Genomic DNA, 57,044 nt, shown 5'->3' with positions numbered 1-57,044 from the left:
GTTCGGGACGCGGACGGTCGTCGCCACCACGCCCGCGCTGCGGGCCAAGCTGCCCGGCCTGCTCGCCCAGGCCGAGGCGGCGGCGAAGGTCGCCGACCTGTACGCGGTGGGCGCCCCACCCCCCGACCGCTACCTGGTCTTCTACGCCGGTCGTGGCGAGTGGCGGCGCTGGTACGGCGGCGGCCGTCCGCGATGGACGGCGGGCTACGCGGTCGGCGTCGGCGGCGGCCATCACGACGTGGTGCTCAACGCCGAGAGCCTGTCGCCCACCGGGGTCGACGACCTGCTCCGGCACGAGCTGACCCACGCCGCCTCGCTGCCCGACTGGGGGTACTCGGACAGGGCCACCTGGTGGCTGGTGGAGGGGCTGGCCGAGTACGCCGGCGCGGACGGTCAGCCGGTGGGCCGCTACGACGGACTGCCCGAGGTGCGGAAACTCGTCCGGGGCGGCTGGAACGGCCGGCTGGACGGGCTGACCCCGGCCGACGACGCGGCCGACGACCGGGTCGGGGGCAGCTACGGGGTCGGCTACCTGGCCGTCCGGCACCTCGTCGACCGGTACGGGGAGCAGCGGGTGCTGGACTTCTTCCGCGCGGTGGTCCACGACCGGCGGTCCGTCGAGGAGGCGTCCGACCAGGCCTTCGGCGAGCAGTGGTCCACCCTGCACGACGACTGCGTCGGGTACGTCCGGGCCGTCGCTGGCTGACCGGCGGCTGGCAGGTCGACAGTCGTCGACGGGTCGTAGCATGGGCCGGGTGGCCTGCACCCACTCGCCGCGGCCCCCGATCGGCACGCGGCCCCGCCTGCTCACCGCCCTCCTCGCCGTCGTCGCCCTGACCGGCACCACCGCCGCCTCCTGCGGCGACGAGAAGTCCCCCGTCGCGCTGGCCCAGGTCGGCCGGTCCGCCGTCACCGAGGTGATCGACGCCCCGGCCACGGTGACCGCCCGGGCCGCCGCGACCCTCACCGCGCCCGCCGACGGCACCCTTGCCAGCCTGCGCGTCCAGCCCGGACAGCGGGTGCGCCGGGGGCAGGTGCTCGCCGTCATCAGCTCACCGTCCGCCCAGGACCGGCTCCGGCAGGCCCGCGAGGCGCTGCGCGCCGCGAAGCGGGCCGGCCGGGGCGTCGGCGTCGGCGACCTGGGCGGCAGCCGGCGCGGCACGGACAAGGCCGCGGCCGAGGCGTTCGACGCGGCCCGGGTCGCCGCCGGAAAGATCGGCGACCCGCAGCTGCGGTCCGCGCTGTTGCTCCAGGTGGAGTCCGCGCAGCGGCAGTACGAGTCGGCCGCGCGCGCCGCCGACCGGGCGGTCAACGCGGTGCAGCGGGGCGTGGCCGGGCTGAACTCCGCGGTCGGCGCGCTGTCCAGCGCCCAGCGACTCCAGGCCCAGCAGGCGTACGACCTGGCGAAGGCGACCGTCGACGCGCTCACGCTGCGCGCGCCGGTCGACGGGGTGGTGCAGCCCGGCGGCACCCGGTCCGCGAGCGGGTCGGCCGACCTGGCCGGGCTGCTCGGCGCGGGCGGCGCGCCGGGGCTGGACCCGTCGGCGTTCGCGCCCGCGCAGGGCGGCCCGCCGCCCGGTGTGGACGACGCCGTGCCGGCCGGTGGACGGGTCACCGCCGGGACCCCGGTGCTCACCGTGGTCGACACCGGCGCGCTGGGGCTGCTCGCCGAGGTCGACGAGACGGATGTGCTCCTGGTCCGGGCCGGCGTGGCCGCCTCGGTCGAGCTGGACGCGGTCACCGGCGCGACGTACGACGCCCGGGTCCGCTCGGTCGACGTGCTGCCCAGCACCTCCGCCCGGGGCGGGGTCACCTACCGGGTGCGGCTGGCCCTGGGCGCGGGCCGCCTCGGCGAGGGGGAGGTGGCCCCGGCGCCCCGCCCCGGCATGAACGCCGTGGTCCACCTCCGGGTCCGCGAGGCGGCCGACGCCGTCGCCGTGCCCGCCTCGGCGGTCTTCTCCGCCGACGGCCGGGACGCGGTCTGGGTGCTGCGGGACGGCAAGGCGGACCAGGTGCCGGTCACCGTGGGCGTGCAGGGGCAGGACCTGGTGCAGATCGTCAGCGGTGTGCAGGCGGGTGACCAGGTGGTGGTACGGGGCGCGGACCACGTCCGCGACGGTCAGGAACTCCGGTGAGCGCGCGGAGTGAGCCGCTCCCGCGAGCCCCGAAGGCCGGCTCGGTGACGCCGCCGGCCGGGGTGCCGGCGATCGAGGCGGTCGACGTGTCCCGGACGTACCAGCTGGACGGGGTCTCGGTGCCGGCGCTGCGCGGGGTGTCGCTGACCATCGCGCCCGGCGACTACGTCGCGGTGATCGGGCCGTCCGGCTCCGGCAAGTCCACCCTGATGCACCTGCTCGGCGGGCTGGACCGGCCGACCGGCGGCCGGCTGGTGATCGGCGGGCGGGACGTGGCGACGCTCTCCGCCCCGGAGTTGGCGACGCTGCGCAACGAGACCATCGGCTTCGTCTTCCAGGCGTTCCACCTGCTGCCGCGGACGTCCGCGGTGGACAATGTGGCGCTGCCGCTGGTGTACCGGGGGATCGGCGCGCGGCAGCGGCGGGAGCGGGCGGCGGCGATGCTCGGCCGGGTGGGGTTGGGGCACCGGCTGCACCACCGGCCCAACCAGCTCTCCGGCGGCGAGCAGCAGCGGGTGGCCATCGCCCGGGCGCTGGTCACCGACCCGGCGGTGCTGCTCGCCGACGAGCCGACCGGCAACCTGGACACCGCGACCGGTGAGGCGGTGCTGGAGCTGCTGGAACGGTTGAACGCCGAGTCCGAGGTGGCCCTGGTGATGGTCACCCACGACCAGGAGGTGGCCGCCCGGGCCCGCCGGCGGATCGCCGTCCGGGACGGCCTGATCCGCTCCGACACGGTCACCGCGGGCGGTGACCGCCTCCATGATCGACCGCTGTCCGACCGCGACGGACGACCTGAGACACTGGACGCCGCTCCCAGCGCGGAGCCCCGGTCCGCGTCCGGAAGCGGCCCGGGGCACCCGTCCGGTGGCTCCGGTGGCGCCATCGGAGCCACCGGGCGCCTTCCGCGCCACGTGGATCGCGCCGGGGGTGCGTCGTGAGGGTGGCCGAGGCCTGGCGGGTGGCGCTGGACGCGCTGCGGGCCAACCGGATGCGCAGCGCGCTGACCATGCTCGGTGTGATCATCGGGGTGGCGTCCGTGGTGCTGCTGGTGGCGATCGGCACCGGCACCAAGCAGAAGGTCGAGCAGCAGGTCGAGGGGCTCGGCTCGAACCTGCTCCTGGTGGTGCCCGGCAAGATCGAGGTGGGCACCGCCCCGGTGGTCTCGCCGCTGACCCTGAAGGACGTCGACGCGGTGTCCCGGGTGGTCGGCGACCCGGGCCGGGTGGCCGTCACCGTCGCGTCCGGGGCCACCGCACGGGCCGGCAACCGGTCGGACTTCACCACCGTCCAGGGGGTGCTGGAGACCACCCCGACGGTCTTCACCCGGTCGCTGGCCCGGGGTCGCTACCTCACCGGGGCCGACGTGGACACCAGCCGGCGGGTGGCGGTGCTCGGCGCGTCCGTCGCCACCGCGCTCTTCCCCGACCGGGACCCGCTCGGCCAGCAGGTCGCGCTGGCCGGCGTGCGGTTCCGGGTGATCGGCGTCTTCGCGTCGCTCGGGCAGAGCCTCGGCGTGGACCGGGACGACGAGGTGCACGTGCCGGTGACCGCGGCGCAGCGGCTCTGGGGCACCCAGCGGGTCGACGGCATCGCGGTCAAGGCGCCGGACCGGGAGCGGATCGGCGAACTGGGCGACCGGATCGTCGCCGAGCTGTCCCGCCGCCACCCGGACACCGAGTTCAGCGCGGTCACCCAGCAGCAGATCCTCGGCGTGCTCGGCGACATCCTCGGCGTGCTGACCGGCGTGCTGGCCGCCATCGCCGGCATCTCGCTGCTCGTCGGCGGCGTCGGCGTCTCCAACATCATGCTGGTCTCGGTCCGCGAGCGGACCCGGGAGATCGGCCTGCGCAAGGCGGTGGGCGCCCGTCCCCGGGACATCGGCGTGCAGTTCCTGCTCGAGGCGGTGCTGCTCACCGCCATCGGCGGGCTGATCGGGATGGCCCTCGGCGTGGGCACCGCACTGCTGGTCGACGTGGTCTCGCCGATCCCGGCCGCGATCACCTGGTGGTCGCTGGCGCTCGCCTTCGGGGTCTCCGCCGCGGTCGGCATCGTCTTCGGGGTGGTCCCGGCCCAGCGGGCCGGCCGCCTCGACCCGGTGGTCGCGCTGCGCGCCGAGTGACCGCCGACGGTGCGCCGTCCCGGCAACGGGACGAGGCGCGCGCCGGGGAGGAAAACGCCAGGTCAACAGCGGGGAAACGTCGCCCCATCCATGATCAGTTGCAGGAAGGGATCGCGCCGGTCACAGCCGTCCCGTTACCGTACTGGTAACACGCGCGTTGCCCGTCCTGGCGGGAGCTCCCGTCCGGTGGCACGCGCCGGGCACGGGAATGGGTCGGTGAGCCATGGCCGGGTCACAGTCCGACGGTCGGCTGTCGGATGTCAGGTTCCTGACCGTCGCCGAGGTGGCGACGGTCATGCGGGTCTCCAAGATGACGGTCTACCGTCTCGTGCACAGCGGTGAGCTGACCGCGGTACGGGTGGGCCGGTCGTTCCGGGTGCCCGAGCACGCCGTCCACGAGTATCTCCGGGGCGCGTTTCAGGAGACCGCCTGACGCACCGCCGAGTGCGACGTAACGGGCATTGACGGGGGCGCGTTGGTCCTGCTGACGCACTCCGGCTACCCTGGACCCGACCGTGACCGCACCCTGGTGCGCCCTGCCCGTCACGCTGGTCCGGTCCGTTGTCCGCAAGCGGTCACCGACGCCACCCGTGGTGGTGTCTCCCGGTCCGCCCCGCACGTTGCATCGAAAGGCTGTCGTATGGGCTCGGTGGTCAAGAAGCGCCGCAAGCGCATGGCTAAGAAGAAGCACCGCAAGCTGCTGCGCAAGACCCGCGTCCAGCGTCGCCGTCTCGGCAAGTGACCGGGGCCGGGCCTCGGCCCGGCATCCGGCACCACTTGCCAACTGTCGACTCTCGGAGGCTCAGGTGATCAGGCCGCGGACGTCCCGGCTCGATCCCGCCTGCCAGCCAAGGCGCACGACATGACCCCCGGTGGCACCCCAGGTGCTCCGGGGGTCGTCGTCGTGACCGGGGTCGGCCGCTACCTCGGCGCCCACGTCGCCGCCCGGCTCGCCGCCGATCCCCGGATCGAACGGGTCATCGGCGTCGACCCGGCCACCCCCGGCCCCGAGTTCACCGACCTGCTCGACCGGGTCGAGCGCATTCGCCTCGACCTGGACTCCCTCGGTGGCCTCCTCGCCGACCTGGAGGTCGACGCCGTCGTCCACCTGGCGCTGGTCAGCGCCCTCGACCCGCAGCACGGCGGCCGGGCGGCGATGAAGGAACAGAACGTCATCGGCACCATGCAGCTGCTCGCCGCCTGCCAGCGGGCGCCCCGGCTGCGCAAGCTCGTGGTCCGCTCGTCGACCGCCGCGTACGGCGCGTCGTTCCGCGACCCGGCGGTCTTCACCGAGGAGACCGAGCCGCGCGAGGTGCCGCGCGGCGGTTTCGGCCGCGACATCCTCGACATCGAGGGGTACGTCCGCGGGTTCCGCCGCCGCCGTCCCGACGTCACCGCCACCGTGCTGCGCTTCGCGCCGTTCATCGGCTCCACCGCGGACACCACGCTGACCCGCTACTTCTCCCAGCCGGTGGTGCCCACCGTCTTCGGCCGCGACCCGCGGCTGCAGTTCGTCCACTTCGATGACGCGCTCGAGGTGCTGCACCGGTCGATCGTCGAGGAGCACCCGGGGACGTACAACGTCGCCGGCCCGGGCGTGCTCTCCCTCACCCAGGCGATCCGCCGGGCCGGCCGGGTGGCCATGCCGGTGCTGGAGCCCGGTCTCTCCGGCGCGGCGGCGATCGTCCGCAACCTCGGCTTCGGCCGCTACGGTCTGGACCAGGTCGACCTCTTCGTGCACGGTCGGGTGGTGGACACCACCAGGCTCGAGCGGGAGTACGGCTTCACGCCGCGCTCGACCGCCGCCGCGTTCGACGACTTCATCCGCGCCCACCACGGTGGCGTGGTGGTGAGCCGGGATCAGCTCGCCGCCGCCGAGCAGCTGGTGCTGGAGGGCATCCGGCAGGTCCGCTCGGCCGTGCGGGAGCGGTCGTGAGCGGCCGGGACGAGCGGCGCGACGGCCCGTACGACGTACCGCTGACGGTGACCGGGCCGGACGCGGAGCCGGCGCGGCGCAACGGACACCGCGGGACGACGGCCGCCGCCGCCGACCCGGCGGCGCACGACGAGCCGGACACGGCCGCGACGGACGAGCCGGACGCCGCGGCGACGGACGAGCCGGACACCGCGGCGACGGACGAGCCGTCAGTCGTGGCGGACGAGCTCTCCGCGGCGACGGAAGAGGCGTCCGTCGTGGCGGACCGGCGGTCCGGCGGCCCGGAGCCGACGGCGGTCGAGGAGCCGACGGCGGTCGAGGAGCCGGCCGAGGCGACGCCGAACGACGGGGCGGTGGCGCCGGCCGGGCCGGCGGTGCCGGACCGGCGGGACCAATGGGACCGTCGGGTCGCGAGCGGGCTGGCCTTCCTGCGGCGGCGGCTCTCCGGCGACTACGAGGTCGACGAGTTCGGCTTCGACCCGGACCTCACCGACGCCGTGTTCCACCCGCTGGTCCGGCTGCTCTATCGGGACTGGTTCCGCACCGAGGTCGGCGGCCTGGAGAACGTGCCGGCCGACGGGCCCGCCCTGGTGGTCGGCAACCACTCCGGCACGGTGGCGCTGGACGCGCTGATCCTCTCCGCCGCCCTGCACGACCAGCACCCGGCGCGCCGCTACCTGCGGCTGCTCGGCGCCGACCTGGTCTTCCGGATGCCGGTGGTCTCCGAGATCGCGCGCAAGACCGGCGGCACGGTCGCTTGCAACCCGGACGCCGAGCGGCTGCTCGGGAACGGTGAGCTGGTCGGCGTCTTCCCGGAGGGCTTCAAGGGCGTCGGCAAGCTCTACTCCGACCGCTACAAGCTCCAGCGGTTCGGCCGGGGCGGGTTCGTCTCGGCGGCGCTGCGTACCGGCACGCCGATCGTGCCGGTGGCCATCGTCGGCGGCGAGGAGATCTACCCGATGCTCGCCGACATCAAGCCCCTGGCCCGGCTGCTCAAACTGCCCTACTTCCCGGTGACGCCGACGTTCCCGTGGCTGGGGCCGCTGGGCATGGTGCCGCTGCCGAGCAAGTGGCTGATCGAGTTCTGCCCGCCGATCCCCACCGCGCACCTGAGCGACTCGGCCGACGACCCGCTGGTCGTCTTCAACCTGGCCGACCAGGTCCGGGAGACCATCCAGCAGACCCTGCACCGGCTCCTCGAACGACGCCCCGACCCGTTCGGTCCCTAGGGGACGGGCGTCGTCAGGGGGTCCGGCGGCGGCGGTGCAGCGCGAGGCCGGCGGAGACCGCCCCGGCGACCAGCCCGGCGGCGGCGGTGGACGGTACGGCGATCTTGACCGCGCGCCGGCCGGTGCGGAAGTCCCGGACGTCCCAGCCCCGCTCGCGGGCCTGCCGGAGCAGGGCGGCGTCCGGGTTGATCGCCACCGGGTGCCCCACCGTCGAGAGCATCGGCAGGTCGTTGGCGGAGTCGCTGTACGCGGCGCAGCGGGTCAGGTCCAGCCCCTCGACCGCGGCGAGCTGGGTCACCGCCTCGGCCTTGGCCGGCCCGTGCATCAGGTCGCCGACCAGCCGCCCGGTGTACGCCCCGTCGACCATCTCGGCCACCGTCCCGATCGCGCCGGTCAGGCCGAGTCGGGCGGCGATCACCCGGCCGATCTCCACCGGGGCGGCGCTGACCAGCCAGACCCGCTGGCCGCTGTCCAGGTGGCGTTGGGCCAGCTTGCGGGTGCCCGCCCAGATCCGCGGGGCCATCAGCTCGTCGAAGATCTCCTCGGCGAGCCGCTCGATGTCCGCCACCCGCCAACCGTGGATGAAGGCGAGCGCTGCCTCCTTGGCCTGCGACATGTCGCCGGCGTGCTCGGTGGCGAGCAGCCGGAACTTCGCCTGCTGCCAGGCGAACCGGGCCAGGTCACCGGTGGTGAAGTACTTGCGGGCGGCCAGCCCGCGGGCGAACCAGTAGATCGAGGCGCCCTGCATCATCGTGTTGTCGACGTCGAAGAAGGCCGCCGCGGTGGGGTCGGGCGTGGGGGTGACCGGCGCCTGATCGGTCTCCGACCAACCGGCGGTGTGGCCGTGGACGTCGGTGCTGACCGTGACCTTCCGGGTGCGGGCCACGCGACCTCCCTCCGCTCGACGACCGCGACACGTGTTCCACGGCGAGGGTAACCGGACACCGCTGGCGACCGGTCGTACGTGGGGGGAAATGTGGCGTGGACGGCTGCCGCGCCGGCCGGGTCAGCGCCCGCCGGGGCAGTCGGCCGGGGCGGGGCCCAGCGCGTCGCTGGCGGTGGGCGTCGGCAGCCCGCACGCGATCGCCGCGCGGAGCTCGTCGGAGCGCTTGCGTACGGCGTCGAGCAGGGCGAGCGAGCGCCGGGTGCGGTCCCGTTCGACGTGGTCGGCCCGGTCGAGCAGCCCGCTGACCGCGCGCCGCTGGCCGGTGACGAAGACGTTGACCGCGTCCAGGCCGGCCGGGTCGGTGCGCTGCGCCGCGACGGTGGTGAGCAGCCGTACGCCCTGGCGGGTGTCGGCGTCCATGTCGTCGAGGACGGCGCTGAACCCGATCCGGTCGTCGCGTACCGTGGCGGCCTCGTCGAGCCGGGTCCGGGCGAAGTCGAGGAAGAGCTGACCGCGGCTGATGTCCGAGCTGGCCAGGGCGAGCTGGGCGCGCTCGGTGGAGCGCTTCATGCCGTAGAGCGCGTCGCCGGGCAGCGCGTTCTCGCTGGCCGCGGAGATGCCGGAGAGGGCGACGGCCCCGGCGGCGATGCCGACCAGGATCGCGCCCCGGGCGCGGGCCCGCCGGGCGGTGACCGCCGGCAGGAGCGAGCCCCTGGTCCCGGTGCCCGCCGTCGCGGTCTCGGTCTTCGCCGCCGGGGCGCCGATGCCCTCCCGCTCGGCGGTGGCCACCAGCATCGCCCGGAGCCCGGTGCGGAACTCCGCGTCGACCTCGACGTCCGGTCGATCGGCGGTGAGCCGCCGGCTGACCGCGACGAGCGCGGCGAGTTCGTCGTCGACCCGGGAGCGCACGTGGTGACGTCGGCCGCCGTTGGCCTCGTCGAGGAGCTGTGCGAAGCGCTCGGCGCGCCGACGGGAGAAGAGGTCACTGTCCACCGCAGGCACCTCCTCTCGCTGGTCACGGCCGGTCCGGCCGTATTCGTCACCAGCGACCGGTGGCAGCGTGACGCCGACGGCCGACCCGTTCGGTCGACCGTGCCCGCCGGACCGGGTGGCCCGGGGACGCCGGGACAACCACTGGTCGCACCCGGAGAAACGGTTCGTGGCGGGTGGCGGTTACGGGGCCGGCGGAGGCGAAATCACCAAGAGTGATCGTCGTCACGGGTGGGGAGGCGCCGCGCGCCCGCCCACGGAAACGGGGGCGGGCCGGCGCGAACGACGTCTCTCAGGGCTGGAAACCGTCGGGCAGCAGCCGGGCCAGAGCCCGCACCGCCCGGTACTGCAGCGCCTTGATCGCGCCCTCGTTCTTGCCCATCGCGCGGGCGGTCTCGGCCACCGAGAAGCCCTGGAGGAAACGGAGCACGATGCACTCCTGCTGCTCCGGGTTGAGCTGCTTGACCGCGGTGAGCAGGGCGACGTTGGTGATGTGCTCGACGACCGCGGCCTCCGGGCTGCCCTCCGGCCCGCGGTCCTCCCGGTCGGCGTCGAGCACGTCGCCGGTGGTGACCTCGAGGCGGTAGCGGCCGGACTTGAAGTGGTCGGCGACCAGGTTGCGGGCGATGGTGACCAGCCAGGCGCCGAGATCCCGGCCCTGCCAGGTGAAGCTGCCGATCCGCTTGAGCGCCCGGAGGAAGGTGTCGGAGGTGAGGTCCTCGGCCAGCTGCCGGTTGCCGACCCGGAAGTAGACGAACCGGAAGACGGTGTCGACGTACCGGTCGTAGATCAGGCCGAACGCCTCGGCCTCGCCGGCCTGGGCGCGTTCGACCAGGGTCCAGACCTCGGTGGCCGGGTCCGACGGGTCGGGGCGGCTCGGGAAGCCGGTGGCGGTGGCCGGCGCGGCGGGCACCGCCGGCAGCACGGCCGTGTCGCCGGCCGGCACCGCCGGCAGGATGGCCGTCTCGCTGGTTGACGGGTCGGCGGCCGGCGGCGTCTCCGCGGCCCGGCGGCCCTGCGCCGGCATGGTCGGGCGGGACGGCGCGCCGACCCGGCTCGCGTTGCCGCCGGGTAGCGCCGGGCGGGGCGGCGCCTCGTTGTGGTGCGGGCGGTTGCGCACCCGGCGGGCGCCCTCGCCGCGGACGGCGAGGCCCGATGAGCCCTCCGCCGCGCCGCGCGGCGTCTGGTCCAGCCGCTCGTTGACCGGCGTCCTCGGTGTCGGACCGGTCAGACCGGCCGGCCGCTCCGCATAACCGAAGGTGGTCACCGGGCCTCCCCGATCCAGGCGGGGCACGGCCGCACCGGTCGCCGCGGCGTCGCGGCGGGACCGGGTACGCCCCGGTCGGGCAGGGCCGTTCCGGGACGTGCCGACGGGCGGCAGATCCCCTTGAGGTGCTGGTCCAATGCGCTCACAGGCACGGGGGCCTCCTCGGGCTGAGGGGTGTCGACTCACGGCAAATGGGGTGAGCCGACCCGAGTGATGATAGGGCCAACGTCACCCGCGCGTGGCAAGTCCGTTACACAGGGCGGAAGTATTTCCCTCCCTGTCGCACAAATGGCGGACCGGTTGTCCGTCGTGTGCGGTTGACTTTGCTGGCGGAAGCTGGTCCGGAGTGGAAAGTCCTGGTCGGAGTGGTTTTGGACCCCCACCTCGGCGTGTCGCGGCGGCGCTGTCTGGACGGTGTCGCGCGGGCCGGTCGGGACGGGTCGGGCGGGGCGTTCCCCGGTCCCGTCCGGGGGACCGGACGGGCCGCCCCGGGCGTACGGGCGCGCGGGCATGGTCGGCCGGCCGCCGCTGTGCCAGACTCAGCCACCGTGCAGGACGCAGCCGACAGCTCCGCGCCGAACCTCGCCGACCGGCTCTGCCGGGCGGCGCTCGCCCACGCGGACCGCCCCGCCTTGCACTGGCGGGACCACACCCTCACCTGGTCCGAACTGGACGCCGCGGTGACCGCCACGGCCCGGGCGCTCGCCGCCTCGGTGCCGGCCGGCCCGCCCGACGACCGGCACCCGCCCCGGGTGGCCGTGTCGTTCGGCAACACCCCGGACTTCGTGGTCAGCTACCTGGCGGTGCTGCGCGCCGGGCTGGTCGCGGTGCCGGTCAACCCCGGCCTCACCGCCCGGGAGCTGCGGCACGTGCTCGCCGACTCCGGCGCCGCCGTGCTGATCTGCGCCGGGGAGGTCCGCGACCGGGTCGCCGGGATCGCCGCCGAGCTGCCCGCGCTGACCGCCGTGCACACCGCCCCGCCGGTGATCGACGGTGACGGCCGGGAGGCGTTCCCGGCCCGGGGCGGCGAGGAGCTGGCGGTGCTGCTCTACACCTCGGGCACCGAGGGCCGGCCCAAGGGCGCGATGCTGTCGCACCGGGCGCTGGCCGCCAACCACGAGCAGGTCGGGCGGATCAGCCCACCGGTGGTCGGGCCCGACGACACCGTGCTGCTCGCGCTGCCGCTCTTCCACGCGTACGGGTTGAACTCGGGGCTGGGGGCGGTCGTCCACCACGGCGCGACCGGGGTGCTCGTCGAGGACCCCGGCCCGGTCGCGACGCTCGCCGAGCTGGCCCGGCACCGGGTCAGCGTGCTGGTCGGCGTACCGTCGATGTTCCTGGCCTGGGCCGAAGCGGAGCGTGACGCGGTGGCTGAGGCGATGGCGGCGGTCCGGGTGGCGGTCTGCGGCGCGGCGCCGCTGCCGCTGGCGACCGCGGCGCGGTTCGCCGAGGTCGCCGGTCGCCCGCTGCACGTCGGGTACGGCCTGACCGAGACCGCCCCGGTGCTCACCTCCACCCTGGTCGGCGGGGAGCCGAAGCCCGGCTCGGTCGGCCGTCCGCTGCCCGGCGTCGAGGTGCGCCTGGTCGGGCCCGACGGGGTCGACCTGTGGCGGGACGGCGTCGCCGCGCCCGAGGACGACCCGGACGAGCCGGACCTCTCCGACGACGGGCCGGGCACCGACCCGGGCGAGATCGTGGTCCGGGGCGCGAACCTCTTCGGCGGCTACTGGCCGGACGGCCGGGGCGGCCCGGACGGCGACGGCTGGTGGGCCACCGGCGACGTCGCGTACGCCGACGAGGACGGCGACCTCTTCCTGGTCGACCGGCTCGGCGAGCTGATCCTGGTGAACGGCTTCAACGTCTACCCGCACGAGGTGGAGCTGGTGCTGGACGCGCATCCCCAGGTGGCCGAGTCGGCGGTCCTGGGGGTGCCGCACCCGCGGACCGGGGAGACTGTCCGGGCGTACGTGGTGCGGACGCCCGGCTCCGCGGTGACGGAGGCGGACCTGCTCGCCCACTGCGCCGGTAACCTGGCCCGCTTCAAGTGCCCCACCGCCGTCGAGTTCGTCGACACGCTGCCGTACTCGGCGATCGGCAAGGTACGCAAGACCCAGCTCCGCCCGTCGGCGCCCCCGGTGCCGTCCCCGACGCCGCCGACCGAGATCCGCACGGAGGTACCCGATGTCCAGTGACGCCCGGCTCGCCCTGATCACCCGGCCCGACTGCCACCTCTGCGAGGACGCGAAGGCGGCGCTCGACCGGGTGGTGGCGGTCACCGGCGACCGCTGGATCGAGAAGGACGTGACCGGTGACGTGGAGCTGGAACGCGAGTACGGCGACCGGCTGCCGGTGGTGCTGCTCGACGGCAAGGAGCACGGCTACTGGCGGGTCGAGGAGGAGCGGCTGCTGCGGGATCTGACCACCCCGCAGCTCTGATCCTGTCGGGGGGCTCGATTATGGTGCTGCGATGACCCCTGCTCGGCACCACCTGGTGTGGGACTGGAACGGCACCCTCCTCGACGACCTCGACCTGGTGGTCCAGGCCACGAACGTCGCCTTCGCCAGCGCGGGCGGGCCGGCGGTCACCGCCGACGAGCACCGGGTGCGGTTCCGTCGGCCGGTCGCCGACTACTACGCCGAGATGCTGGGCCGGGCGATGGACGACGAGGCGTACGGCCGGCTCGACCGGATCTTCCACGACGCGTACCGGGCGGGGCTGACCAGCTGCGCGCTGGCCGCCGACGCGACCGCCGCGATCGCGGCCTGGCCGGGCAGCCAGTCGCTGCTCTCCATGTGGTTCCACGACGAGCTGGTGCCGACCGTGCACACCTACGGCCTGACCCCGCACTTCGCCCGGGTGGACGGGCTGCGGTCGGCGGTCGGCGGTGGCTCCAAGGCGGAGTGGCTGGAGAAGCACCTGGCGGAGCTGGGCCTGGCCGGCGGTGAGGTGGCGCTGATCGGCGACTCGCTCGACGACGCCGACGCGGCGACCTCCGTCGGCGCCCGCTGCGTCCTCTACACCGGCGGCATCTCCGACCCCGCCCGCCTCCGCGCCTCCGGCCACCCCACCGCCGACACCCTCACCGAAGCCGTGACCCTCGCGCGCACCCTCCCCTGACCCACCCCGGACCTCGTCGATGGGCTGTCAGGCGCGGAGGTGGGTGAGGACGGCCAGGACGCGGCGGTGGTGGTGGGTGGCGTCCGGGGGGAGGTTGAGCTTGGTGAAGATGTTGCGGACGTGCTTCTCGACCGCGCCGTCGCTGACCACCAGGGCGCGGGCGATGGCGGTGTTGGAGCGGCCCTCGGCCATCAGCGCCAGCACCTCGCGTTCGCGCGGGGTCAGCTCCCGTAGCGGGTCGTCGCGGCGGCGCCGGACCAGCAGCTGGCCGACCACCTCCGGGTCGAGCACCGTGCCACCGGCGGCCACCCGGGCCAGCGCGTCCAGGAACTCGTCGATCGCGGCCACCCGGTCCTTGAGCAGGTAGCCGATCCCGCCGCCGCCGGCCCCGCCGGTCGTCGCCAGCAGGTCGTCGGCGTACGACACCTCGACGTACTGGGAGAGCACCAGCACCGGCGTACGCGGCACCAGCCGGCGCGCCTCCACCGCCGCCCGCAGCCCCTCGTCGGTGTGCGAGGGCGGCATCCGGACGTCCACCACCGAGACGTCCGGCCGGTGCGTCACCACCGCCTCGACCAGCGCGGCGCCGTCACCGACGGCGGCCACCACCTCGTGTCCCGACTCGGTCAGCAGCCGGACCAGCCCCTCCCGGAGCAGTACGGCGTCGTCCGCGATCACCACCCGCATGGTTCCGGTGTCTACCACGCCGCGGCCACCGGGATGCCGGCGCGGCTCCCGGCCGGGCCGGCGGGGTCGGCCGGTTCACCGGGGCAGCTCGGCCCGGACCTCGGTCGGCCCGCCGGCCGGGCTGACCACGTCGAGCGTGCCGCCGGTGGCCCGGACCCGGTCGGCGATGCCGGCCAGCCCGTGCCCCTTGGCCAGGTGGGCCCCACCCGTCCCGTCGTCCCGTACGGCGATCTCCAGCCGGCCGACCCGGCGGGCGACCTCGACCTGGCACGAGGTGGCCTGGCTGTGCTTGGCGACGTTGGTCAGCGCCTCCGCCACCACGAAGTACGCGGTGTTCTCCACCGCCGGGTCGAGCCGTCCGGTGGGCGTGCCCAGCTCGGGGTCGATCACCAGCTCGACCGGGACCAGGGCGCGGGCGGCGAGGGCGGCCAGGGCGCTGGGCAGGCCGCGGTCCACCAGGATCGGCGGGGCGATGCCCCGGGACAGCGCGCGCAGCTCGCCGAGGGTCTCCCGGGTCTGGGTGACCGCCTCGTCCAGCGTCCGGCGGGCGGCCTCCGGATCGGCGGCGAGCTGCTGGCGGGCCCGGCTCAGGTCCATGGCGAGCCGGACCAGGCGCTGCTGCGGGCCGTCGTGGATGTCCCGTTCCAGCCGGCGCAGGGCGGACGCCTCGGCCGAGGCGGCGGCCCGCTTCTGCTCCTCCAGCGTGGTGATCCGGTTGCGCATCTCGGCCACCCCGGTCAGCAGGGAGCGGGCGAGGCCGGCCTGGAGCAGGGCGCAGGCCCGGGCCAGCAGCGGCAGGGTGAGGAGGCAGAACACGCCGAGCGCGGTGTTCAGGGCGATCCGCGCGCCGGCCCCGTCGCCCATCCCGAGGAGCTGGCTGAGGTCCTGGTCGTCCGGGCCGCGCGGGATGGCCCAGTCGTACCCGCCGTAGAGCGTGCCGGCGACGGCGACCGCCCACCAGACGAGGAGCAGCACGAAGGTCGGCAGCGCCACCAGCAGCTTGAGCAGGCCGTGCGCCAGGTCGAGCCAGGACTGCGCGTCGCGCATCGGGACGAAGACCCGCCGCCAGAGCTTCGCGCCCGGCTCGGGGACCAGGTACTCGGGGCGTACCCGGGGTTGGCGCAGCACGGCGGGGAGCCGCAGCCGCTCGATGTCGGCCAGGCCGCGGGCCACGTAGAGGGTGCCGGCGAGGACCGGCAGGCCGACGGTGGTCACCAGCAGGCCGGCGCTGAGTGAGATCCCCGCCACCACGATCACGAAGCCGGCGATGGCCAGGGGGAGGCCGAGCAGCACGTAGCCGGAGTCGCGCAGGAGCTGACGGGGGACGCCGCGGGCGGGTGCCGGGGCCGGCGTGGTGGCCAGGGGAATGGCGGTCATGCCATGAGGCTAGGGGCGGTGGGCCGGCCGGCCCCATCCCGTGCGCCGGCCTCTCCGAGGTGGGGTTCTCCCTACCGGGAGCGGGTCGGCCGGACCGGCGGCGGGGTGACACTCGACCCAGATTCGCGGTGACACAGCGCGACCGAGCGCGCGCGATTGGTCAGAGAAGTCGGGATTGAGCAATAATCGCCGGGCGGCGCCGATGGAGCGCGTCAGATCGATCTTGTGGAATGGAGGGGCAGGTGGAGGCGCGTCGCGGGCCAGCAAGATCGCGATTTGTGCACGTCTTCACAAGCGCCTACTCTCTAGTTCCGACGCGCCCTGCTAGCACAGCCGGCAACATCGGTCGCCAGCGGGAGTCCCGAAACGACCGGCCGCCGACGCTGGTCGAGGATCGCACCGCACGGAGTCTCATGAGTCAGCACCGTCACCCTGGCGCGCCCGGCCGAGCCGGTGCCGTACCGGCGCTCCCGGACCTGCCCGAGGCGACCGTCGCGCGCCTCCCGGAATACCTCCGCGCGCTGCACAACCTCGCCGACGCCGGCCACGAGACGGTCTCCAGCGAGGGCCTGGCGAACGCCGCCGGCGTCAACTCGGCGAAGCTCCGCAAGGACCTCTCCCACCTCGGCTCGTACGGGACCCGGGGCGTCGGCTACGACGTGACCCTGCTGATCGAGCAGATCGAGTCCGTGCTCGGGCTCACCCAGTGCCGCTCGGTCGCCCTGGTCGGCGTGGGTAATCTCGGTCACGCCCTGGCCGGGTACGACGGCTTCGCGAGCCGCGGCTTCCGGATCGCCGCGCTCTTCGACGCGGACCCGTCCCGGGTCGGCGAGCAGATAAACGGGCTGGTCGTCCGGCACGTCGACGAGCTGCCCCGGGTCGCCGTCGAGGAGTCGATCTCGATCGGCGTGATCGCCACCCCGGCGCCGGCCGCCCAGGCCGTCGCCGACCAGCTCGTCGCCGTCGGCGTGACGAGCATCCTCAACTTCGCGCCGTGCGTACTCTCGGTTCCGGAGGGGGTCGACGTGCGCAAGGTCGACCTCGCGATCGAGCTGCAGATCCTGTCCTTCCACGAGCACCGCAAGGCGTCGCTGACCGCGCTCCCCGGCACCGCCGGGTCCGCCCTCACCGCCCTGCCCGGCGGGCTCGCGGCCACCGACACCCAGGAGGCGATCGGCACGTGAAACTGCTCGTCGTCGGCGCGTCCTACCGCACCGCTCCGGTCGCCACGCTGGAGCAGCTGGCGGTCGCCCCCGCCGATCTCACCCGCACCCTGGACCGCCTGGTCGCCCAGCCGTACGTCGCCGAGGCCGTGCTCGTCTCCACCTGCAACCGGGTGGAGGTCTACGCGGCCGTCACCGGCTTCCACGGCGGGCTCGGCGACATCTGCGCCGTCCTGGCCGAGCAGGCCGGCGCCCCGCCGGCGGCGCTCGCCAACCACCTCTACGTGCACTACGACGCCGCCGCCGTCGACCACGTCTTCCGGGTCGCCGCCGGGCTGGACTCGATGGTGGTCGGCGAGGCGCAGATCCTCGGCCAGCTCCGGGACGCGTACCACTGGGCCAGCGGCGCCGACTCCGCCGGCCGGCTGCTGCACGAGCTGATGCAGCAGGCGCTGCGGGTGGGCAAGCGCGCGCACGCCGAGACCAACATCGACCGGGCCGGTCAGAGCGTGGTCACCGCCGCCCTGGACCTGGCCGCCGGCCTCCTCGACGGCGACCTCACCGGCCGGCCCGCCATGGTGGTCGGGGCCGGCGCGATGGGCTCGCTGGGCGTGGCGACGCTCTCCCGGCTGGGCGCCGGGCCGCTCACCGTGACCAACCGCGGCGCCGAGCGGGCCGTCCGGCTGGCCGAGTCGTACGGCGCCAGCGCCGTGCCGATGGCCGAGCTGGTCGACGCGCTCTGCACAGTGGACATCGTGGTGGCCGCCACCGCGGCCACCGAACCGGTCCTCACCCGCGACGTGGTGACCCGGGCGCTGGCCCGGCGGGACGCCGACCGGGGCCCGCTGGTCCTGCTCGACCTGGCCGTGCCGCGCGACGTCGAGGAGGGCGTCGCCGAGCTGGCCGGCGTCGAGGTGATCGACATCGACCGGATGGCCGCGATCCTCGCCGACGGGCCGGCCGCCGCCGACGCCGCCGAGGTGACCCGGATCGTCACCGGCGAGGTCGAGGCGTTCCTGTCCTGGCTGCGCGGTGCCGACGTGGCGCCCACCGTGGCCGCGCTGCGCGGCCGCGCCGACGACGTGGTCACCGCCGAGCTGCGCCGGCTCGTCCAGCGCCGCCCCGACTTCACCGACGACCAGCGCGCCGAGGTGGCCCGGACGGTGCACCGGGTGGTGCAGCGGCTGCTGCACCAGCCCACCGTGCGGGTCCGCCAGCTCGCCGCCGAGCCGGGCGGCGACCAGTACGCGGCTCTGCTGCGCGAGCTGTTCGACCTGGAGGTGCCGCAGACCTCCCCGGTCGACACCGTCCCCGACGTGGTCGAGACCGACGCGGTCGGACGGCCGTCGTTCGAGGTCGCGGACGTGCCGGTGACCGAACCCCACGTCCCGTCCACCGGAGGTGCGCGATGACCGCCCCCCTGCGCCTCGGCACCCGCGGCAGCGCCCTGGCGATGGCCCAGTCCGGCCAGATCGCCGAGGCCCTCACCACGGCGACCGGCCGCGAGGTCGAGCTGGTCGAGGTGGTGACCGCCGGTGACCGCTCCTCGGCCCCGGTGCACCGGCTCGGCGTCGGCGTCTTCGTCTCCGCCCTGCGGGACGCGCTGGCCGCCCGCACCATCGACTTCGCCGTCCACTCCTACAAGGACCTGCCGACGGCGGCGGCCCCCGGGCTGCACATCGCGGCGGTGCCGACCCGGCAGGACCCGCGCGACGCGCTGGTCGCCAAGGGCGGCCGGACGCTCGCCGAGCTGCCGCCCGGCGCGGTGGTCGGCACCGGCGCGCTGCGCCGCATCGCCCAGCTGCACGCGCTCGGCATGCAGCTGGAGGTCACCCCGATCCGGGGCAACGTCGACACCCGCCTCGGTCGGGTGCTCGGCCCGGACGCCGACCTCGACGCGGTGGTCCTGGCCCGGGCCGGGCTGGCCCGGCTCGGCCGGACCGACGTGATCACCGAGACGCTCGACCCGATGCTGATGCTGCCCGCGCCCGCCCAGGGCGCGCTGGCCGTGGAGTGCCGGGTCGACGACCCCGACCTGGTCGAGCTGCTCGCGGTGCTCGACCACGCACCGTCCCGCGCCGCGGTCACCGCGGAGCGGGCACTGCTGGCCACCCTGGAGGCCGGGTGCACCGCACCCGTCGCCGCCTACGGCGAACTCGCCGAGGGTGACGCCGGTGAGGAGATCTACCTGCGCGGGGCGGTGATCAGCCCGGACGGTACCCGTGACCTCCGGCTGTCCCGCACCGGAACGCCCGCCGACGCGGCGGAGATCGGCAAGGCACTCGCCGCCGAACTCCTCGAACTCGGCGCCGACTCGATCCTCGGCCAAGACGGACACGCCGGCCCGGGGACCCAGCAATTTGGGAGCACTGAATGACCCGCACCCGTAAGCCCGTAGGCCGCATCGCGTTCGTCGGGGCCGGCCCCGGCGACCCGGGCCTGCTGACCCGCCGGGCGCACGACGCCCTGGTCGACGCCGACCAGGTGGTGTACGACCGGGGAGTCCCCGAGTCGCTGCTCGACGCCGTCCGCGCCCAGGCCAAGTCCGACGCCCAGTTCAGCCCCGCCGAGGGCGTACCGGGGGACGTGGCGAAGGTGCTGATCTCCGCGGCCCGTTCCGGGCAGAACGCGGTGCACCTGGTCGCCGGGGACCCGTTCGGCCACGACTCGGTGGTCAAGGAGGTGCAGGCGGTCGCCCGTACCGCCGCGCACTTCGAGGTGGTCCCGGGCGTCGGCCAGGCCGAGGGCGTGGCCACCTACGCCGGGGTGCCGCTGCCGGGGGTGCGGACCGCCGCCGACGTCGAGGACGTCACCACGCTGGACTTCGACGCGCTGGCCGCCGCCGTCGGCCGGGGCTCGCTCGCCCTGGCCGTGGACGCGGGTGACCTGGCCGCGATCCGGGACGGCCTGCTGGCCGCCGGCGTGGACGGCACGACCGGCGTCGGGGTGACCGGCGACGGCACCGGCGAGACGCAGTACACCACCACGTCGACCGTGGACTCCTTCGTCGCGGCGGCGCTCGGCTTCACCGGCCGGGTGGTGCTCACCATCGGCGAGGGCGTCGGCCAGCGGGACAAGCTGAGCTGGTGGGAGAACCGCCCGCTGTACGGCTGGAAGGTGCTCGTCCCCCGGACCAAGGAGCAGGCCGGCGCGATGAGCGCCCGGCTGCGCGCGTACGGGGCGATCCCGTGCGAGGTGCCGACCATCGCGGTCGAGCCGCCGCGTACCCCGGCTCAGATGGAGCGGGCGGTCAAGGGCCTGGTCGACGGCCGGTACGCCTGGGTGATCTTCACCTCGGTCAACGCGGTCCGCGCGGTCTGGGAGAAGTTCGCCGAGCACGGCCTGGACGCCCGCCACTTCGGCGGCGTCAAGATCGCCTGCATCGGCGAGGCGACCGCCGACGCGGTCCGCGCGTTCGGCATCCAGCCGGAGCTGGTCCCGTCGGGGGAGCAGTCCTCCGAGGGGCTGCTGGCCGAGTTCTCGCCGCACGACGAGATCCTCGACCCGGTGGGCCGGGTGCTGCTGCCGCGCGCCGACATCGCCACCGAGACCCTCGCCGCCGGGCTCACCGAGCGCGGCTGGGAGGTCGACGACGTGACCGCGTACCGGACCGTCCGGGCGGCCCCGCCGCCCGCCGAGATCCGCGACGCGATCAAGTCGGGCGGGTTCGACGCGGTGCTCTTCACCTCGTCCTCCACCGTCCGGAACCTGGTCGGTATCGCCGGGAAGCCGCACGCGCGTACCGTTGTTGCCGTCATCGGGCCCAAGACGGCGGAGACCGCGACGGAATTCGGCCTGCGGGTCGACGTGCAGCCTCAGCACGCCTCGGTGCCCGACCTGGTGGAGGCGCTCGCCGCCTACGCCGTCGAGCTGCGCGAGAAGCTCGCCGCCATGCCGGCGAAGCAGCGTCGCGGCTCGAAGGTGCAGGGGCCGACCGCCCTGAGGTTCCGCTGATCGCTAGGGAGGCTCCCCATGTCGTACCCCGACATCCGGCCCCGCCGGCTGCGCCGTAACGCGGCGGTGCGGCGGCTGGTCTCCGAGACCCGCGTCGACCCGGCCGAGCTGGTCGTGCCGATGTTCGTCAAGGAGGGGCTGACCGAGCCGCGGCAGATCGCGTCGCTCCCGGGGGTGCTCCAGCACTCCCGGGACTCGCTGCGCAAGGCCGCCGTCGAGGCGGTCCAGGCCGGGGTCGGCGGGATCATGCTCTTCGGAGTGCCGGCCGAGCGGGACGCCACCGGCTCCGGCGGCACCGACCCGAACGGCATCCTCAACGTGGCGATCCGGGACGTGGTCGCCGAGGTCGGCGACGCCACGGTCGTGATGAGCGACCTCTGCCTGGACGAGTTCACCTCGCACGGGCACTGCGGTCTGCTCACCCCGGACGGCGACGTCGACAACGACGCCACCCTGCGGGCGTACGCCGAGATGGCGGTGGCCCAGGCCGCCGCGGGCGTCCACATGGTCGGGCCGTCCGGGATGATGGACGGCCAGGTCGGCGTGGTCCGCCGGGCCCTGGACGCCGCCGGTCACCAGGACGTGGCCGTGCTGGCGTACGCGGTGAAGTACGCCTCCGCCTTCTACGGCCCCTTCCGGGACGCGGTGGAGTCGGCCCTGGAGGGCGACCGGCGCACCTACCAGCAGGACCCGGCGAACCTGCGGGAGTCGCTGCGCGAGGTGGCGCTGGACGTCGCCGAGGGCGCCGACATGGTGATGGTCAAGCCGGCGCTGCCCTACCTCGACGTGGTGGCGGCGGTCCGGGCCGCGGTGGACGTCCCGGTCGCCGCCTACCAGGTCTCCGGCGAGTACGCGATGGTCGAGGCGGCCGCCGCGAACGGCTGGATCGACCGGGAGCGGGTGATGCTGGAGACGCTCACCTCGATCCGGCGAGCCGGCGCGCAGATCATCCTCACCTACTGGGCGGTCGAGGCCGCCCAGCTGCTCCACCAGCGCTACTGAGCGCTGACTGTCACCACCCGGGCCACCTCGGCCACGGAGTAGACCTTGCGGACCTGCTCGGGCAGCTGAGCCCAGACCAGGCGGAGGGTCGTGGCGTCGGCCCAGGCGGTGCCCCAGGTGCCGCCCGCCGTGAGGCCGTTGACGATGGCAGCGTTGCCGACGAACTGATCGGCCCGGCGCTGCCCGGTGGCGGTGTCCAGGATCGCCACCCGGTATTCCCGGCGGTGCCGATCCGGACCGTTCGAGCGGACGTAGGGGACCGCGACGAGGCTGCCGTCCGGGGAGAGCCGGATCGACTGCGCGCAGTCGCCGCCGACCACGAGGCGGGCCCGCCGGCTCCCGCCCGCCAGCCGGAGCACGTCGACCTGACACCGCTCCAGGGAGGGCTCGCCGCTCACCGCCACCACCAGGCCCTCCGCCACGTCCTCGGCGCCGAACAGCAGGTCGGCGCGGACCTTCGAGGCGCGGATCAGGGTCTTCTCCCGGCCGGTGACCAGCTCGTGGGCCACCAGTCCCACGTCGTCGCGGACGAGGTAGGCGTACCGCTCGTCGGCGCCGACGAGCTCGAGGCGCTGACCCTTGACCCTGACCTCCCGGCTGCGTTCGACCCGACCGTCCGCGCCCAGCACCATGAGTCTCATGGACAGGCCCGCCACGTTCGGGCCGTCCCTGCGCTGCACACCGGGCATGAGGTCGGTCAGCTTGAGGCCGACCAGCCGCCCGTCGGGCAGGGCCACGGTCTCCTCCCACCCGGCGGGGACCCGGTGCCGGACCACCGAGCCGTCGGCCATCATCTCGTCCGCGACGCCGCCGACCAGCCCGATCTCGGGCCCGCCGTTTAGCGGCTCGGCACTGCCGCCGCCTCCGGCGATGATGAGCCGCTGCGCCGGCACGGGAGGTGGGGTCGGCGTGGCGGGGCCGGCGCTGGTCGGCGGGATCGACGGCGCGGACACCGGAGCGGCCGCCCGGTCGTTGCCGGTGAACAGCAGGACGGCTCCGCCGGTGAGGGCGACCAGCACCGCCAGGCCGCCCGCGGTCGCCGCGGCCCGCCGACGACGCCGGGCACGGGCCCGTCCGCGTACGGTCGCCAGGTCCGCCGCGTGCGGCGGGGTGGTGCGCGCGGCGCGGTGGACCAGGTCGGCCAGGTCCTCGGGTACGACGTCCACGGTCACTCCTTCTCGTTCAGCGCCGCGCGCAGGCCGGCCAGGCCACGGGAGAGCCGGCTGCGGACCGTGCCCTCGGTCAGGTTCAGCACGGCGGCGGTCTCCGCCGTGGAGAGGTCCAGCAGGACCCGGCAGACGATCACCGTGCGCTGGCCGACGGGCAGAAGCTCCAGGGCCGACCGGGCGGCCAGGCCGGCCGGGTCGGGCGCCGCCACCGCTGCCTGCCAGTCGTCCGCCGGTGGCCGTTCCCGCCGGACCTTCCGCCACCACGAGGTGGCCCAGTTGAGCCCGACCCGGAACACCCAGCCGGCCGGGTTGTCGAGCTTCCGGACCCGGTCCCAGCGCGCGTACGCCCGGGCCATGGCCTCGTCGGCGGCCTCCCGCGCCACGGCCGGGTTTCCGACGGCCAGCGCGAGCGCCCGGTGGATCCGGTCCACGTGGTCCCGGTAGAACTGCTCGAACGGCAGCTCGGCCCCGGCACCGGCCGGCCCCGCGCGGTCAGGCGTCAGCTCTTCCACGACACTGGCCGGCGCTGCCGGGTGGCTTCCCATGCCAGGTACACGCCCGACCCCGGCCGGGTGTTCCATCCGTTCGCCCTCATTCCTGGCACTCGACGCGGCCGGCGGCCAACGCCGAGCGAGGATGCCCTCACACTGACCGGTGGCCTGCGTCCACGACCAGTAGTGTCCCGTCCTTTGCTCTGCTGCCCATCGGTCGTGTCCCGATCGCCGGGCTGGTCCGGCAGGCCCGTCGCCTCGCCGGGCTCGGACAGCGGCAGATGGCCCGGTTCGCCAAGGTGGCGCCGTCAGCCGTGGGCAGGGTCGAGGCCGGCGGGATGACGCCCAGTCTCCAGGTGCTCGAACGGCTGCTGGGGGCGACGGGCCTCTACCTCGTCGTGGTCGACCAGGAGGGCCGGGTGGTCCAGCCGATGGAGGACTGGGACGACACCCGCGACGGCGGTGGACGTACTGAAACGGCCCGTCGTCCAGCTGGTGAGCTGGACGACGGGCCGCCTCGGGGCGCAACGGTCAGTCGTCGTTGGTGATGGTGCCGACGGCGACCGGGTCGGCGAGCTGGAGGCCCGGCACGCCCGTCACGAAGAGCTTCAGCTGCTCGTCCGCCTCGACCTTCCGGTCACCTCGGACGGTCACCGGGAAGGCGATCGACGTCTGCCCGGCCGCCAGGGTGCGGCAGCCGACGTACGGGTCGTAGTCCGAGCCGGCCTGGGCGGTGGTGCCGTACGTGGTGGCGCAGATCAGCGCCGGCTCGGAGAGCGGCCGGGACACCGTCACCGTGAACGCGAGGGCGGTGTCGCCCTTGTCGCCCTCGGCCACCGCCACGTCGGCCACGGTCAGCGACGCGCGGGAGCGGAACCGGGCCACCTGCGGGTCGTGGTCGCTGGCGCCCCGGTCGCCGAGGCCCTCGGTGTCGGTCGGGTAGTCGGCGTTGATGTGCGCCGAGCGGATCTGCACCAGGTCGCCGCGGAGCTTGTCGTTGACGAAGAGGTTGTCCAGCGTCTGCGCCTGCCCGCTGAAGGTGTACGAGTACGCCGCGACCGGCACGTCCGCGACCAGGTCGTCCCAGAGGTTGTGCATGCCGGCCTGGTACAGCGGGCCGAGCTGGTCCGACGGGGTCGGGTTCGACTCGGTCGCGATCGGGTCGTCCGGGCGCGGGAAGACGTTCAGGTCGCCGCCGTAGATGACCCGGGCGTCCGGTTCGCTCGCCTCGATGGCCTTGACCAGCGCGGCGCCGTACGCGGCCTGCTCCCGCCGCTGCCCGACCCGGCTGTCCGGGCCGGACGAGAAGTGGTTGCTCAGCGCCCAGAGCGTGTAGTGCTCGGTCGAGCCGGGCGCCGCCGCCAAAGTGAACTTCCCGAGCTGCGGGGCTCGGGTGTAGACGTTCACGCCGTCCACCCCGGTGGAGCTGTCGACGTCGGCCGGCAGCACCGCGTTGAGTGCCTTCGGGTTCTGCACGTCGGCGTTGGCCGGCAGCCCCGCCGAGCGGTAGTCCACCGTCGGGGCGGTGCCCAGCAGCGGGTCGGTGGCGGTCGCCTCGGCCAGCGTCAGCCGGTCGGTGCGGTAGAGGAACGCCGAGGTGATGCCCCGGGCGTCCGCGCCGGTCCGGTCGTACGCGGCGGCGTAGGCGGGACCGCCGTTGGCCGCGATGGCCAGCGCGAGCTCCTGAACGGTGTCCGGCGCGCCGTCGGCGTCGTTCGTGGTCCCGCAGGCCAGCTTGCCGTCAGTCACCGTGCAGATGTCCTGGTCCTCGGCCTCCTGGATCATCACCAGGTCGGGGCTGTGCAGGGCGTTGACGATCTGCCGCGCCTCGACGCCCAGCCTCTCGGCGTACGCGGCCTCGCTGGCCGGCACGTAGTCGAACGGCGGGGTGACCCCGGTGCAGCCCGTGTTGCCGGCGAAGTCGCAGCCGTCGAACGGGTCGTCCCGGTAGTCGTACAGGTTCTCCAGGTTGTAGGTGGCGACCGCGACCTCGGCGTTCCGGTTCGCCGGCTGCGGCGGGTTGTTCTCCGCCGGGTCGGCGCCGCCGGTGAGGGTCAGCTGCTCGGGCTGGACGCTGTACTTGCTGAACGCGTACGAGATGGCGCCGTAGGCGTCCTCGGTCAGCGTGTCGTAGGTGCGGGCCTCCGGCAGCAGCGCGGTGGAGTCCCCGGCGGTGGCCTTCACCCCGCCCGCGCCCAGCAGGACACGCTGGTTGTTGCCGTTGTCGAAGAGCTGGCCGGGGATGTCGTCCAGCGGGTGCGCGTCCCGGAACACCCGGCGGGCGTACGGGTCGGTCCGCTTCATGATCGGGTCCTCGCGGTCCACCACGTAGATCTCGGAGTCGGCACTGGAGGCGTAGATGTGCCGCGGGGCGGAGACCCCGCTGCCCTGGCGGACCCGCATCCGGGCGCCCTCGTGCCGCTCCCAGAACAGGTCGGCGCCGGCCGCGTCGGCCGGCGGCGTCGCGTCGTCGACCCGCACGGTCGTGTCGACGTCCAGGCCGGAGTCGAGCTTGCGCACCAGGGAGGCGCTGGAGAGCTGGGTCTGGTTGAAGTACTCGGAGACCCGGCCACGCAGCACCACCTCGTCGCCGACGGTCGGCGCGTAGCCGCCGATCAGCGTGGTGAACGAGCCGGTGAAGACGAAGATGCCGTCCGAGCTGAGCGGGTCGCCGTCCTCGGTGCCCGTGCGGCTCTGCAGGTAGAAGCCGTTCTGGTCGGCCCCGGCGGTGGTGCGGGTGAGCGACTTCTGGGTGATCACGCCGCGCACGTCGTACAGGGTGGAGCTGGTGCCGTTGCCGCTGGCCGGGGCGAGCGGCGACCGCTCGGTGCGGCCGTTCTCGGCGTCGCCGGTGCGGCCCTGCACCTCGCCCACCGACAGCACGGTGGTGGCCTGCACGGTGAGCGTGCAGGTGGCGGTGGTGCCCTCGGCGTCGGTCGAGGTCACGGTGACCGTGTACGAGCCGGCCGGCAGGCCGGTGGCGGTGACCGTGGCGGTGGCGGTGCCGCCGGCCCCGGCGGCCGGGGTGAGGGCGGTACGGCTGACCGAGCCGCTCGTCGGGCTCGGGCTGACCGCGGTGACCGCCAGGTCGGTGACCGTGTCGTCGGCGTCGGTGGCGCTCACCTCGCGGGTCGCGGTGGCGCCGGACTCGACGGTGAGCGCGCCGCCGCAGGTCAGCGTGGCCGGCTGGTCGACCGGGCCGCCGCCACTGTCGACGGAGTGGCTGCCGAGGCCGTCGAAGGCGTCGGTCGCGAAGCCGGCCCACTGGGCGGCCGGGTCGAACGCGTCCGACGGGTCGATGTCGCCGGCGGTCACCGCGGGGAGCCGGCGCAGGGTGTTGTCGGCGGTGCTGGTGAGCCCGGTGCCCCACTCGGTGCCCGGGTCGACGCCGACCTGGCCGATCGAGTCGACCACCGCGCCGCCCTTGCGCAGCACGATCGCGTCGTCGCCGTTGAACAGCGAGCCACCGTACGTCTGGTCGGCCTGGGCGAGGATCGCCGGCGCGGCCGAGGAGGCGGCGAAGACGTACGCGTCACCGGCGGCCACCGTGCCGCTCAGGGCGACGTTCGTCGAGGTGGTGGCCCCGTTGAAGTAGAGCTGGAGCTGGTAACCGGCGGCGGTCAGGTCGACCGGGGCGCCGGTGCCGTTGTAGAGCTCGATCGCCTTGTTGTTGGACGAGCCCTCGACGTACTCGGAGATGAACAGGTCGGTGGGCGCGGCGCTGGCCGCGGGGGGTGCGACGCCGATGGCCGTGACGGAGACGGCGGCGGTGGTCGCGAGCGCGGCTAAGGTGCGGCGCGGGCGCATGAGGCCTCCACGATGGGTGGACGGGAACTAACGCACGTTAAGGGGCGTTCCTGTCCCCCGTCCATCCCCCGGTGGGCCGTTTGGTGAATATCCGTCAGGAGTGGGCGTCGAGGCGATGCACCAGCTCGGCGACGTCCACACCGTACTCGCACCAGTCCCGGTCGGGCCGGTAGCCCAGCTCGGCGTTCACCTTCAGCATCGCCTCGTTGGCCTGGGCGTTCCAGGTCTGCACCTCGACCAGCTCCGGCTCGGCCGAGCGCAGCTCCAGCAGCATCCGGGCCTTGATCGCCCGGTCGATGCCGTAGCCCCGGTGGTCCTGCACCACGATCGTGTCGTACTGGTCGGCGCGGGTGGGGTGCTGGGCCGGCACCACCACCTCGGTCAGCCCGGCCACCTCCCCGCTCTGCTCGTGGATGGCCAGCACGATGTACGGCTTCATGCCGCGGCGGTGCAGCGTGTCGAGGCTGTCCCGGAGCCGCTCCGGGTCGTACGAGCTGGGGCGCAGCTCGCCGTCGTCGACGTCGCGCACCTCCGCCTTGGCCCGCGCGTACGCCTCGATCACGTCGTCCGGCGGGCCTCCCGGGCAGAACTCCAGGTGGTAGCCGGCCCCGATGCCGGTGGCCATCTCCGCCAGCGCCGGCCAGTCCACCGCGCCCAGGTCGAGCACGCTGCGGGTCTCCACGTACTCCCGGTTGAAGCCGAGCGCCTCGTAGAAGGCCACCGCGGGGGTGTCCCCGACGACCTCGACGCCGATCGACTGGAAGCCCTCGTCCCGGATCCGGCGGGCGGCCAGCTTGACCAGGGTGCGGCCCAGCCCGGTGCGCCGGACCGACGGGTGCACCAGCACCTCCAGCACGCCGATCCCGCCGAGCAGCAGCACCTGGACCTGGCCGAGGATCCGCCCGGGGGTGCCGTCGGCGGCCGGCTCGGCCTGGGCGACCCAGGAGATCCGCCGTTCACCGGGCATCACCTCGGAGAGGTATTCCCGCAGGGAACTCTCCCGCCAGGGCGGATCCTGCGGGAGGTCGGCCGCCAGGACCGCGTTCAGCGTGTCCAGCAGCGACGCGATCTCGGCGGACGACGCGTTCCTGGGGTCCCACTCGCGCACCATCACCCGTCTAGCTTGCCGTCAACGGCTGCCGGGGGGAAGTGTCCAGTTCTCCAATGTGCGCGGACGATCACTTCACGTATGGCTGAGCCGTCCGTACTCGTTTGCCCGATCGAAGACATTCTGGGCGTATCGCCGGACATCGTTATAGGAGAGGATGGCACCCCACCAGTCACCAGGAATGGTCATGTTCCGGCCGCCCTTGCAGAGGTAGTTGCCGGCGGCGAGGGCGGCGTCGTCGATGTCGTGCGGGTCCCGGCGGCCGTCGTTGTCCGCGTCCGCGCCGATCTCCTGCCAGGTGGTGGGGATGAACTGCATCGGGCCGAGCGCCCGGTCGTAGACGGTGTCGCGGTCGAGCTGACCCTTGTCGGTGTCGAGGATCCGGGACCGGCCGCCCTGCCCGTCCAGCGGGTCGCCGACGATCTCCGGCTCGGCCCTTCCGGTCGACTTGAGGGTGGCGCCGTTGGCCGACCCGTGCGCGGACTCGACGTACCCGATGGCGGCAAGGGTGGTCCAGCTGAGCTGGCAGCTGCGGTGCGTCTCGGCCAGCACCAGCTCGGCGTAGCCGTACGCCTGCATCGCCACGGCCGGGATCTCGGTCCGGGCGCTCATCTGCTGGGCCCAGGCGGCCAGCGCGTCCGCCGGCCGGCCGGTCGGCGCCGGACCGACGACCGGCCCGGTGGGCCCCCCGCCGGGCAGCGGCGTCCCCGCCGGCGAGAGCGTGCCGGGCAGTCCGGTCGCGCCGGGCAGACCCGGGGGTACGGCGGTGCCGGTCGCCCCGGGCAGCGCACCCCCCTCGGGTACGCCGGTGACGGAGACGCTCGCGGTGGCGTCCACGGCCACCGGGCGGGACGGCCGGGCCGTCTGCGGCACCAGCAGCGCGCCCGCCGCCGCGGTGGCGCCCACCAGGGCGAGCAGGAACACCCCGGGCAGGGTGGCTCGCCCGCTGGGGCGGCGGGACCAGGCCCGGGTGGCCCGGGCCGCGCCGACGGCGAGCTGCCGGGGTGCTGGCACCCGCACCGCGAACGGCACCCGTCGACGCCGCCGGACCGGCTCGGCGGGCGGCGGCCCGGCGTCAACGGGTTCGGGCGGGGTGATGACCTCGCCCTCGGCGGGCTTCGGCGTGGCGGCGACGGGCTCGGGCTTCGCGCCGGCAGGGGCCGGCTTCGCGGACCTCAGCCAGGAGCGTCGGGGGCGGGGGACCGGTGTGGACTCCGGGGCGCGCCCGAGGTCGTCGGGCGGTGCGGCCGGTCGCAGGGGCCGAACCGTCGATCTGTCCTCGCCGTCCACCACCCGTCGAGTATCACCCATGTCCGCCCGGGCGTCAGGCCCGGTCGTACCCTGGTGGCATGCCCCGGTACGAGTTCCGCTGCCGCGCCTGCGGTGACACCTTCGAGGTCAACCGGCCGATGGCCGAGGCCGGCCAGCCCGCGTCCTGCCCGCAGGGGCACCCCGAAACGGTGCGGCTGCTGTCCACCGTCGCGGTCACCGGTCGGGGTGGCGCCGGCCCGGTCGGTGGGGCGTCCGCCCCTTCCGGCGGTGGCTGCTGCGGCGGTGGCTGCGGCTGCTGACGTCGGACCGGGCCTCGGCCCGGCGGCCGACCCGGTACCTTGCCGGTGACGAGATCCGGTGGCACCTTGGGTCGGAATGTGCCCAACCGTTCTCACGATGCGTGACGGCGTGACCATAGGGCAGCATGAAGCCGACGTCAGGGGCGGAGGTTCCACGCATGTCGCCACGGATCCACCTCCCGAGCGGATGGGTGACCTTCGTGTTCACCGACATCGAGGGCTCGACCCGACTGGCCCAGCTGCTCGGTCCGGGCTACCGCCCGGTGCTGCGGGAACACCGTCGGCTGCTGCGCCACACGCTGGCCGGCACCGACGGGGCGGAGCTGCTGACCGAGGGTGACTCGTTCTTCCTCGCCTTCGCGGACGCGGCCGCCGCGCTCACCGCCTGCCTGACCGCCCAGCGGGCGTTGGCCAGCCACGACTGGCCGACCCCGGAGGCCACGCCCCGGGTCCGGATGGGCCTGCACACCGGCTACGCCGAGCCCCGGGACGGTGAGTACGCCAGCCCCGAGGTGCACCGGGCCGCCCGGGTGGCGGGCGCCGCGCACGGCGGGCAGGTGCTCTGCTCGGCGGCGACCGCCCGGCGCGCCGACCCGCTGCCGGCCGGGGCGTCCCTGCTGGACCTCGGGCTGCACCGGCTGCGCGGCTTCGACGACCGGGAGCGGCTGTTCCAGCTGGTCGCGCCGGGGCTGGAGCGGCGGTTCCCGCGACCGCGCACCGCCGACGCGGTGGCGCACAACCTGCCGACCCAGATCACCTCGTTCGTCGGCCGGGAGCTGGAACGGGCCGAGCTGAGCGGGCTGGTCGAGACGTACCGGCTGGTGACCGTGCTCGGCGCGGGCGGCGCCGGCAAGACGCGGCTGGCGGTGGAGCTGGCCTGCGGGGTCGTCGAGTCCTATCCGGACGGGGTCTGGTTCGTCGACGTCGCCGCGGTGACCGATCCGGGGCTGGTCGCGTTCGAGATCGCCGCCGTGCTCGGGCTCCGCCCGGAGCCGGGCCGTCCGATGGTGGACACCCTGGTCGAGTACGCGGCGGCCCGCCGGATGCTGGTCGTGCTGGACACCTGCGACGCCCAGCCGGCGGCCTCGGCCGAGGTGATCTCCCGGCTGCTGGCCGGCGGGCGGGGTGTCCGGGTGCTCGCCACCAGCCGGGAGTCGTTCGGCCTGCCGGGTGAGGTGGTCTGGCGGATCCCACCGCTCTCGGTGGACCCGCGGCCGGACGGCGCGGAGAGCGACGCGGTGGCGTTGCTGCTGGACCGGACGGCGGCGGCCCGGGGCGGCCGGCCGCCGGACGCGGCCGAGCAGGCCGACCTGCGCCGGGTGGTGCGGCGGCTGGACGGGCTGCCGCTCGCCATCGAGCTGGCCGCCGCGCGACTGCGGGTGCTCTCGGTCGGTCAGCTCGCGGAACGCCTCGACGACATGCTGGGCACCCTGGACGCCGGCCGGGAGGAGCCCGAGCCGCCCCCGGCCGAGGCGGGCTGGTCCGGCAACCAGCAGGACACCGTGGACCTGGTGGCCGCCGCGGCCGGGGCCAGCCCGCCCACCCCGGCGAGCCGGGCCGTGCAGCGGTCGGCCAGCGAGCGGCACCTGACCATGCAGGCGACGGTCACCTGGTCGTACCGGACGCTCGGGGCGCGGTCGGCCCGGCTGCTGCGCTGGCTGGCGGTCTTCGCCGGCCCGGTGGACCTGCCGACGGTCCAGTGGCTGCTCGACGCCGACCCGCTCGACCCGCTCTCCGTGCTGGTGGACAAGTCGATGGTGCTGGCCGAGCCGCACGCCTCCGGCAGCACCTACCGGATGCTCGACCCGATCCGGGCGTACGCGGCGCGGCGGCTGGCCGAGGCGGGTGAGGAGCAGACCGCCCGGGACCGGCACGTCGCCTGGTCGCGGCACGCGTTGGAGCGGGCGCACCTCGGGCCGGACGGGCGGCCGGTCACCCTCTCCCTCTACGCGCTGGACCCGCTCGCCGGGGAGCTGCGGGCCGCGCTGCGCTGGAGCGCCACCGGTGGCAGCGCCCGTTCGGGATTGTGGCTGGCCGGCGGGCTGGACCAGTGGTGGCGGGAGCGGGGGCTGGCCCGGGAGGGGCGGCTCTGGCTGTTCCGGCTCTACGGCCGGATCGCCGAGACCGGAGAGGTGATCCCGGAGGCGGAGCTGGCGGCGGCGTACCACCTGCACTCGCTGCACGCCGGCGCGGACGGTGAGTTCGCCGAGGAGCTGCGCTACTCGCAGCGGGCGGAGGCCGCCGCCCGGCAGGCGGGCGACCTCGGCCTGCTCGCCCGGGTCCTCGCCGACCGGGCCGCGCCGCTGGTCGACATGGGACAGTTCGCGGAGGCCGAGCGGGTCTGCCGCGAGGTGATCGAGTGGGCGCACGAGCAGGACGTGGTCTCCGACGCGCTGTTCGCCATCTACAACCTCGCCGAGCTGCTCTGGCGGCGGGGCGCGCTGGAGGAGGCGGCCGAGCTGCTCGGCGCGGCCCGCCCGGTGGAGGCGGCCCGCCCGGCCGAGCGGGGCCGCAGGTCGGTGGACATGCTGCTCGGCATGGTGGCGCTGGCCCGGGGGGATCTGGTCGCGGCGCACGAACACCTGCTGGTGGCGCTCCGCTCCCGGATGAGCCACGGCTACCTGGGCCGGGCCTGCGACACGGTGAACGCGATCGCGGTGCGCTGCGCGCTGGGCGGCGACCCGGTGACCGCGGCCCGGCTCTTCGGGGCGGCGCAGGCGACCCGGGCGGACCTGCGGGCCACCCCGGGGATCTACGGCCCGTACTGGCTGGACCAGCAGGCGCAGCTGCGCCGGGTGCTGGGCGACGGGACCTTCGACGCCGCGTACGGCGAGGGCGGCGAGCTGGCCCTGGAGGAGGCGGCGGCGCTGGCGCTCGGCGTGGAGCACCCCGACCTGGGGGTGGACTCGCTCCGGTTCGGCGCGACCGGCGCCCCGGCTCCCCGCCGGCCCGACCAGGCCCCCGATCCCCACCCCGCCTCCCGGCCCCACCCCGCCTGACCGACCCCTCCCGGCCCTCCCGCGCGCCAGCGCGTGACCAAGAGGTTTGCGTCCAGGACCGGCTGGATCCCGACGCAAACCTCTTGATCAACGAGCGGTCGGGATCAGGAGCGGGCGGCGGCGCGGCGTTCGGCGTCGGCCTTCATCCGGGCGGCGCGGTCGATGTCGGACTGCTGGACGGCGGCGACGGAGCCGAAGACGCTGACCGCCTCGTAGTAGGTCCAGGCCAGGCTGTAGCAGGCCGGCCGGACGACGATGTTGTACGTAGCGCAGACCCGCTTCAGGTCGGCGTAGAAGGCGCTGTCCAGACGGGACTTGTTGGCGGAGAACTGGCCCATCGCCTTGTAGTTGCGGTAACCGAAGTCGTGCCGGTAGCAGGAGAGGCTGAAGTTGAAGCCGAGCGGGTTGTCCGGGCTGGAGGAGCAGTAGTCGGTCGACCAGTCGAAGGCGTACTCCGACCAGGCGGCCTTGTTCAGTCGGCCGGCGTTCCAGGCGTTGTAGCTGGTGGCGCTGGTCTGGGTCCAACTGGAGAGCACCGCGAGCTTCTGCTCGGTGCTCACCGCGGCGGATGCGGGGGAGGCCACGCCCAGCGCGGTGAGCAGCGCGAGCGTGCCGGAGATGAGGAGGGTGGCGAGGCGTCTGGACACGGTTACCTCCGCGGGGTGTGCGGTACGGCGGTTACCGGCGGGTCACCGGATGTCGATCAGTGTCGATCAATAGAGGAACGTCGAGCGATGTTCCGCGCGAACTGTTGATGACATGCGCCGAAACAGACCAATGCCACGTCCCGCTCCGTCTCACGGTGAGTGCGGCTCCGCAGGCCGGTCACGGGGTGAACGGCGGGACGCCCGGGGCTCGTCGCGAGCCCCGGGCGTCCCGGTCCGACGGCGGCCGGCCGGCCGCCGCGGGTCGTCAGTGCACGAAGCGCGGCGGGCTGGCCGGCCCCTCGTTCCAGACCCGGTCCAGCGCGGTCACGTGGTACGTGTAGTGCTGGCCGGCCTCGGCGGTCCTGTCCACCCAGGACTGCACGTCGCCCGCGTCGCCCCGCACGGTGGCGACCAGGTGCGACGCGTCGGCGAAGTCGCAGCGGTCAGCGATGCCGGTCCCGTCGAACCGGTAGACCGCGTACGAGGTGGCGGTGCCGAACGGGCCCTCGCCGTCCGCCGGCTGCCGCCAGGTCAGCCGGACCCCGTCGGCCTGCCGCTCGGCGCCGGTCACCACCGGGGCGAGCAGCGGCTGCGACGGCAGCTGCGCCATGGCCGGCACCAGCGCGGGGCGGGAGTAGTGCTCGGCGGCGTAGATGTCGGTCGCCCCGAGGCGGTTCGCCCTCACCTGCACCGCGGAGAAGTGCACGTTGCCGAGCACCTCCGGGTACGACCGGTTGAGCGTGAGGTGGTTCGACAGCTCCCGCGGGTTCTGCCAGTACGGCCCGTACGCCGGTTCACCGCTCTTGTAGTCGGCCTGGCCGATGTAGAGCTGCACCCGGGTGCCGTGCACGGTCTCCGCCCACCAGGGCACCAGCCGGGCGTAGTCGGCGGCCGGGTACTGGCCGATGTACCAGTAGAGCTGCGGCACCACGTAGTCGATCCACTCCTGCTTGACCCACTTGCGGGTGTCGGCGGAGATGATGTCGTACGACTGCGAGCCGGTGGTGTCCGAGCCGGCCGGGTCGGCCGACTTGTTGCGCCAGATGCCGAACGGGCTGACCCCGAACTTCACCCACGGCTTGGCCGCCTTGATCCGACCGCTCATCTCCTGGATGAGCAGGTTGATGTTGTCCCGCCGCCAGTCGGCCTTGTCGGTGAAGCCCCGGTTGTAGGCCGCGAAGGTGGCGTCGTCCGGCACCTGGTACGTGCCGCTCGGGTACGGGTAGAAGTAGTCGTCGAAGTGCACGCCATCGATGTCGTACCGGCTGACCGCGTCCATCATCGCGGTCTGGACGAACTCGCGGACCTCGGGGATGCCGGGGTTGTAGTAGAGCCGGCTGCCGGCGACCCCGGCCGGCGGGTAGGCGAAGACCCAGTCCGGGTGCTGCCGGGCCGGGTGGTTCGGCGCGAGCTTCGCGAGGTCCGCGCCGGCCCCGGCGGGGGCGGGCATCGAGACGCGGTACGGGTTGAACCAGGCGTGGAACTCCAGGTTCCGCTTGTGCGACTCCGCCACCAGGAAGGCCAGCGGGTCCCAGCCCGGGTCCTGGCCGCGCACCCCGGTCAGGAACTCCGACCACGGCTCGTACGCCGAGGGCCAGAACGCGTCGGCGGTCGGGCGGACCTGGACCACGACGGCGTTGTGGTGCAGCTTCTGGGCCAGGTCGAGCCAGCCCAGGTACTCCGCCTGCTGGGCGGCGATCCGGTCCGGCGCGGTCTGCGACGCCTTGGTGGGCCAGTCGATGTTCACCACGGACGAGATCCACATCGCGCGGAACTGACGCTTCGGGGTGGCCGGGTCGCTGGCGCAGGTGGTGGAGGTGGGGGCGGTGGGGGCGGTGGTCGTGTCGCTCTCCGCCGCGCTCGCGGGGGTGCCGGCGACGAGCGCGCCGAGCAGCGCCACGGCCAGCCCGGCGGCTCCGAGCCGAGTTGCCTTCATGTGGTGCGATCCCTTCGTTGGGCTCCCGGGCAGGTGTCGGTCGGCGACGGACGCCGGGCACATCCGGCAAGATTCGCCGCAGAACATCTGTCGCTGGTAGAAAACTTTCACTATTCCCAGAGCGGCGCAAGACCTCCGGCCCGATCGATCTCCCAGGTCGGACCGAACGTCCGAGGTGACCCACCGCACACGGCGGTTCGTGACGTTTCCGACAGGCGCCGCCGGCTCGGCGCCGTCGACCTGCGCCCCGACCTGGACCGGCCGTTCAAGGTGCCGTTCTCCCCGGTGCTGCCGATCGTCTCCGCGCTGGCCTGCCTCTACCTGATGCTCAACCTGTCGGTGGAGACCTGGCTCCGGTTCCTGGCCTGGATGCTGCTCGGCGGCCTCACCTACTTCGGCTACGGGTACCGCCGCAACCGCCTGGCCCGCCGCGAGGCTGCCCCCGATCACGCCGAACCACAGGTTTCTGCAACGCTGTAAGCAACGTTGTAAAGGGGTGCGGACGCGGTACAGTGCCGGCAGTCCCGACACCGGAGGATTGGCAGTGCGGCACAGGCTCAAGGACGTCGCCGAGCGGGCCGGCGTGTCGGTGAAGACCGTCTCCAACGTGGTCAACGGCTACCTGCACGTCCGGCCGGACACCCGGGCCCGGGTGGAGGAGGCGATCGCCGAGCTGAACTACCGGCCCAACCTCTCCGCCCGCAACCTGCGCAAGGGGCGGACCGGGGTGATCGCCCTGGCCGTCCCGGAGCTGGACATCCCGTACTTCGCCGAGCTGGCCCGGCACGTCGTCACGGCCGCCGCCGCGCACGGCTGGACGGTGCTGATCGACCAGACCGGCGGCGGCCCGGAGCAGGAACGCAAGGCCGCCAGCGGGATCGGCGACCACATGATCGACGGCCTGATCTTCAGCCCGCTGGCGCTCACCGCCGACGATCTCACCGGCCTCGACGGCATGCCGATGGTGCTGCTCGGTGAGCGGATCGACCACGGCCCGGCCGACCACGTCGTGGTCGACAACGTGGCCGCCGCCCGGGAGATCACCGCCCACCTGATCGGGCTCGGCCGCCGCCGGATCGCCGCCATCGGCTCGCAGCGGACCCCGGAGGGCGCCAGCGCCCGGCTCCGCCTGGCCGGCTACACCGCTGCCCTGGAGGAGGCCGGCATCGGGTACGACGAGAAGCTGGTGGCGCCCGCGCCGGCCTGGCACCGCGCGGACGGCGCGGCCGCCATGCGTGACCTGCTCTCCTCCGGCGTACGCCCCGACGCCGTCTTCTGTTTCAACGACACCCTCGCCCTCGGCGCCCTGCGCGCCCTGCACGAGGCGGGGCTGCGGGTGCCCGAGGACGTCGCGGTGGCCGGCTTCGACGACATCGAGGACGGCCGGTTCTCCATCCCCACCCTCACCACCGTCGCCCCCGACAAGGAACGCATCGCGCGGCTCGCGGTGGACCTGCTGGCCGGCCGCCTCGACGGCGACCGGGAGGCTCCGCCCCGCGAACTCACCGCCCCCCACCGCCTGGCCACCCGCGAGAGCACCACCGGCCGCCCCTGACCGCCCGCAGCCCGCCCCGCCCGGCGCGCCTTCGCCGGACCGCGGGATGGGGCCCGTGGGCCGGGCCGGTCAGTCGAAGAAGCGGGCCAGGTGGGTCCGGGCGGGCGCCGGGTCGTCCGGGCCGAGGGGGGTGAGGTCGGCGAAGATCGACGCGCCGTCGCAGCCGGAGTGCAGCGGGTACCAGCGGGGCGTGCCCGGCGGGCGCTGACCGCAGATGCCCTTGAACGTCTGCACGTCCAGCAGCCGGACGTGGGTCGGGTCGGCGACCGCGTTCACGTGCCGCCACCAGGGGCTCATCACGTGCAGCACGCCGCCCGGCCGGAGCGTCCGGTGGCACTCGTCCAGCAGCGGCAGGAAGTCGATCAGGTGCTCCAGGATGTGCACCGCGAAGAAGACGTCCACCGAGTCGTCGGCCAGCGGCAGCGAGCCGGAGAGGTCGGCCACCGCGTCCACCCCGGGCGCGGGGTAGATGTCCAGTCCCAGGTTGCCCGGCCACTGCTTGGTCGCCCCGCAGCCCAGGTCCACCACCACCGGGTTTCGGCCGCCGATGCTCACCTTGCACCAGACGCCGAGCACGCCGGCGAGCCGGCCGACCAGGTCACGGACCAGCCGCAGCTCGGCCGGGTCGGCGACCTCGCCGGCCAGGTGCGCGACGCCCCGGTCGAAGCGCACCTCCACCGCCAGCGCGCGCAGCCGGTCGTCGTGCCGGGCCAGATCCGCCCACGCCTCGGCGAGGAATCCGTCGACCGCCCGCAGCCGCTCGGCCGAGGGTGCGGATTGGGCCATCGCGACCATGAGCCACCTCCGGGCCGCCCGTTACCCGCATCTCCGCCCGGTATGCCTGGATCATGAAGATCCGCATCGCCGTCCGCCCGCCCGCGCCCCTGCGGCCCGGCGGGTGGCCGCCGGCATGGCGCGGTCGCGTCTTCGGCCAGGTACGGCCGGCGCCGGCGATCGCGGCCCGCGCGGGTGGCCCCGGCGGCCGGCGTCTCCCGGTGAGCGATATGCCTGACAGGCATATTCATGACTCATGGGTATATCGCTCACCGGGAAACTGCCGGCCGCGGCGCGACACGCCGGGCGGCGCGGGCCGGCCCGGGCCCCGGCGAGCGTGGTCCGGCCGGGCCGGGCCGGGCGGAGGCGGCAGGTCAGCCGGAGATCGTCCGCCGGGCGGCCCGACCCGCGCCCCGCATCCGCTGGCGGGGCTGCGGGGCGGCCGTCCGGGGCCGCTTGAGGTGGTACCGGTGCAGCTCGTTGTGGCCGGGCAGCGACGGGTCCTCGCTCATCGCAACCAGTTCCCAGCCCTGGTCGCCGGCCCGGTTCAGGTGGGCCAGCGCGGTGTCGCCGTACGGGGTGACGTCGACCATCGAGCCGTCCGGGCCGTACCAGATGAAGACGACCTCCCACCCGATGTCGGTGGTGGCCGCCTGGCGGCGACGGACCAGCAGCGCGTACTCCCACTTGAGCATGGGCTCATTGTCACCCCGCGCGCGTCAGCCGGCACGGATCAATCCTCGGCGATCCGTCCGGCGTCCACCCGCAGCCGCCGGTTGACGCTCACCGCGTCCAGCATCCGGCGGTCGTGGGTGACCAGCAGCAGGGTGCCCGGGTAGGTCGCCAGCGCCGACTCCAGCTGCTCGATCGCCGGCAGGTCCAGGTGGTTGGTCGGCTCGTCCAGCACCAGCAGGTTGACCCCGCGCCCTTGGAGCAGGGCCAGCGCCGCACGGGTCCGCTCGCCCGGCGAGAGGGTCGCCGCCGGCCGCAGCACGTGCGCCGCGCGCAGGCCGAACTTCGCCAGCAGCGTCCGCACGTCCGCCGGCGTCAGCTCGGGTACGGCGGCGCCGAAGGCGTCCAGCAGGGGCTGGTCGCCCAGGAAGAGCCCACGCGCCTGGTCGACCTCGCCGACCACCACCCCGGGACCGAGCGCGGCGTGCCCCTCGCCGAGTGCCAGCCGGCCCAGCAGCGCCGCGAGCAGGGTGCTCTTGCCGGAGCCGTTCGCCCCGGTGATCGCCACCCGGTCCGCCCAGTCGATCTGGAGGTCCACCGGGCCGAGGGTGAAGCCGCCCCGGCGTACCACGGCTCCGCGGAGCGCGGCCACGACGGCGCCGGCGCGGGGCGCGGCGGCGATCTCCATCCGCAGCTCCCACTCCTTGCGCGGCTCCTCGACCGCGTCGAGCCGCTCGATCAGCCGCTCGGTCTGCTTGGCCTTCGCCGCCTGCTTCTCGGTCGCCTCGGCGCGGAACTTCCGGCCGATCTTGTCGTTGTCGGTGGCCTTGCGGCGGGCGTTCTTCACGCCCTTCTCCATCCAGGCCCGCTGGGTGCGGGCCCGGGCCTCCAGCGCGGCCCGGGTGTCCGCGTACTCCTCGTAGTCGGCGCGGGCGTGCCGGCGGGCCACCTCTCGCTCCTCCAGGTACGCCGCGTAGCCCCCGCCGTAGTGCCGGACCTGCTGCTGGACGAGGTCCAGCTCCAGCACCCGGGTCACCGTCCGGGTCAGGAACTCGCGGTCGTGGCTGACCAGCACGGTGCCGGCGCGCAGCCCGGTGACGAACCGCTCCAACCGGTCCAGCCCGGCCAGGTCGAGGTCGTTGGTGGGCTCGTCGAGCAGGAAGATGTCGTACCGGCTGAGCAGCAGGGAGGCCAGCCCGGCCCGGGCCGCCTGACCGCCGGAGAGACCGGTCATCGGGTGGTCCAGGTCCACGGTCAGCCCCAGCTCCGCGGCGACCTGCTCCGCGCGTTCCTCCAGGTCCGCGCCGCCCAGGCCGAGCCAGCCCTCCAGGGCCTCCGCGTACGCGTCGTCGGCGCCGTCCGCGCCCGCGGTGAGCGCCTCGGTGGCGGTGTCGAGCGCGGCCTGCGCCGCGGCGACCCCGGTGCGCCGGGCCAGGAAGTCGCGGACCGTCTCGCCCGGCCGGCGCTCCGGCTCCTGCGGCAGGTAGCCGACGGTGGCGCTGGGCGGGTTCAGCGAGACGCTGCCCAGCTCGACCGGCTGGAGCCCGGCCAGGGTACGCAGCAGCGTCGACTTGCCCGCCCCGTTCACCCCCACCAGCCCGACAACGTCCCCGGGGGCGACCACCAGTTCCAGGTCGGAGAAGAGCAGCCGGTCACCGTGCCCGGCGGCGAGGTCCTTGACGATCAACGTGGCGCTCATGAGGAGACCGAGCCTACCGGCGGGGCGGCCGGCGGCCGATCCGATGACCGGCGCTCCGCCTGGAACAGACCTGAGGGAGACTCACGGCGTGGTGACCACTCTCGCGATCGACTGCGGCGGCGGCGGGATCAAGGCTTCGGTGCTGGACGCCGCCGGGACGATGCGGGCCCGGCCGCTGCGGGTGCCCACGCCGTACCCGCTGCCGCCGGCGCTGTTCGTCAAGACGCTGCTGGATCTCGGCGCCCGGCTGCCGGCGGCGGACCGGCTGACGGTCGGCCTGCCCGGGATGATCCGGCACGGCGTGGTCGTGGCGACCCCGCACTACGTGACCCGGTCCGGACCGCGCAGCAAGGTCGACCCGGACCTGGTCGCCGAGTGGTCCGGGTACGACGCGCGCAGCGGGCTCGCCGAGGCGTTCGGGATCCCGGCGCTGGTGCTCAACGACGCCGAGGTGCACGGCGCGGGCGTGGTCGCCGGGACCGGCTGCGAGCTGGTGCTGACTCTCGGCACCGGGCTGGGCAGCGCGCTCTTCGACGGCGGGGTGCTCGCCCCGCACCTGGAGCTGTCGCACGCCCCGGTGCGCTGGGGCACCACCTACGACACCTACGTGGGGGAGCCGGAGCGGCGCCGGCTCGGCGACGCGTTCTGGTCCCGGCGGATCCGGCAGGTGGTCGACGGGTTGCGCCCGGTGTTCCGCTGGGACCGGCTCTACCTGGGTGGGGGGAACTCCCGGCTGATCCGCCCGGAGCAACTGGCCCGGATGGGGGACGATGTCGTGGTCGTCCCGAACACGGCCGGAATCGTCGGCGGTGTCCGGGCCTGGGAGCTGGTGGGCGACCGGCTGGATCCGACCCCCTGACGCAACTTCCACCACAGGAACACTCGCGGTACGGCCGGTGTTGTGTCAGCGTCGGACAAAGGGCGGCGCGACACGAGGAGGTGGGTCGAATGGATCTTCTGACGGACTACCGGCGGGCGACCATGTTCTTCGAAACGGGTGACCCGGCCGGGGCGGCCCGGCTGCTCGAGCCGATCGTCGAGGCGGAGCCCGGCAACTCCTCGGTGCGGCAGCTGCTGGCCCGGGCGTACTTCCAGTCGGCCCAGCTCAACCGGGCCGAGGAGCAGCTGCGCGAGCTGGTCCACCGGGACCCGAGCGATCACTACGCGCACCACGTGCTGGGCCGGACGCTGGAGCGGATGAACCGGTACGCCGACGCGCTGCGGCACCTGCGCATCGCGGCGGCCATGTACTCGACCCACACCGACTACACGACCGCGCTGCGCCGGGTGGAGAGCCGGGTCGGCGGCGGTCGCTGACGGCGCACGCGTACGGACGGGGCAGCCCTGGTGGCTGCCCTGTTGCGTCTCCGGCGCGCCTACGATTGCGGAGTGAAGCTCAAGCTCGATCTCCACGACATCTTCAACAAGGGCCAGGACATCGACCGCGCGCTGCGCGGGATCATGGACGAGGCGGTGGCGAAGAAGGCCACCCTCGTGGAGATCATCCCCGGCAAGGGCTCCGGCCAGCTCAAGAAGCGGGTGCTGCGCTTCCTCGACCAGAAGGACGTCAAGCAGCTCTACCACCGGGTGGAGAAGGACTCGAAGAACTTCGGCCGCCTCTTCGTCCACTTCCGCTGGAAGTAAGAGTCCCGGCTTGCCGACCTCCCACGCTATCCCCGGCATGGTCTCTGACCTGCCGAAACGCCTTCCGTCGGTTTCCGGCATCTTCCGCCGTTACTCGCGCTCGGTTGTGCCGGATCTGTGCCCGGGCCCTGAACCAATTGATTGCCGGCAAGGCGGTTGCTGACAGTGCGGTAAGCACGTCGCGGGCCCTGGCCGGCCGTCTGAGGTTCATAACGGTCCCGTGGGTTGCTGTACCTCCGTGATGTACGGCAACCGGGCCGAGGCGTCGCTTCGGCTACGCAGGTCAGCCGGCGGGATTCAACCGGTGGTCGTCAAGTTAGCTTGACGTCAAGGTGGCCTGACGGCATGCTGAACGCATGACAACACCAGAGGACCTCGAACGACAGTTCACCCTCCTCACGGCAGCAGCCCGCTACGACGAACTCCGCATGCGAGACGCGCTGGCACCCCCGACGCAAGACCCAGCGGATAGGGACGAGGGCACCCGCGCATTGACCAAGGATGAGGCGCTGGAACTCCTTGCGCTAGGCGAGGTGATCATGCGGAAGGCCAGCTATGGTCGCCAGCTGACCGTCCGCACCGCGCGAGCAGCAGGTGCCTCCTGGACGCAGGTCGGCGCCGCTCTTGCCACAAGCAAGCAGTCGGCGTGGGAGACGCACATGCGTTGGCTGGAGGAGCAAGGCATCGCAGCGGCCCAGGCTCGTTGACGCACTCGACGGCCAGCCAAGCGACGTGGCCGTGCGGTCTCGCGGCTGACGTGGAGCGCACTGTAAATCCGTCGCGAAAGCTACAGAGGTTCGAATCCTCTACCCGCCACCAGGTGCGAGAACGGCCCCTGACCAGCAGAGATGCGGGTCGGGGGCCGATCTTGTCTAGTCCCGCTGAGTCCAGCCGCTACCCGCCATCGCTCACAGTCCGGGGACGTATCGGGGGGAGCATCGGAGGATCATCCGTCGGGAAATCGGACACCGCCGGCGGGCAGCTTAGACGCCATGCACCAGCCGGAAGCGCTGGGCCAGCACGAGCGTGTCGTCATCGACGGTGAAGCCGGGTCGCCGAGCTCTGCGCGCACTTCCGCGCTGTGCCAGAACGTCTCGTGCCCCGCCCGCCACTGTGCCACCGACTCATCACCCTCGCCCTCGTCGAGGGCGTGTTGCAGGTCAACATCGGCCAGCCGGACCACGCGCACCTCGGTCAGCTCGATCACCGCAACCGGCCGGTCCTCCGAGTCCACCACCGCCGATCGTTGGCCGACCTCCGGCAGCGGCTCCTTCGCGCGCTCATATCCGAGCACCAGGGCGGAAGTCGAGGTCTTCGCGCCGGACAGGATCGCGGTCACCAGTTTGTCCCGTAGCGGCCCGGGAAACGCGAACTCCGCCCGCGGAAGATCATCGAGGCCCATGCCAGGAAGGGTACGCGGGCGGTTAGCCGCGACTGACGTCTCGCTTACAAGGCGCTTCCGGCAAAGGTCGCAGCGTCCGCTGACGCCCACGGGATCCGGCTCCGAGGCAACACCCGTCCGCACTCGTCCGGCCTCGGCCGCCACCGTTGATGTCAACGACTGATGTCAGGTCGCCGCTGATGTCGGCGCCGGCCCAAGTTGGACGGCGGTGGCGTGTGAGTCGCCACAGCCTCGGGTATCGCATCGACATGGAGATATACCAAGAGCATCGACTGGCCACACGGGCCGCTGTCCTGTTCGGCATCGTTTTGCTGACCATCGGCATCGTGCAGTTCGTACGGTCTGGGGAGTTCCACTGGTTCATGGCGCTCTGGGTCGCGGTCGGTGTCGGGATCATCGTCATGCGCGTGCTGCAGCTGCGTGCGCATCGCAGGACCGGCGTGTACCGCAAGAGGTGGGGCCGCATAGGCCTTTGAACCGACGCAACAACAGCACGAGGACTGCGCCCGAAGGCCCGTCGCTTCGACGGCAACTCGGGCTGGCTGCGGCCCCCATTTGGCGCACCTGCGATCCGCGCATTACGAGTCAGTCCCGGGGCGCTGGTCAGCCGTTTGGTCGTCCTGTTCGACGTGGTGTCCGCGTCCGCGCTCGTCCGCTGTCGCTCGCCGGTTTGGCTGCTCGTTTGGCTGCTCGGCACTGGCAGAGGTCGTCGGGCACACCGGCCCGGCTGACCGGGTCTAGCATGCGCTCCATGACGACCGCCGATGTCGATCCAACCCCTGCACCGGGTTCTTCCGGCCGGACCTTGACGCGTGCGCAATTCGCCCTGGCCGCTGTCTACGTCGGCGCCATCGGTGTCGCCCTCGGCCGGGCCGCGTCTTTCTCCGGGTACCTCTACCTGCCTCATCAGGGCGACGAGTACACCGGCAGCGCTAATCTCTGGCCGGGCCTCTGGGCGCCGGCGGCGCTGGCGATGATCGTCGTGATCGGCGTAGCGCCGTACGTCGCTGCAGTGGCAGCGCTCGTCGCCGTCACCCGGCTCCTGACGGCCGGGATGCGGACCTCCGTGCACCGGCGAAGCCTGATCGTTAGCACGGTTCTCGCGACCCTCGTTGCCGCCTCCTCGTTGACTCCACCGGTCAAGGCCCTGTTCAGCTGGCTCCTCGACTAAGACACGTTGGCAGCTGGCCGGCCTCATCTCGCGCCTGGCTGGCCGCGTCGCCCGCTGCTCGCGCCACTGGCCGCCACGTTGAGCCAGCCAAGATCGAGCCGCGACGTCTCGCTTACAAGCTCTGTGCGCCTCGTCCGCACGCGTCCGGCAAGGGGTACACGCTCGGAGCATCGTTCGTGCCAGCACTCGTCAGGGTGCCGCCGTCCGGTGGCGTTGCTGTCAGCGTTGCTGTCGACAGCCGTCCGCCGGCGAGCCAGGCCAACCCCAGCTGGGGAGCCTGGTCCGGGTCCGCTGCTGACTCCGCCTACAGGTGGCAAATCCCTTGCCGGCCGGACTGCGAACTGCAACGCTCCGTCGGTGATCGACAAGCCTGGCGTTGACGAGCGGTTGCTTGCGGCTGAGGTGGCCGACGCCTGGGCCGTGGACCTCGCCGACCTCGTGTTCATGCCGGTCGGGCTCGACGGGCATGCATGGGCGTACCGGGTAGACACGCCCGACGGCGAGCGCTATTTCCTGAAGATGCGCCGCGGCGAGTTCACCCAGGCGGCCGTCCTGCTGCCCGGCTTTCTCCGAGCGCAAGGCGTCAGGCAGGTGGTAGCGCCGATCGACCTTCCAGACGGCGGAGCCAATCACAGGTTCGGGGACTACCAGCTGCTGCTCTACCCATTCCACGACGGCGGCAGCCTGTGGGGCCGCGGCCTCACCGACCGCCAGTGGATCGAGTACGGCGAGTTCCTGGGTCACCTGCATGCGGTCACGCCGAGCGCCGACATCGCCGCCGTCCTGCCGGTCGAGACCTACCGATCAAGCGCCGGCGAGCGGCTGCAAACCCTCGGCGGGCAGGCTGCGGCGAGCGAAACCCTCGGCGCTCTCTGGGACCGGTACGGCGCCGCGCTGCATCGGTTGTCGGAGACGGTCGACGACTTGACCTCACGCGTGGCGCAAGCTCAACACGTCATCTGCCACGCCGACATCCACCCCGGCAACCTGATCGCTGACGGCGACGGTCCACTGCACGTCGTGGACTGGGATGCGCCGATCCTCGCGCCGCGCGAGCGGGACCTGATGTTCATCTACAGCCAAGACTTCGGCGACCACCCGATCAACGCGCACCGCGCCGACCTCTTCCGCCGAGGCTATGGGCCGCTAGAACCAGACCAGACCATGCTGAGCTACTACCGCAGCGAGCGGCACCTCGACGACGTCGCCGCATTTCTCCGTAGCATCCTCAACCCCGAGGCCAGTCCAGAATCTCGAGCCAACGACCTGTACTGGCTCACCCGCATCGCCGAGACCATCGCCGACCCCAGCTACGCGCCCTGATCTGCCTGCCACCAGTTCACCAACTACAGGTAAGGGGTTCTGGGCTGGCCTGGTGAAAGGGCCGGCTACGCCTCGTTACCTGGCCATACGTCGTCGCCAGTAGTGGCCGTTGGTCGCTCACAGTCGTCCTCCGACGGCCTGGTCACGGCCTGGTCCTCGTCCACCCACCCGACGCGCAAGGGTTGCACGCTGTTACCCCCTCGCTTGTACGTTCTGGGCGCATGGTCCGGCAGGGTCCAACCGCGTCCACGAACTCCGACGACTGTCCGCCCGGACTTGGCTGGCCGCCACCAGCCCCCTCCGTCGTTTCCGCAGCTGCACCGAGTTTGGCGCCCACAGGCCAAAATGAGCGAGTCCACGCTTACAACAACCCCGGGATGGACCATGACAGATCCTGGCCGGTTTCGCCCCATACGGGGTGTGACAATCGCGGCGCTTGCCACGTTGGTCGCAATAGCGGCTACCGCCTCCGTTTTTCTCCTGTTGTCGCTGGTTCAAGGTGTCGGCAACCAGGCGGAGGAGGTTCGGCTACAGATTGAAGCAATCAAGACCGGCCTCACCGTAGGTGCTGGGACCGGCGGAGCATTGGCACTCCTCTTGGCCGCGCGCAAGCAGTGGCTAAGCGAGCGCGAGCACTTGTTGCAGATTCGGGTGTCCCAAGTCGGTGAGCGTGACGCCGAGGAACGCCGAGTAACCGACCTCTACGCAAAAGCGGCTGAGCTCCTAGGGCATGAGCGTCCCTCTGCCCGCATCGCCGCCCTGTACGCTCTCTCCCGCTTGGGGGAAACCAACCCGGCCCACAGAGACACCGTAATTAACCTAATTTGCGGCTATCTCCGCCTTGCGCCCCCCATCGATCCGGCTGACGCAAGTCCATGGTCGTTTCGAGACGAGTTGGAAGTGCGTTACACCGCGCAGCGGATATTGAAGACACATCTGACAGGTAGCGACGTCGCTGAGCGGTGGGAGCCGGTCGAGTTGGACCTTACCCAAGCAACGCTCTACGACTTCGATCTGGAAGGGCACGGCCGGGGAAAGCGCTGGCGGGTCCGGTATGTCGACGACACCGGCCAGCCCAAGCAAAAGCTGTTCGAGCGCAGGGCCGACGCGGACCAGTTCGACGTGAACACGCGGGCCGATGTCTCCCGGGGCCAGTACGTCGACCCGGTCGCCGGCAAGGCTTCCGTGACGGCCTACGGCGAGCAGTGGCGCGAGCACCAGTTGCACCGTGATGCGACTGTGGCGCGCATCGAGATGACCCTGCGCGTGCACGTCGAGCCGATCCTTGGTCGGATGCAGCTCGCGCAGGTCCGCCCGTCGCACATTCAGGCCTGGGTGAAGGACCGGGCGAAGGTGCTCGCGCCGTCCTCGCTGCGAGTCGTGTACCACGTGCTGGTCGGCATGTTCGACGCGGCGACACGTGACCGGATGATCGGCCGTAGCCCGTGCGTCGGCATTCGGCTACCGGAGATCGAGCGCGTAGAGCGGTTCATTCCCACGCCGGACCAGGTGCATGCTCTCGCCGATACGTTCAGCGTCAAGCCGGAACCGGGCAAGCCGAGCCGGGAGCGGTACCGGGCGCTGGTGTACCTGGCTGCCGGCGCCGGCCTCCGTCAGGGCGAAGCTTGGGGCCTGGAGCTGGAGCACGTCGACTTCCTGCGCCGGGAGATCCGCATCGTCCAGCAGCTTGTCACCCCGCCGCGTAAGACGCCACGGCTCGCGCCAACGAAGACAGCGACCAGTCGGCGGACCGTGGAGATGGGCCAGGTGGCATGAACGCGACCACGGGCGCCAGCACGACCAGCAGGGGCAGCCCGATCAGTCGTGACAGGGCGACCCGGCTGAATGACAGGTAGTCGAGCCGGGCCCGGCCGGCCAGGTAGATCGCCGGCCCGCAGAGGATGACGGCGGACCAAACCAGGTTGGGCTCGGCGAACGGGTGGTTGATGATGATCGCGTCGCCGACCGCGCTGAGTACGATGCCGCCGGCCATCAGCAGGTGGGCGTACGAGGCGGACTGGATGAACACCGCTGGCGTGGTGCTCGTTGCGATCACGGTCGGGAGTAGCAGCCCCGCCCGGTAGAAGTAGATCCGCCACAGCAGCGTGGTAATCGCGAACGCCAGCACGAACGCGATCACTCGGTCCCGCTCGAAACCGAGCGCGGCGAACTCTCCGCCTGCTGCCAGGATCGTCTCGCCGAATGCAATGATCATGATTTGCTGGTACCGCTCGGCGAGATGCGCTGCGGAGACCTCCTGCAGGGTGATCCGGGCCGGTCCAAGTTTGGGCAGCCGGAACTCCAGCCGGGTCATCGTGTAGCCGAGGCCCGCCGCGAGGATCGCGGATGCTGCCCTCGGTGAGTGCGCCCGCGATCCACAGCGCTCCCGAGAAGGCGGACCAGATGAGTTGCTGCAGCGAGCCGATCGCTACCTCCCGGCCGCGCATCGCGACCGTGACGACGAAGGCCCGACCGACCTGGATGATGACGTAGGCGGCGGCGAAGATCATGCCGTCCTCGCCGAACGCCTCGGGTATCGCGCCCGCCATGATCAGGGTGCCGAGCATGATCGGGATGATCACGAGTTGGATCGCCGGTTGGGCGGGGTCTAGGCGGTTCGTGGTCCAGGCGGTCATGACCCAGACCCACCAGAACGCGGACAACAGGATCACGGTGTGCAGTGCGCCCGACCAGGTGAGGTTGTCGAACAGGGTGTGCGACAGCCGGGTCAGCGCGAAGACGAAGATGACGTCGAAGAAGAGCTCGACGTATGTCGCGCGCTGCGGTTCGGCCTGATCACGCAGCAGGTCGCTCGTGTTGCCGGCGGTCATCGGCGCGCCCGTTCTGTCGCCTTTGCGATATCTGTGCCATCAGTCGTACCACGCGTCGCACCACTGCGAGCTCCTCGAGGAGTTCTCAGGGGCGCCGACGAGGCAACCAGGAGATCAGTACCGCTGGAAGTGACCCCCTTCCTCGTCCGGCTTCCCGGTGGCGAGAGGCGGCCGCCCGTAGGTCGACCGCCTCTCGCGTGACGGGCGCGGGTCACACCGAATAGGTCCGGGCCACCGCCAGCATCTCGGAACTGTGCGAGCCGGCCACGCCGACATCGGCGGGCCGGGGGCGGAAGCCGGGCAGGCCGTCCAGCCCGTCGCTGACGTCCATGACCCGGATCCGGACCCGCTCGTCCTTGCGCAGCAGCTTCAGGGTGACCTCGATCCCCTGCGGCGGGGGCGCGTGGAAGGTCAACCCCGCGGTCCACGGTGGGTTGGGCGGTGGCCCGGAGAGAGAGTTCATCCGACCTTCCGCCTCGGCGTCCAGCACGTCCGCGGTATCTCCGTCCACGTGCACCGTGAGCAGGCGGACCTGCCGCTGGGGGGTCACCCGCAGCCGCAGGATGCGCTCGTCGCCGTCGCCGGTGTCGCTCAACACCTCCAGCTTCGGAGCGGGCAGGTTGGCCGGCTGCGCGGGCCCCGAGCGCAGTTCCGCGTCGTCCAGGCCGGGGAACTCGTCACCGACCCGTTCCACCCCGGCGACGTACTGTGCGGTCCACGGCTGCGGGTCCTCCTCGTGACTGAGCCAGCGCGCCTGCCGGGTGTCGGCGTCCATTGCGTACATCAGGTGGGTCGGCGCGGGGTGCGCCGCGTCGAAGCGGTCGACGGCCAGCCCCACCCCGGCGAACACCGTCGCCGCGAGCGCGGCGGCGCCGACCGGCAACGCGCCCAGCCGCCGGGCGCGGAGCGCGAGCATCCCGCGCTGCCCGCCGGCCTGCGGGTGCAGCAGGTCGACCACCGGGAGCGCGGCCAAGCCGAGCAGCACCGCGAAGAGGGCCGCGACCCCGCCCATCGCCATGCCCAGCGCGGGGAAGAGCAGCACCACGGTGGGCAGCAGGATGACCACGCCCACCGCTCCGGCCGCGGTCACCGCGACCACCGGCCACGGCCCGTCGATCCGGGTGTTCAGCGCGACGAGGCCAGCGACGACGCCGGCCAGGGCGGGCACGACGGCCAGGTACGACCCGCCCGGTGCGAACAGGGAGAGGGGCACCCCGAGCAGTGCCAGCCAGGCCAGCCCGCCGATCGCCAGCGCGATGGGCCCGGCCCAGCGCCGGACCAGCGAGTACCAGCCGAGGAGCACCGTCGCGGCGAGCGCCACCACGGCGAGCCGGTACCAGGTCGGCCGGTACGGGTCGAGCAGCTCGGCGTGGCCGGGGCGGATCGCCGTGACCGCCGCCCAGAACAGCTGGGCGGTCAGCGGGGCGAGGACGATCGGGACCAGCGCCAGGCCCAAGCCGGCGAACAGGCGGCCCCCGGTGGTCCGGCCCCGCGACCGGGCGAACAGACCCAGCGCGAGCACGCCGATCACCCCGGCCAGCGCCAGCGGCCAGGTCAGCCAGCCCGGATAGCGGACCAGCCCGCCCGGCACCGGGAAGTAGGTGGCGTCGTCCCCGGACCAGAGCGTCGGCAGGTCGGACCGGCCGAGCGCCCGGGCCAGGCCGAGCGCGTTGTCGCCGTGCTGCTGGAGGCTGGCCTGGTCCATCAACTCGGGGGTGTCCAGGGGCGTGTGGTAGATCGCGCCACCGTCGATGTAGGCCGAGTTCAACCCGATGAAGCGCGGACGGTCGTCGAGGTCGTACTGGTCGCGGAACGGGGTGAAGTCGGTGTCGTTCGGCAGCAGCCGGTAGATCTCCACCGCGAACGAGGTGCCCACCGGATGTGGCGCCGCCTGGCCGAACAGCTCCACCAGGTTCGCGTTGTTCCGCGACGTCTCGAACATGATCACCGGCCCGGTCGAGCCGCGCGCCTCGAGGTTGAGCACCACCCCGCCGTCCTTTGCCAGCGGATGGCTGGAGACGAAGGCCGACGCGCCGCACAGGCACGCCTCCTCGGCGTCGGTGAGCACGAAGACGATGTCGTTACGGGGGCGGGGGCCGGTGGTCAGCGCGCGGGCCACCTCCAGGATGGTGGAGGTGCCGGCGGCGTCGTCGTTGCCGCCCGGCCCGGACTGCACCGAGTCGTAGTGCGCGACCAGGAATATCCTGCCGGTCGGGTCCGTGCCGGGAAGTCGGGCGACCACGTTGCGGACCCGGCCCATCGAGTAGTTGCCGTTGCCCCGCTGGAGCTGGCCGGCCTCCGGGGCGACCGTGTCCTGCACCTCGGTTTCCAGGCCGAGGCCGCGCAGCACCCCCACGAGGTGCTCGCGGACCTGGTCGTTGGCCGGGCTGCCGGCGACGTGCGGCCGGGCCGCGACGACCCGCACGTTCCGGTACGCCCGCTCGGCGCTGAAGTCCGACGCCGGCGCGTCCGCCGGGCGGGGCGTCGGGGTACGCAGGTCGACCAGGACGCCGGCGCCGACGGCGAGCAGCGCGGCGAGCGCGGCGACGGCGGCGAGCGGCCGGCGGCGGGGCCGGGCCAGCGCCCGGTCTGCGGGGCGGGGCCGGGCCAGCGTCCGGTCGGCGGGACGGGTGAGGGGTGCGCCCACGGGAACTCCTCGGGGGTGGGGCCAGGGGTGGGATCATCCTGCACCCACCGGCCCCGATCGGGGCTCCCGCCCACCGGGGACCGGTGGACGAGCGGCGCGTGGGGGGAGGCCGCGACCCCGGGCGTAACGTCTGCCGTCCGCTTTGTCGCTATGGGGGTGGTGAGCCGGCCCGGGCCGCCCGTGCGCCCGTGCCGACGCCGCCGTGTTGTGTGCGACCGTTGTCTAATACAGGATCAGCAGGGCACTCGGAAGGAGCCCGACATCACCAGCGAACTCCCGCGCCTCGCGGCGGTGACCCGGCCGCATCGGGGAGTCGGCATGGCCGGCTCCTCCGTCGTGCCGTACCCGCACGGCGGCCTGGCGCGGCACGCCAACCTGCCGCCCGGTGAGCGGCTGCGCGTTCTGCTGGTCGAAGACGACGAGGGCGACGCCTTCCTGGTCAGCGAGCTGCTCGCCGAGACCAACTCGATGATCGACCTGCTGGTCGCCACCAGCCTGAGCGAGGCCCGGCAGCGGGTGATGGGCGTCGACTGCGTCCTGCTCGACCTCGGCCTGCCCGACGCGCAGGGGCTGGACGGGCTGCGCCAGGTGCTGGAGATGTCCAGCGGCGCCGCGGTCTGCGTGCTGACCGGCCGCTCCGACGAGCACCTGGGCATCGTCGCGGTGGCCGAGGGCGCCCAGGACTACCTGGTCAAGGGGCAGGTCGACGGGGTCCTGCTGACCCGGGCGCTGCGCTACGCCGTGGAACGCAAGCGGGCCGACGAGAATGCCCGCCGGCTCCGCGAGGTGGAGCTGCGCCAGGCCGAGTCCGCCCGCCTGGAGCGGGGCCTGCTGCCCCAGCCGCTGATGACCACCGACCAGGTGTCGGTGCACACGTTCTACCGCCCCGGCCGGCACGCCGCCCTGATCGGCGGCGACTTCTACGACGTGGTGCAGACCCGGCCGGACCGGATCGACCTGATCGTCGGTGACGTCTGCGGGCACGGCGTGGACGAGGCGGCCCTCGGCGTCGAGCTGCGGGTGGCCTGGCGGGCCCTGGTCCTGGCCGGGGTGCCGGACGACGAGGTGCTGCCCGCCCTGGAGCAGGTGCTGATGAGCGAGCGCCGGCTCCAGGAGATCTTCGCCACGGTGGCGACCGTCCGGCTCGACCTGGCCGCCAACCGGGCCACCGTACGACTCGCCGGTCATCCGCCGCCGCTGCTGCTCAGCGGGGGTAAGGTCGCGCCGGTGCCGGCCAAGAATGGTCTGCTGCTCGGCGTACGACCACGCCGGCCCGTCGCGTTCGATCTGGAGTTCGACACCGATGACTGGTCCCTGCTGATGTACACCGACGGCCTGATCGAGGGTCGGGTGGGCAGCGGTGACGACCGGCTGGACGTGCCGGGGCTGACCGAGCTGCTCGCCGATCCGGCCAACCGGGCGGTGCCCCTGGCCGAGCTGCCGGCCTGGCTGGTCGGCCGCGCCGAGCAGCTCAACGGCGGCCCGCTCGCCGACGACGTGGCCATGCTGCTGGTCGCCCGGGGCGGTGGCCGGTGAACTCGTACCAGCAGGGCTGGACGCTGCGCCGCCGGGTGGTCGCGCTGCTCACGGTGGTCCTGGTGCTGCTGCTCGGGCTGGCCGCCGCCGAGGCGGTGGTCGCCGCGAAGAACCGGCAGAACATCGACGCCGTCCTGGTCAAGACCGGTCCCCTCCGGGTGCAGGGCCAGGAGCTGTTGAGCGCGCTGCTCGACCAGGAGACCGGCGTCCGCGGCTTCGCGGTGAACGGCGACCGCAAGGACCTGGCCCCGTACGAGGCGGGTCTGCAGCGGGAGCGGGCCACCGTCACCGCGATGGAGCAGCTGGCCGCCGACTATCCGGGGGTGCTGCGCGAGCTGCGGGTCGTCGAGGAGCAGGCGGCGCGGTGGCGGTCGGGCGTGGCCGAGCCGGTGATCACCACGACCGAGCGCAGCGGCCCGGCCGCCGGGCAGGCGCTGATCACCGACCAGACCCGGCAGCAGTTCGACGGGATCCGCGCCGCGGTGGGCCAGCTCCAGGACGAGATCCTGATCGTCCGGCAGCAGACCGCCGACAAGGTCACCCGGACCGGCAACGTGCTGGTCGTCCTGCTGATCATCGCGGCCCTGGTGGTGGCGGTGGCGGGCGTGGTCATGGTGCTCTCCCTGGACCGGATCCTGATCCGGCCGCTGGCCGGGCTGGTGGGCCAGGTGCGGGAGGTCGCCGCGGGCGACTACGAGCACCACATCACCGGTGCCGGGCCGCCGGAGTTCCGCCGGCTCGCCGACGACATCGACGGGATGCGGCAGAAGATCGCCCGCGAGCTGGCCGAGGTGCGCGAGGCCCGGGAGCGCATCGAGTGGGTCAACAGCCAGCTGCAGAAGCAGGCCGAGGAGCTCACCCGGTCCAACCGTGACCTGGAGCAGTTCGCGTACGTCGCCTCGCACGACCTCCAGGAGCCGCTGCGCAAGGTGGCGAGCTTCTGTCAGCTCCTCCAGCGCCGCTACGCCGGCCAGCTCGACGAGCGGGCCGACCAGTACATCGCCTTCGCGGTCGACGGCGCCCAGCGGATGCAGCGCCTCATCAACGACCTGCTCGCGTTCTCCCGGATCGGCCGCCTCACCACCGGTTTCACCGAGGTCGACCTGAACAAGGTGATGGGCGACGTGGCCGGCCAGACCGAGGCCGCCCGGCAGTACGCCGGCGCCGAGCTGACCTGGGGCGAGTTGCCGGTGATCCGCGGCGAGGAACCGCTGCTGACCAACCTGCTGGCCAACCTCGTCAGCAACTCGATCAAGTTCCGCCGCCCGGACGTGCCGCCGAAGGTGCACGTCTCGGCCCGGCTGGTCGACGACGAGTGGGAGATCACCTGCCAGGACAACGGCATCGGGATCGAGCCGGAGTTCGCCGACAAGATCTTCATGATCTTCCAGCGGCTGCACGCCAAGGACGCGTACCCGGGCACCGGCATCGGCCTGGCCATCGTCAAGAAGATCGCGGAATACCACGGCGGCCGGGTCTGGGTGGACACCGGCACCGAGGAGGGCACCGCGATCCGCTTCACCCTCCCCGCCCTTCCCGAGGACGTCGAGGCGGCGAAGGCGGTGACCGCGGCGGACGCGACCGACGGGACGGCGGTCGGCCCGGAGTCGACCGGGGACGGGACGGTGACCGGTGACGGCGCCGACGCCGCCGGGGACGCGCCGGTCGGTCGGCAGCCGGGCGGGTCGGAGCGCGAAGACGCGCCCGACGGGACGGCCGGACACGGTACAACGGGTGGCATGAGGGAGACGGTGGGATGACCGTGCCGGCAGACGGCAAGAGCCCGATCGAGGTCCTGCTGGTCGAGGACGACCCGGGCGACGTGCTGATGACCCAGGAGGCGTTCGAGGAGCACAAGCTCCGCAACCGGCTGACCGTCGTCTCCGACGGCGCCGAGGCCCTGGCCTACCTGCGGCGCGAGGGCCAGTACGCGGACGCGGTGACCCCCGACCTGATCCTGCTCGACCTCAACCTGCCCCGCCGGGACGGCCGGGAGGTGCTCGCGGAGATCAAGAAGGACGAGCAGCTCTGCCGGATCCCGGTCGTGGTGCTCACCACCTCGCAGGCCGACGAGGACATCCTGCGCAGCTACCAGCTGCACGCCAACGCCTACGTGACCAAGCCGGTGGACTTCGAGCGCTTCATCTCGGTGGTCCGCCAGATCGACGAGTTCTTCGTCAGCGTGGTCAAGCTGCCGCCGCGTGGCTGACCCGCTGCTCGACGACGTCGGCGAGCTGCTGCGGGAGGCCGCGGCGAAGGTCGTGGTGCCGCTGTTCCGCCGGCTCGACGACGCCGACATCGCCGAGAAGGCCCCCGGCGAGGTGGTCACCGTCGCCGACCGGCGGGCCGAGGAGCTGATCGCCGCCGAGTTGCGGCGGCTGCGCCCCGGCTCGGTGGTGGTCGGCGAGGAGGCCGTCGCCGACGACCCGCGGCTGCTGCGGCACCTGCGCGGCGCCGGTGACGTCTGGCTGGTCGATCCGGTCGACGGCACCTCCAACTTCGCCGCCGGCCGGCGGCCGTTCGCGCTGATGGTGGCGCTGCTGACCGACGGCGAGCAGGTCGCCTCCTGGGTGTACGACCCGCTGGCCGGCAACCTCGCCACCGCCCGGGCGGGGGAGGGCGCGTACCTGGACGGGCTGCCGGTGCGGACGACCGGCGCGGTGCCGGCGGTCGGCGCGCTGCGCGGCACCGCGATGACCCGGTTCCTGCCGCCCGACGCCCGGCGGACCGCCGAGACGGGTGGCCGGCGGATCGGCGAGCTGCTCCCCGGCCAGCACTGCGCCGGCCGGGAGTACCTCGACATGCTCACCGGCGAGCAGCAGTTCGTGCTCTTCTGGCGGACCCTGCCCTGGGACCACGCGCCGGGCACCCTGCTGGTCCGGGAGGCCGGCGGGGTGGCCCGCCGCTTCGACGGCGCGGAGTACCACCCGGCCGACGACGACCGGGGGCTGCTGGTGGCGGTGAGCGAAGAGGTGTGGACCGAGGTCCGGGCCGCGCTGCTCGACGGCTGAGCGGCGCTCCGCGACGCTTCCGGCACGCTCCGTCGATGATCGGTGTCGTCCGAGGTCGGGGGCCTGGCGCGCCCGCCCCGGTCCGGTATCGTGACCGGCGGTCTCCGCCAGCAGGCCGCCGTCCGGCGCCGGTGGAGCCGCCGCCGCGCAGTGGGTCAACCGGGGGCCGGCGGTCGATGGAAGGACGCTTTCGTGCCCAGGACCAGGCTCATCCGGCGGCGCGTCCGCCGGCCGTTGCTCGCCCTGCTCGCCGCGACGGCGCTGCTGCTCGGCGCCGGCCTCGCCCCGGCCGGGGTCGCCGCGGCCGCACCGACCCCGAGCGCCCCGAACGAGGGCGGCAGCAAGCAGCTCCGCGCGGCGCTCGACGCGGCCGCGCGGGGTCACATCGAGGCGAAGGCCCGCCTCGACAACTCGAAGCGCCGACAGGTGGCGCTGACCGGGCAGCTCAAGCAGGTCGAGCTGCGCCTGGTCGAGCTCAACTCGCAGGTCGGCGAGGTGGCCGCGCAGTCGTACCGGCTGGGCCGGCTGACCCCGGTGTCGATGCTGCTCGCCAGCTCCGACCCGAACGCGTTCCTCAAGCGGGCCGCCGAGCTGGACGTGATGGCCCAGCGGGACAGCAAGCGGCTGCACGCGTTCACCGAGGCCAGGGCCGAGGCCGCCAAGGCCAAGGCGGCGATCGACATCGAGGTGCGCGAGCAGCAGAAGCAGCTCGCGGTGCTGGCGAAGAAGAAGCGGGACGCCGAGATCGCGCTGGCCAGGGTGAGCTCGGGCAGCAGCTCCGGGTTCAGCGGCGGCTCGACCTCCGCCAAGCCGGCCCCGCGTAACCCGGACGGCTCCTGGCCGTCGGAGTCCTGCTCCGTCAACGACCCGACCACCTCAGGTTGCATCACCCCGCGCACCCTGCACGCGCTCCAGCAGGCCCAGGCGGCCGGCTACAAGCGGTACGTCTCCTGCTTCCGCAGCGGCGGCGACGGCGAGCACCCGAAGGGCCGGGCCTGTGACTTCTCCGCCGCCAGCGGCGGCTTCGAGGACGTCTCGGCGACGGGTGGGGACAAGGCGTACGGGGACAGCCTGGCCAACTACTTCAAGAACAACGCGAGCCGGCTCGGCGTGATGTACGTGATCTGGTACCGGCAGATCTGGATGCCGAACACCGGCTGGCGGTCGTACAGCGGCGGCGGCAGT

At 73.3% G+C, this 57,044-nt stretch carries 51 protein-coding genes and 2 pseudogenes (2 of these 53 cut by a window edge); 34 read left to right on the top strand and 19 right to left on the bottom strand.

The genetic code is table 11. The annotated features are described in order from the left end of the window. The 8 genes from EV384_RS00865 to EV384_RS00830 form a co-directional block, all read left to right on the top strand. Positions 1–706, top strand: partial view of a hypothetical protein gene (locus EV384_RS00865; protein ID WP_242623892.1) — the final stretch only. It extends 866 nt beyond the left edge of the window; the window shows 706 of its 1,572 coding nt (coding positions 867–1,572); its start codon lies beyond the left edge, outside the window; the stop codon is at positions 704–706. 40 nt (positions 707–746) lie between these two features. Then, complete coding sequence (locus EV384_RS00860) at positions 747–2,135, top strand: efflux RND transporter periplasmic adaptor subunit (protein ID WP_130329173.1); 1,389 nt, start codon at positions 747–749, stop codon at positions 2,133–2,135. Positions 2,136–2,197: 62 nt separating this feature from the next. Further along, positions 2,198–3,076: an ABC transporter ATP-binding protein gene (locus tag EV384_RS00855; RefSeq protein WP_130340115.1), complete on the top strand. Its 879-nt coding sequence runs from the start codon at positions 2,198–2,200 to the stop codon at positions 3,074–3,076. Beyond that, positions 3,073–4,257 carry an ABC transporter permease gene (locus tag EV384_RS00850; RefSeq protein WP_130329171.1) on the top strand — a complete coding sequence of 395 codons (1,185 nt, stop codon included), beginning with the start codon at positions 3,073–3,075 and terminating at the stop codon, positions 4,255–4,257. The genes EV384_RS00855 and EV384_RS00850 overlap by 4 nt, the downstream gene beginning before the upstream one ends. 223 nt (positions 4,258–4,480) lie before the next feature. Continuing rightward, entirely contained in the window at positions 4,481–4,690 is a 210-nt protein-coding gene (locus tag EV384_RS00845) for a helix-turn-helix domain-containing protein (RefSeq protein ID WP_089005106.1), read from the top strand. A gap of 207 nt (positions 4,691–4,897) precedes the next feature. Beyond that, a complete protein-coding gene (locus EV384_RS00840; RefSeq protein ID WP_007465623.1) occupies positions 4,898–4,999 on the top strand; it encodes a 30S ribosomal protein bS22 in 102 nt (33 codons plus the stop codon). A gap of 120 nt (positions 5,000–5,119) precedes the next feature. Next, positions 5,120–6,193 carry an NAD-dependent epimerase/dehydratase family protein gene (locus EV384_RS00835; RefSeq protein WP_130329169.1) on the top strand — a complete coding sequence of 358 codons (1,074 nt, stop codon included), beginning with the start codon at positions 5,120–5,122 and terminating at the stop codon, positions 6,191–6,193. A 353-nt stretch (positions 6,194–6,546) separates the two neighbouring features. Next, positions 6,547–7,422 (top strand): lysophospholipid acyltransferase family protein, encoded by an 876-nt coding sequence (locus EV384_RS00830; RefSeq protein ID WP_130340113.1) that lies wholly within the window; start codon positions 6,547–6,549, stop codon positions 7,420–7,422. A gap of 13 nt (positions 7,423–7,435) precedes the next feature. Here the strand turns inward: EV384_RS00830 and EV384_RS00825 are convergent, their stop codons facing one another. The 3 genes from EV384_RS00825 to EV384_RS00815 all read right to left on the bottom strand — a co-directional run bounded on the left by EV384_RS00825 (position 7,436) and on the right by EV384_RS00815 (position 10,565). Then, entirely contained in the window at positions 7,436–8,308 is an 873-nt protein-coding gene (locus EV384_RS00825) for an HAD family hydrolase (RefSeq protein ID WP_130329167.1), read from the bottom strand. A gap of 120 nt (positions 8,309–8,428) precedes the next feature. Continuing rightward, entirely contained in the window at positions 8,429–9,301 is an 873-nt protein-coding gene (locus tag EV384_RS00820; protein ID WP_130329165.1) for a DUF5667 domain-containing protein, read from the bottom strand. Between the two features lie 289 nt (positions 9,302–9,590). Next, positions 9,591–10,565, bottom strand: coding sequence for an ECF subfamily RNA polymerase sigma factor, BldN family (locus tag EV384_RS00815; RefSeq protein WP_130329163.1), 975 nt, complete (start codon positions 10,563–10,565; stop codon positions 9,591–9,593). 548 nt (positions 10,566–11,113) lie between these two features. Here EV384_RS00815 and EV384_RS00810 point away from each other — a divergent pair. The 3 genes from EV384_RS00810 to EV384_RS00800 are packed head-to-tail and all read left to right on the top strand — an operon-like array spanning position 11,114 to position 13,683. Then, positions 11,114–12,757: an AMP-binding protein gene (locus EV384_RS00810; protein WP_130329161.1), complete on the top strand. Its 1,644-nt coding sequence runs from the start codon at positions 11,114–11,116 to the stop codon at positions 12,755–12,757. Beyond that, positions 12,747–13,001: a glutaredoxin family protein gene (locus EV384_RS00805; RefSeq protein WP_130329159.1), complete on the top strand. Its 255-nt coding sequence runs from the start codon at positions 12,747–12,749 to the stop codon at positions 12,999–13,001. Before EV384_RS00810 ends, EV384_RS00805 begins: the two co-directional genes overlap by 11 nt. A gap of 31 nt (positions 13,002–13,032) precedes the next feature. Continuing rightward, positions 13,033–13,683: an HAD family hydrolase gene (locus EV384_RS00800; protein ID WP_130329157.1), complete on the top strand. Its 651-nt coding sequence runs from the start codon at positions 13,033–13,035 to the stop codon at positions 13,681–13,683. Between the two features lie 27 nt (positions 13,684–13,710). On the opposite strand, the gene EV384_RS00795 is transcribed toward EV384_RS00800, so the two are convergent. Further along, the gene (locus EV384_RS00795) at positions 13,711–14,370 is read right to left on the bottom strand and encodes a LuxR C-terminal-related transcriptional regulator (protein ID WP_130329155.1); all 660 of its coding nucleotides are present in this window, start codon (positions 14,368–14,370) and stop codon (positions 13,711–13,713) included. A gap of 75 nt (positions 14,371–14,445) precedes the next feature. Further along, entirely contained in the window at positions 14,446–15,747 is a 1,302-nt protein-coding gene (locus EV384_RS00790; RefSeq protein WP_130329153.1) for a sensor histidine kinase, read from the bottom strand. Between the two features lie 413 nt (positions 15,748–16,160). Between EV384_RS00790 and EV384_RS00785 the strand changes: the two genes are divergently transcribed. Genes EV384_RS00785 through hemB form a run of 5 tightly spaced genes read left to right on the top strand, consistent with a single transcriptional unit; the run spans position 16,161 to position 21,866 of the window. Further along, positions 16,161–16,931 carry a redox-sensing transcriptional repressor Rex gene (locus tag EV384_RS00785; protein ID WP_130329151.1) on the top strand — a complete coding sequence of 257 codons (771 nt, stop codon included), beginning with the start codon at positions 16,161–16,163 and terminating at the stop codon, positions 16,929–16,931. Beyond that, positions 16,928–18,322 (top strand): glutamyl-tRNA reductase, encoded by a 1,395-nt coding sequence (locus tag EV384_RS00780; protein ID WP_130329149.1) that lies wholly within the window; start codon positions 16,928–16,930, stop codon positions 18,320–18,322. The genes EV384_RS00785 and EV384_RS00780 overlap by 4 nt, the downstream gene beginning before the upstream one ends. Further along, the gene (hemC, locus tag EV384_RS00775; RefSeq protein ID WP_130329147.1) at positions 18,319–19,287 is read left to right on the top strand and encodes a hydroxymethylbilane synthase; all 969 of its coding nucleotides are present in this window, start codon (positions 18,319–18,321) and stop codon (positions 19,285–19,287) included. The genes EV384_RS00780 and hemC overlap by 4 nt, the downstream gene beginning before the upstream one ends. Then, positions 19,284–20,864, top strand: coding sequence for a bifunctional uroporphyrinogen-III C-methyltransferase/uroporphyrinogen-III synthase (locus tag EV384_RS00770; protein WP_130329145.1), 1,581 nt, complete (start codon positions 19,284–19,286; stop codon positions 20,862–20,864). The genes hemC and EV384_RS00770 overlap by 4 nt, the downstream gene beginning before the upstream one ends. A gap of 18 nt (positions 20,865–20,882) precedes the next feature. Further along, the gene (hemB, locus tag EV384_RS00765) at positions 20,883–21,866 is read left to right on the top strand and encodes a porphobilinogen synthase (protein ID WP_130329143.1); all 984 of its coding nucleotides are present in this window, start codon (positions 20,883–20,885) and stop codon (positions 21,864–21,866) included. On the opposite strand, the gene EV384_RS00760 is transcribed toward hemB, so the two are convergent. Both EV384_RS00760 and EV384_RS00755 read right to left on the bottom strand, forming a co-directional pair. After that, the gene (locus EV384_RS00760) at positions 21,860–23,032 is read right to left on the bottom strand and encodes a hypothetical protein (RefSeq protein ID WP_130329141.1); all 1,173 of its coding nucleotides are present in this window, start codon (positions 23,030–23,032) and stop codon (positions 21,860–21,862) included. The genes hemB and EV384_RS00760 overlap by 7 nt on opposite strands. 2 nt (positions 23,033–23,034) lie before the next feature. Next, positions 23,035–23,547 (bottom strand): RNA polymerase sigma factor, encoded by a 513-nt coding sequence (locus EV384_RS00755; protein WP_242623891.1) that lies wholly within the window; start codon positions 23,545–23,547, stop codon positions 23,035–23,037. A 14-nt stretch (positions 23,548–23,561) separates the two neighbouring features. Here EV384_RS00755 and EV384_RS36980 point away from each other — a divergent pair, with 14 nt between their 5' ends. Further along, positions 23,562–24,074, top strand: a complete 513-nt coding sequence (locus EV384_RS36980; protein ID WP_341273650.1) for a helix-turn-helix domain-containing protein — start codon at positions 23,562–23,564, stop codon at positions 24,072–24,074. On the opposite strand, the gene EV384_RS00745 is transcribed toward EV384_RS36980, so the two are convergent. The 3 genes from EV384_RS00745 to EV384_RS00735 all read right to left on the bottom strand — a co-directional run bounded on the left by EV384_RS00745 (position 24,058) and on the right by EV384_RS00735 (position 29,752). Continuing rightward, positions 24,058–27,333 (bottom strand): lamin tail domain-containing protein, encoded by a 3,276-nt coding sequence (locus tag EV384_RS00745; protein WP_130329135.1) that lies wholly within the window; start codon positions 27,331–27,333, stop codon positions 24,058–24,060. The genes EV384_RS36980 and EV384_RS00745 overlap by 17 nt on opposite strands. A 94-nt stretch (positions 27,334–27,427) precedes the next feature. Next, positions 27,428–28,444, bottom strand: coding sequence for a GNAT family N-acetyltransferase (locus EV384_RS00740; protein WP_130340111.1), 1,017 nt, complete (start codon positions 28,442–28,444; stop codon positions 27,428–27,430). A 72-nt stretch (positions 28,445–28,516) separates the two neighbouring features. Next, positions 28,517–29,752 (bottom strand): lytic transglycosylase domain-containing protein, encoded by a 1,236-nt coding sequence (locus tag EV384_RS00735; RefSeq protein WP_423202875.1) that lies wholly within the window; start codon positions 29,750–29,752, stop codon positions 28,517–28,519. 38 nt (positions 29,753–29,790) lie between these two features. Here EV384_RS00735 and EV384_RS00730 point away from each other — a divergent pair, with 38 nt between their 5' ends. After that, the gene (locus tag EV384_RS00730; protein ID WP_130329131.1) at positions 29,791–30,012 is read left to right on the top strand and encodes an FmdB family zinc ribbon protein; all 222 of its coding nucleotides are present in this window, start codon (positions 29,791–29,793) and stop codon (positions 30,010–30,012) included. 158 nt (positions 30,013–30,170) lie between these two features. Then, positions 30,171–33,011, top strand: a complete 2,841-nt coding sequence (locus tag EV384_RS00725; RefSeq protein ID WP_130329129.1) for an ATP-binding protein — start codon at positions 30,171–30,173, stop codon at positions 33,009–33,011. 104 nt (positions 33,012–33,115) lie between these two features. Here the strand turns inward: EV384_RS00725 and EV384_RS00720 are convergent, their stop codons facing one another. Together EV384_RS00720 and EV384_RS00715 are read right to left on the bottom strand one after the other, a co-directional pair. Beyond that, positions 33,116–33,658 (bottom strand): phospholipase, encoded by a 543-nt coding sequence (locus EV384_RS00720; protein ID WP_130329127.1) that lies wholly within the window; start codon positions 33,656–33,658, stop codon positions 33,116–33,118. A gap of 265 nt (positions 33,659–33,923) precedes the next feature. Beyond that, a complete protein-coding gene (locus EV384_RS00715) occupies positions 33,924–35,594 on the bottom strand; it encodes a glycoside hydrolase family 10-like protein (protein WP_130329125.1) in 1,671 nt (556 codons plus the stop codon). 33 nt (positions 35,595–35,627) lie between these two features. On the opposite strand from EV384_RS00715, the gene EV384_RS35690 reads away from it, so the two are divergent. Both EV384_RS35690 and EV384_RS00705 read left to right on the top strand, forming a co-directional pair. Continuing rightward, the gene (locus EV384_RS35690; protein WP_242623889.1) at positions 35,628–36,074 is read left to right on the top strand and encodes an amino acid permease C-terminal domain-containing protein; all 447 of its coding nucleotides are present in this window, start codon (positions 35,628–35,630) and stop codon (positions 36,072–36,074) included. Positions 36,075–36,138: 64 nt separating this feature from the next. Next, entirely contained in the window at positions 36,139–37,149 is a 1,011-nt protein-coding gene (locus EV384_RS00705; RefSeq protein ID WP_130329123.1) for a LacI family DNA-binding transcriptional regulator, read from the top strand. Between the two features lie 69 nt (positions 37,150–37,218). Here EV384_RS00705 and EV384_RS00700 read toward each other — a convergent pair whose 3' ends face one another. The 3 genes from EV384_RS00700 to EV384_RS00690 all read right to left on the bottom strand — a co-directional run bounded on the left by EV384_RS00700 (position 37,219) and on the right by EV384_RS00690 (position 40,294). Next, entirely contained in the window at positions 37,219–37,944 is a 726-nt protein-coding gene (locus EV384_RS00700; RefSeq protein WP_130329121.1) for a methyltransferase domain-containing protein, read from the bottom strand. Between the two features lie 353 nt (positions 37,945–38,297). Continuing rightward, the gene (locus EV384_RS00695; protein ID WP_130329119.1) at positions 38,298–38,618 is read right to left on the bottom strand and encodes a hypothetical protein; all 321 of its coding nucleotides are present in this window, start codon (positions 38,616–38,618) and stop codon (positions 38,298–38,300) included. Between the two features lie 38 nt (positions 38,619–38,656). Continuing rightward, on the bottom strand, positions 38,657–40,294 hold the full coding sequence (locus EV384_RS00690) for an ABC-F family ATP-binding cassette domain-containing protein (protein ID WP_130329117.1): 1,638 nt from the start codon (positions 40,292–40,294) through the stop codon (positions 38,657–38,659). Between the two features lie 88 nt (positions 40,295–40,382). On the opposite strand from EV384_RS00690, the gene EV384_RS00685 reads away from it, so the two are divergent. The 4 genes from EV384_RS00685 to EV384_RS00670 all read left to right on the top strand — a co-directional run bounded on the left by EV384_RS00685 (position 40,383) and on the right by EV384_RS00670 (position 42,645). After that, a complete protein-coding gene (locus EV384_RS00685; RefSeq protein WP_130329115.1) occupies positions 40,383–41,153 on the top strand; it encodes an ROK family protein in 771 nt (256 codons plus the stop codon). A gap of 89 nt (positions 41,154–41,242) precedes the next feature. Then, entirely contained in the window at positions 41,243–41,611 is a 369-nt protein-coding gene (locus tag EV384_RS00680) for a tetratricopeptide repeat protein (RefSeq protein ID WP_130329113.1), read from the top strand. A 72-nt stretch (positions 41,612–41,683) separates the two neighbouring features. Further along, on the top strand, positions 41,684–41,938 hold the full coding sequence (locus EV384_RS00675; protein WP_088987488.1) for a Smr/MutS family protein: 255 nt from the start codon (positions 41,684–41,686) through the stop codon (positions 41,936–41,938). A 356-nt stretch (positions 41,939–42,294) separates the two neighbouring features. After that, positions 42,295–42,645: a hypothetical protein gene (locus tag EV384_RS00670; protein ID WP_130329111.1), complete on the top strand. Its 351-nt coding sequence runs from the start codon at positions 42,295–42,297 to the stop codon at positions 42,643–42,645. Positions 42,646–42,921: 276 nt separating this feature from the next. On the opposite strand, the pseudogene EV384_RS00665 reads toward EV384_RS00670, so the two are convergent. After that, positions 42,922–43,340: pseudogene (locus tag EV384_RS00665) on the bottom strand (ASCH domain-containing protein). A gap of 248 nt (positions 43,341–43,588) precedes the next feature. Between EV384_RS00665 and EV384_RS00660 the strand changes: the two are divergent. From EV384_RS00660 to EV384_RS35685, 4 genes are all read left to right on the top strand, one after another. Next, a complete protein-coding gene (locus tag EV384_RS00660) occupies positions 43,589–43,816 on the top strand; it encodes a hypothetical protein (protein WP_130329109.1) in 228 nt (75 codons plus the stop codon). A gap of 275 nt (positions 43,817–44,091) precedes the next feature. Further along, positions 44,092–44,511 (top strand): hypothetical protein, encoded by a 420-nt coding sequence (locus EV384_RS00655; protein WP_130329107.1) that lies wholly within the window; start codon positions 44,092–44,094, stop codon positions 44,509–44,511. A 357-nt stretch (positions 44,512–44,868) separates the two neighbouring features. After that, complete coding sequence (locus EV384_RS00650; protein WP_130329105.1) at positions 44,869–45,834, top strand: phosphotransferase enzyme family protein; 966 nt, start codon at positions 44,869–44,871, stop codon at positions 45,832–45,834. Positions 45,835–46,254: 420 nt separating this feature from the next. Continuing rightward, complete coding sequence (locus EV384_RS35685) at positions 46,255–47,610, top strand: site-specific integrase (protein ID WP_242623888.1); 1,356 nt, start codon at positions 46,255–46,257, stop codon at positions 47,608–47,610. Here EV384_RS35685 and EV384_RS37135 read toward each other — a convergent pair. From EV384_RS37135 to EV384_RS00640, 3 genes and pseudogenes are all read right to left on the bottom strand, one after another. Next, on the bottom strand, positions 47,525–48,148 hold the full coding sequence (locus tag EV384_RS37135) for a low temperature requirement protein A (protein WP_423202874.1): 624 nt from the start codon (positions 48,146–48,148) through the stop codon (positions 47,525–47,527). The genes EV384_RS35685 and EV384_RS37135 overlap by 86 nt on opposite strands. A gap of 88 nt (positions 48,149–48,236) precedes the next feature. After that, positions 48,237–48,665 (bottom strand): annotated as a pseudogene (locus tag EV384_RS37130) (low temperature requirement protein A); the annotation flags it as partial. Positions 48,666–48,876: 211 nt separating this feature from the next. Beyond that, a complete protein-coding gene (locus tag EV384_RS00640) occupies positions 48,877–51,312 on the bottom strand; it encodes a M28 family peptidase (protein WP_242623887.1) in 2,436 nt (811 codons plus the stop codon). A gap of 318 nt (positions 51,313–51,630) precedes the next feature. Between EV384_RS00640 and EV384_RS00635 the strand changes: the two genes are divergently transcribed. From EV384_RS00635 to EV384_RS00615, 5 genes are all read left to right on the top strand, one after another. Next, positions 51,631–52,848, top strand: coding sequence for a PP2C family protein-serine/threonine phosphatase (locus EV384_RS00635; protein ID WP_130329101.1), 1,218 nt, complete (start codon positions 51,631–51,633; stop codon positions 52,846–52,848). Next, positions 52,845–54,608: a sensor histidine kinase gene (locus EV384_RS00630; protein WP_130329099.1), complete on the top strand. Its 1,764-nt coding sequence runs from the start codon at positions 52,845–52,847 to the stop codon at positions 54,606–54,608. Before EV384_RS00635 ends, EV384_RS00630 begins: the two co-directional genes overlap by 4 nt. Continuing rightward, on the top strand, positions 54,605–55,057 hold the full coding sequence (locus EV384_RS00625) for a response regulator (protein WP_130329097.1): 453 nt from the start codon (positions 54,605–54,607) through the stop codon (positions 55,055–55,057). The genes EV384_RS00630 and EV384_RS00625 overlap by 4 nt, the downstream gene beginning before the upstream one ends. Then, positions 55,050–55,859: an inositol monophosphatase family protein gene (locus EV384_RS00620; protein WP_130329095.1), complete on the top strand. Its 810-nt coding sequence runs from the start codon at positions 55,050–55,052 to the stop codon at positions 55,857–55,859. The genes EV384_RS00625 and EV384_RS00620 overlap by 8 nt, the downstream gene beginning before the upstream one ends. Positions 55,860–56,051: 192 nt before the next feature. After that, positions 56,052–57,044, top strand: partial view of a coiled-coil domain-containing protein gene (locus EV384_RS00615; RefSeq protein ID WP_130329093.1) — the 5' portion only. It continues 45 nt past the right edge of the window; 993 of the gene's 1,038 nt are visible here — the first part of the coding sequence; its start codon is at positions 56,052–56,054; its stop codon lies off the right edge, out of view.

Origin of the sequence: Micromonospora kangleipakensis (assembly GCF_004217615.1) — a bacterium.
Taxonomy (GTDB): Bacteria; Actinomycetota; Actinomycetes; order Mycobacteriales; family Micromonosporaceae; genus Micromonospora; species Micromonospora kangleipakensis.
The sequence above is the reverse complement of the archived record's forward strand: the minus strand, read 5'-3'. Positions and strand labels throughout refer to the sequence as shown.

Bases quoted from the DNA above. Each gene is read 5' to 3' on its own strand.
- EV384_RS00655 (WP_130329107.1), top strand. From the start codon at position 44,092: ATGACGACCGCCGATGTCGATCCAACCCCTGCACCGGGTTCTTCCGGC.
- EV384_RS00725 (WP_130329129.1), top strand. From the start codon at position 30,171: ATGTCGCCACGGATCCACCTCCCGAGCGGATGGGTGACCTTCGTGTTC.
- EV384_RS00730 (WP_130329131.1), top strand. From the start codon at position 29,791: ATGCCCCGGTACGAGTTCCGCTGCCGCGCCTGCGGTGACACCTTCGAG.
- EV384_RS00740 (WP_130340111.1), bottom strand. From the start codon at position 28,444: ATGGTGCGCGAGTGGGACCCCAGGAACGCGTCGTCCGCCGAGATCGCG.
- EV384_RS00735 (WP_423202875.1), bottom strand. From the start codon at position 29,752: ATGGGTGATACTCGACGGGTGGTGGACGGCGAGGACAGATCGACGGTT.
- EV384_RS00625 (WP_130329097.1), top strand. From the start codon at position 54,605: ATGACCGTGCCGGCAGACGGCAAGAGCCCGATCGAGGTCCTGCTGGTC.
- EV384_RS00670 (WP_130329111.1), top strand. From the start codon at position 42,295: ATGACAACACCAGAGGACCTCGAACGACAGTTCACCCTCCTCACGGCA.
- hemC (WP_130329147.1), top strand. From the start codon at position 18,319: ATGACCGCCCCCCTGCGCCTCGGCACCCGCGGCAGCGCCCTGGCGATG.
- EV384_RS37135 (WP_423202874.1), bottom strand. From the start codon at position 48,148: ATGACCCGGCTGGAGTTCCGGCTGCCCAAACTTGGACCGGCCCGGATC.
- EV384_RS00680 (WP_130329113.1), top strand. From the start codon at position 41,243: ATGGATCTTCTGACGGACTACCGGCGGGCGACCATGTTCTTCGAAACG.
- EV384_RS00860 (WP_130329173.1), top strand. From the start codon at position 747: ATGGGCCGGGTGGCCTGCACCCACTCGCCGCGGCCCCCGATCGGCACG.
- EV384_RS00805 (WP_130329159.1), top strand. From the start codon at position 12,747: ATGTCCAGTGACGCCCGGCTCGCCCTGATCACCCGGCCCGACTGCCAC.
- EV384_RS00835 (WP_130329169.1), top strand. From the start codon at position 5,120: ATGACCCCCGGTGGCACCCCAGGTGCTCCGGGGGTCGTCGTCGTGACC.
- hemB (WP_130329143.1), top strand. From the start codon at position 20,883: ATGTCGTACCCCGACATCCGGCCCCGCCGGCTGCGCCGTAACGCGGCG.
- EV384_RS00840 (WP_007465623.1), top strand. From the start codon at position 4,898: ATGGGCTCGGTGGTCAAGAAGCGCCGCAAGCGCATGGCTAAGAAGAAG.
- EV384_RS00715 (WP_130329125.1), bottom strand. From the start codon at position 35,594: ATGAAGGCAACTCGGCTCGGAGCCGCCGGGCTGGCCGTGGCGCTGCTC.
- EV384_RS00700 (WP_130329121.1), bottom strand. From the start codon at position 37,944: ATGGTCGCGATGGCCCAATCCGCACCCTCGGCCGAGCGGCTGCGGGCG.
- EV384_RS00660 (WP_130329109.1), top strand. From the start codon at position 43,589: ATGGAGATATACCAAGAGCATCGACTGGCCACACGGGCCGCTGTCCTG.
- EV384_RS00845 (WP_089005106.1), top strand. From the start codon at position 4,481: ATGGCCGGGTCACAGTCCGACGGTCGGCTGTCGGATGTCAGGTTCCTG.
- EV384_RS00785 (WP_130329151.1), top strand. From the start codon at position 16,161: ATGAGTCAGCACCGTCACCCTGGCGCGCCCGGCCGAGCCGGTGCCGTA.
- EV384_RS00770 (WP_130329145.1), top strand. From the start codon at position 19,284: ATGACCCGCACCCGTAAGCCCGTAGGCCGCATCGCGTTCGTCGGGGCC.
- EV384_RS00790 (WP_130329153.1), bottom strand. From the start codon at position 15,747: ATGACCGCCATTCCCCTGGCCACCACGCCGGCCCCGGCACCCGCCCGC.
- EV384_RS00690 (WP_130329117.1), bottom strand. From the start codon at position 40,294: ATGAGCGCCACGTTGATCGTCAAGGACCTCGCCGCCGGGCACGGTGAC.
- EV384_RS00695 (WP_130329119.1), bottom strand. From the start codon at position 38,618: ATGCTCAAGTGGGAGTACGCGCTGCTGGTCCGTCGCCGCCAGGCGGCC.
- EV384_RS00745 (WP_130329135.1), bottom strand. From the start codon at position 27,333: ATGCGCCCGCGCCGCACCTTAGCCGCGCTCGCGACCACCGCCGCCGTC.
- EV384_RS00795 (WP_130329155.1), bottom strand. From the start codon at position 14,370: ATGCGGGTGGTGATCGCGGACGACGCCGTACTGCTCCGGGAGGGGCTG.
- EV384_RS00635 (WP_130329101.1), top strand. From the start codon at position 51,631: ATGGCCGGCTCCTCCGTCGTGCCGTACCCGCACGGCGGCCTGGCGCGG.
- EV384_RS00800 (WP_130329157.1), top strand. From the start codon at position 13,033: ATGACCCCTGCTCGGCACCACCTGGTGTGGGACTGGAACGGCACCCTC.